Source organism: Aquimarina algiphila (assembly GCF_007489275.1).
GTDB lineage: Bacteria > Bacteroidota > Bacteroidia > Flavobacteriales > Flavobacteriaceae > Aquimarina > Aquimarina algiphila.
On the sequence record NZ_VLNR01000020.1, the window covers coordinates 1 to 57,671 of the forward strand.

Consider the following 57,671-nt stretch of genomic DNA (forward strand, 5'->3'; position numbering starts at 1 on the left):
TGAGGGATTTAAAAATAGAATCTTATCAAAGATCACAGCAATGACCATTATTCAATATATCAATAGGTTTGAATTCAACAGAAATATAAACAACCTAAAAATTAATATTAACTAAATGCACAACGGGTTGTCTTTAGTTATTTTTGACAGTTTAAAATTTTCATTATAATATTTAAAAGATGTTGCTAATTGATTGTTTCTTTTATGGTATATTCCAAATTTTAGCAATGCCTTTTGCATATACAATGTATCTTTTTTTTCTATTGCCAGATCATATAATTGACGTGTATATATAATGGCACTATCATACCGATTATCCTTACCCAATAACCATGTTTTCCACATCAACCCGTTGTAAATTAAAGAGTCTTTTTGAGATAAATAAGCCCCTTTTAAAAAAGAATTTATATACTCTAATCGTATAGGGATTGGTAAAGAATCTGCTTTACTTAGTTTATAGTATTGAGTCAGACTATCTTGTTGTTTTTGGCTATATATTGCATTAGATAATAATAGAGTTATTACCAATAAAGAAAAATTAATATGCCAGGACCTAAGCTTCATTTTACTAAGCTACTAAATTCGCCTGAATACTGGTGCTCTTGTTATTTCTATTGTACACTTTTTTTAGGACGAGATTCCCCCCTTGTAACAATTCTTTCTTAATATAGTCTTCCTGTTATAGTATCAAAATCACTATTTATTTGACATGTCAGGCAACTATTTGCGTCTAAATATTGTCTATAGGTATAGAAACTTGTTTGATATAAACTTCATCATAATGATATATAATAAAACCATCATCTTTTCATTTTTAATTGGCCTTGTGGGTACTATAGGCTCTGCACAAACAATTACTTCTAAAGTGGTAGATAAAAAAACCAACCAGCCTATACCATTTGCCACGATCCAGATATCAGAAAATGATGGGGTCATTACCAATGAAGAAGGAAGGTTTACGATACATATGGATCAGGCAAATGCCTCTGCAGATTCTATCTATATCTCTTCTATGGGATATGAAAAAATAGGTATTGCAGTACAGCCCGCAATAGATAGTATCATTTATATCCAACCCAAGGCGATAGAGTTAAAAAGTGTATACCTGTCTAACAAGAATTATACTATAGACGAAATCATGGATAAGGTCGAGGAACGATTGGCACAGAATTATCATTTTGATATGACGCAAAAACGCTTGTTTTTTAGACAATCTGAGTTTAATACCATGAAGAAACTGGATGTGGAGTTTAAAAAATCTACCATCGAAGAACTTAATGAAGAATTTATCGATAGCGTGATTACTATTATCCCAAGAAAATCAGAATATTATATAGAGACCCTCTGTGATTATTATGGTAGTGTCGAAAAACGAAAAATCAATATCATTAAAGCTGCAGAATTATACGACAAAAATAATTCGGGTTCTATGGAAGCAATGTCAGAAAAGTTAGAAAAAATCTTTAAAGACAATGTAAAACCTGATTCTTATCTAAAAATTAAATCGGGATTATTTGGCACCAAAGTACAAGTAGATTCTATCCTCGAACAGAGTGAAGAGGCCAAAGCAGCCAAAGATGAGATCAATGATAAAAAAGAGGAAAAAAGTGAGTTTCTTAAATATAGAAGAATGGCAATAGAAGGGCTTTTTAAAAATATGTTCTTTCAGGAAGATCCCACAGTAAATTTTATCAGTAAATCAGGACGATATGAGTTTGAGTTGATTGATTACACCTATATGGATGACAGTAGCGTATACATCATCAATTTTTCGCCTAAAAGAAGAGAAGATTTTAAGGGGACTATATATGTAAATACCGAAGACTTTGCCATCATGCGTGTTGATTATACTAATGTAAAAAACTTACGCAATTTTAGACTGCTTGGACTTAGCTACCAGGAAAACCTTTATAAAGGAACAACAATTTTTACTAAAGGACAGGATAATAAATACACGGTAAAGTACCTCGAAAAAATAAAGGGTAATCTTTTTGGTGTGGATCGACCGCTAAAAGTAATCGAAAAGAACAAACACGTTAAGGGAAAACGCAAACAAAATGAATTATCTCTGGAGATCGATGCCGGTATTGGTAATGTTTCTAAATATGAAATAGTAGTTTTTGATTCTAAATCCTTAACCGAAACCGATTATAATGGTAGCATAGAAAACAAGTCAATCAGACCTGAATACCTATCAAGATACAATCCAGAATTCTGGAAGGGGTATAATATCATTGAGCCTAATGCTGCTATAAAACAGTTTACCGTAGCCCCAGAGAGTGAATGATTGTATTATTGTCATCCCAGTTTAGATTAGAAAGACAATTATAATAGATTCCGGATCAAGTCCGGAATGACAAAACTAAAATGTTTAAAATAATGATTATTAAGTTGTCGTCCCAGCGTAAGCTGGGATCTATATGACTCTTTTAACTACACTTCGATAAACTCAGCAGGACTATCGAGATGCAACAATACCTAAACAATACTCCCATCCAACAAATTAATCACTCTCGATCCATAGGCCATATTTTTTTCAGAATGTGTTACCTGTATAATAGTTACACCTTCTTTATTAAGTTGTGTAAAGATCTCCATAATTTCTTCCCCTTGTTTAGAATTCAAGTTCCCGGTAGGTTCATCGGCAAGGATAAGTTTTGGACTCGCAATAAGTGCTCTGGCTACTCCTACCAATTGCTGTTGCCCACCACTTAACTGAGCAGGAAAAAGGTCTTTTTTACCCACAATATTAAAACGATCTAGCATATCTCCAACGAGTGATTTTCGCTCAGAAGCACTGTGTTTTTTGTATAATAATGGCATTTCCAGGTTTTCCTTGACCGTTAATTCATCAATTAAGTGGTATGCCTGAAAAACAAATCCTACATATTGCTTATATAAGTTGGCGCGGTGTTTCTCTTTGAGCGTATGAACAGATTCATCCAAAAATGTATATTCTCCCTCATTAAAATCATCCAACATTCCAATTACATTTAGTAAAGTTGATTTTCCTGATCCAGAAGGTCCCATAATAGAGATAAAATCTCCTTCATTAACCCAAAAATTAATATCTTTTAATAAGAAAACCTTCTGTCCTCCAGAATGTACCCACTTCGAAATATTCTTTAAATTTAATAGCATCTGTATTTGTTTTATTTTTTAAAATTAATATTTATATCATTTGATTTTACATACAATTTATAAGAATCGATGTATTGTTTTTATTCTTCTCTAAGCGCATGAATCGGATTTGCCAACGCTGCTTTTATGGACTGAAAACTACAGGTTATTACTGAAATTATAAAAGTGATTAGTCCGCCACTTAAAAGCATCCAAATCGATATATCAATACGATACGTAAACCCTTCAAGCCATAAATTCATAAGATAATATACAACAGGAACGGCAATGATAAATGCCAAAGCGACTAAGCGCATAAACTCCTTTGTAAAAAAAGAAAGAATTTGCAAGATGCTGGCTCCCATCACCTTTCGAATTCCAATCTCTTTGGTTTTTCTTGAAGTAATAAACGACATCAAGCCAAAAAGACCAAGACACCCTATGCATATGGCGAGAATAGAAAAAATGGTAAATCCATTAAACACCAATCGCTCCAGAACATATTCTTTTTCGATAGCATCGTCTAAGAAATCATATCGATATATCGAAGAAGTAAACGTATCTTCCCATACCTCCTTAATCATCGCAAGGGATTCATAATTCTGATTTCCAATTTTGATAAATGCCTGGTTTTGATAATACTCCCAATTTAAAATAATACATGGAGTAATCTCATACTGAAAGGAATTATTATGATAGTCTTTTACTACTCCAACAATAGTGGCTTGACCTTCATTAATCTGAATTTTCTTTCCGATCGCCTCTTCTGGCGTCCAGTTATAGGATTTCAGTAAGGTTTCATTCACAATAAATTCATCAAAGGTTTCTTTATTGGAAGTAAAATTTCTTCCGGCCAGGAGTTCTAAATCATAAAAATCCAGATAATTAACATCTCCTATTTTCATCTCAGCATCCAAAGATTCCTCTACTGTCTGTTCTGGACGACGAAAACTTGTTCCTAACTGAAAGCCATGAACTGCCATAGGAGGACCAGAACCAAAACTAACTTTAGAAATGTTATTGTTTTCTAACAGTACGTTTCTAAACACTTCCAATTTTGAAAACTCTGGTGTTGGTGTCATCACTACAGCATTTGATGAAAACCCCATAGATTCATTCTTAAAATAATTCATCTGTAAAGCCACAACTATCGCTGCAATGACAAAAAGCTGAACAATAACAAACTGAAATACAATTAATGATCTACGTAGATTAAAATTTCCCGTTCCGCGTAGCTGAATTCTATTTTTTAATGCTTGTATTGGTCTATATGCAGAAAGAACGATAGCAGGATAAATAGCTGCCAGAAGAATGGTAAAACAACCGATGAGTAGAATCAAACCTATATGACTCCAGGCAAACTGAAGCTTCAAATCAATAATAGATAAATTAGTATTTAACTGATGTAGTAAGGCACTCACAATAGCAACAGAAATACATAATGTCCCTATAATAATGATACTATTTTCAAAGATGAACTGACGTATTAAATCTCTTCTTTTACTCCCTAAGACTTTGCGAATACCTACTTCTTTTGATCTAGATATCGATTGTGCAGTAAGTAGATTGATAAAATTCACAATAGCAATGACCAAAATAAATAAGGCTACAATCGAAGCCGTAAAGAGAACTTTTGACGGCAAAATATATCCGCCAGGGCTACTGCCATATAATGTTTCGTTATGAATTTCTGTTAATGGTTGGAGAAAATATGAAATGCGTTTATCATCTTCTGGTTTTAGGTATTTTTTCTTCCAGCTAGCAATTTTAGCCTCTAGAGGTTTCCTCAATTCTTCATTTTGTAAAACTACATAGGTCGTTCCCTGGTAATTTCCAGACCAATTTCCTGAGAAATAGGGGTTATTAATTTTAAAGAATTCATACGGAATCAATATGTTGTATCGCTGATTAGAGTTTCCGGGAGCACTTTTTATAACACCAGTAACTTTAAGTGGATCTTTACTTTGTAGAGCTATGGTTTTGCCCATAATCGATTGATAATTCTCGTTATGTTCGGGAAAATACTTGTTTGCCAATTCTTCTGTCAATATAATCGAATTGATATCTGAAAGTGCAGTATTGAAATCTCCTGCAATCCATTCGATATCAAATGTTTTAAGAAAGAAAGGGTCTGCAAACAATACATGAGATTCCTCGAATCGTATTAAGTCTCTTTCTTCGTCTTCAATACTAAACTCGCGACTTACTGGTCCAGCAGTCTGAGTAACCATATCAATTTCGGGAAAATCATTACGCAATGCCGATGCTAAGGGGTATGCCGTAGTATTCCAATATAACGTCTGATCGGGTAATTGATTATGTTGAACTACCCGATACGTGTTTTCTGCTTTTTCGTGATAGTGATCAAAACTAGATTCATACCTCACAAAAATCAATATGACCATACAAGTACTAATCCCTATGGACAATCCAAAGATATTAATAGCAGTATTCACTTTATTTTTCAAAAGATTTCTCCAGGCTATTTTGATATAGTTTTTAATCATCACGTTTTCTTTTACTCGGTTCGTAAATTATGTATTGGATTAGATGATGCTGCTTTAACTGTTTGAAATCCAACAGTTAGCAATGTAATAATCACCGCACATAGTGCAGCCAATATAAATACCCATATATCGATCGGGGTTCTATAGGCAAATCCTTTAAGCCATTCATCAACCAGAAAATAAGCAAGAGGTGAAGCTAACAGAATCGAAACTCCTATAAGTTTGGCAAATTCTGATGAAAATAATACTGCTAATTCTGATACTTTGGCTCCCAATACTTTTCTAATACTTAATTCTTTTACCCGCTGTTCTGCTGTAAAGGCAGCCAAACCAAATAATCCAAGACATGCAATAATAAGCGCCATAAGAGTGAATATATTTAGTACAACTCCCATTCGTTGTTCTGACTCGAAGGTGTTTTCAAATTCCTGATCCATAAAACTATACTCAAAAGGTACTGATGGATCCATCTGCGCAATCTCATCTTTTACATTTTCTACCAAAGCTTGCAGGTCAGTTGCACTCTTCACCAATTCTGGATTGAGTTTCATGGAGTAAAAAGACAATCCTCCTCCATAATCCCAAACTTTATCATTTTGATGGTGGATAATAACCAATGGTCCTATTTCCTGATGTACACTATTAAAATTAAAATCCTTTACTACTCCCAAAACTTCAAATTCATCTTCGCTTCCAGAAGCAAGAGCCACTATTTTTCCGATTGGAGAGTCTGAAGCATACATTTCTTTTGAGCCCCAGCCTAATGTTTTAACTGCCTTCTCATTGAGTATCACTTTATACTTATCATTAGGTCGAGAGGAATCAAAATTACCTCCTGCAACAAATTCTACTCCCAATACATCAAGATAGTCCTCTTCTGCTCTTACATTTCTAAGCTGAACCACATCATTTTCGGGTCCCAGAGCTTTGTATCGATCTCCGGACCATATGTTTGGAGGTATCCCAAAAGATTTACCAACTTTAGAAAATGCGGAGTTTGATGCAAATTTTGCTTTAAGTGATTCTGTGTCAAATCCCATCTGTTCTATATTATGAATCTGCAAAATATTATCCTTTTCAAATCCTATATCAAGAGTAGAAGTATATGATAATTGTTTTTGAACAAATAGTGTACAAATAACCAATGCAATAGAAATGGTAAATTGAAATACCACTAGTCCGTTTCTAATTCCTTTTCCTCTAAACTTATTACTGATTTTTCCTTTTAGTGTTTCTACAGGTTCAAACATAGAAAGATAAAAAGCCGGATAACTTCCAGATATAAGACCTAAGCCTAATATAAATAGTACCACGATTCCCAAAAATATGGGATTGATGAGGTACGGAATTAATGCTAGTTGTACCTCTGCAATATCGTTAAATGTATGTAAGGATACTTGTACTAATACCAAAGCGATAATCGTACCTGCCAATACAAAAAGTGTTGATTCTAATACAAACTGTTTGATCAATGCTTTTCGTTTTGATCCCAGAACTTTTCTTACTCCTATCTCCTTTGCTCTTTTGGAGGATCGCGCTGTAGAAAGGTTCATGAAATTAATACTGGATAAAATAAGTACCAGAATACCAATAGCTCCAAATATGTTCACAAACATAGGATTACCAGAAGGTCCAAAAACATTAAAATTAGGAGATTCTGATAAGTATATCTCTCTAAGTGGTTGAAGATCTAATGTCCAGGCATGCCCAGCTGTAAACTCATCAAATGTCTGGTTAAAAATACGTTCGGTTGTTGGTGGAGCCCATTTTGGGGGTATTGCCTGAATTTTATCAGTAAATGCCTTCATATCGGTTCCTTCTTTTACCAGACCATAGGTTGCAAATGCTGTCCATATCCATTTCCATCCATTAGCATCCATCATTTCTGAATAGCTTTTTAAAGAAACGATCATATCAAACTGAAGGTGCGATTTATAAGGAACCTCAGCAATAATACCTTGTACAGTATATGTTTTCCAGGAACCATCATAATCCTTAACCTCCAATGTTTTTCCCATAGGGTCATCATCACCAAAATAACGTTCTGCTGTTTCTTTGGTCATCACCATAGTAAGAGGCTCACTAAGTGCTGTTTTGGGATCTCCCTGAAGAAACTGAAAGGAAAATACATCAAAAACATTCTCTTCGGCGGCAAAGTAACGGCTTTCATTATAGAAATTAACTTTATTATTATGGTTAGCACGAATTGTTTGTCTTCCGGTACTCAAAAGTCTTGTTACTTCTTCAAACTCTGGTGCATCTGCTCTTAGTGCGGTAGCTACATTAGGTCCTGTGCTAGAAACCATTTCGTCCCAATCTCCCCAAATATTGGGTTGATTCACTCTGTATATACGATCTGCTTTTTCATGAAAGGTATCATACGTCATTTCGCTATGAACATATAAGCCAATAATAAAACAAGTTGCAATACCGATGCTAAGTCCTAATATATTTAGAATTGTAAATTGTTTTTGTCGAATGGCATTTCTCCAGGCTATTTTGATATAATTCTTAATCATAATTTTCCTTTTATTCTGTTCGTAAACTTTTAACAGGGTTAGATACAGCTGCTTTTATAACCTGAAAACTTACCGTTGCAAAAGCAATACCTAATGCTACTCCACCAGCAATAACAAATAATCCCCAACTAATATTAATATGATATGCAAAACCTTCTAGCCATCTGCTCCCGAGATAATATGAAATCGGACTTGCAAAAAGAATAGCGATAACTACCAACTTTAAAAAATCCTTAGACAGTAACGTGGTAATTCCTAATACAGACGCCCCAAGAACCCTACGTATTCCGACTTCTTTTTTTCGTTGTTCTGTTGTAAACGAAGCCAATCCTAATAATCCCAGACACGCTATAAAAATGGCAATGAATGTAAAACACATAATTACATTAGACATACGTTGTTCTCGTTCATAATTTCTTTGGAAATCCTGATCTAAAAAAGAATATTGAAATGGAACTTCAGGATTTATTTTTTCCCAAACTCCTTTCACACTAGACAATGCATTATCAAATTGCCCTTCTTTAATATTTACAATAAAATAATTGGGCTGATTACCCTTATCAAATTTTCGTATAGCATAAGGCAAAATGCTTTTATGGAAGCTACGTGAATGAAAATCTTTAATTACACCAACAATTTGTAATGACTGCTGCTGATTATCAAATTCGTAATGTACTTTTTTTCCTATGGCATTATTAGCATCATATCCTAGTTGTTTAATAGCAGTTTCATTAAGTACTACTCCATCAAGATCTGCTTCTGGATTTGTAGATAAAAGCCTACCTTTTATTAATGTATACCCCAATGTTTTGATATAATCTTCATTGGCCTGGGCATAATGAATTTCGACTTTATCATCCAAGGATTTATCTTCAGCATAGATGAACATATCCTGTACCAGGTCAAAACCCGGATAAGTAGATCCCGCAGAAACCGAAGCTACTTTTGGGTTCTTAAGCATTTCATTTTTGAAAGCATTGTAATTATCTACTGCAGTCGTGCTTCGCAAGGGTTATATAATTTGTTGATCTTTTTTAAACCCAAGGTCTTGGTTCTTAATAAAATCTAATTGTTTTGCGATGACAACCGCTACTAAAATTAAGCATACCGATATTGCGAATTGAAAAACGACCAATCCTTTGCGAATAAAAGTTGCAGAAAAGCTATTGACCAATTTTCCTTTTAATACGGTTGTTATCTTAAAAGAAGACAAGTAAAATGCAGGGTACAATCCCGAAAGAAGGCCTGTAAAAAGTGTAAGGCCAATACCCCAGAATATGAGTTGCGGGCTCTCTAAAAAGACAAGCTCTTTCTGTGAAAACTTATTAAAAATTGGTAAAAATAATACTACAATCACCACAGAAAGGCCTAACGCCAATACAGACATCATCAAAGATTCTCCCAAATACTGAAATATCAATGATTGTTTATGTGCTCCCATTACTTTGCGTACTCCTACTTCTTTTGCTCTTTTTTCTGAACGCGCTGTAGAAAGATTCATGAAATTAATACATGCAATCAGCAATAAGAAAGCTGCTATAGAACCAAAAATATACAGGTATGTCATGTTACCATTTACAGAAAGTTCATTACCTATGTCAGATTTTAGGTAAATATCTTTTACCGGCTGCAGAAATAGTTGTTTAGAAAGGTTCATTTCCTTAAAATCAACAGCAGCATTACGTTCCAGAAAAGCAGGTAGCTTTTCTTCAAAAGCAACAGTGTTCGTTCCTTTTCCAAGTTTGATATACGTATGAAAAATATTATTGTATGCCCAGTTGGTTTGTTGACCTACCCACTCTCCTATATCTGTGTTTTGCATAGAGAGAAAAAGGTTTGCATTAATATGCGACTTAGTGCTATTGTTTTTAAAAACTCCTTTAACGGTGTAATTGTATTTTCCGTAGGGGATTTCAATATTAATTACTTTATCAATTGGATTTGCATTACCATATAATTTATGGGCAATAGCTTCAGAAATCACTACGGTATTAGGTTGATTGAGTGCCGTTTTTAGATCTCCGTAAGAAAAATCATATGTGAATACTTTAAAAAAAGTAGAATCTACATAATACCCATTGGTTTCATAAAATTTAATATTAGTACTCCCATCTTTTAAAAGCATTTTATCTGTTGTCGGAAAATTAAGGATACGTGTTGCCTCTTCAATTTCAGGGAAATCAGAGGCCAAACCTTGGGCTAATGGTGCAGGACCTGCAGCCCATTTTTCTCCATCAGCTTCTAGAGCTATGCGATATATCTGATTTATATCCTTATGATGCTTATCATAACTTGTTTCACTAAATACATATAACATCAAAAGAAAACATGTAGCCAATCCTACTGCTAACCCAAAGATATTGATGAGTGAAAAAAACTTGTTTTTTAATAAGTTCCTCCAGGCTATTTTGATATAATTTTTAAACATAACTTTTTGTTTTTTGATATTCTGATTCTCCTTATTCTTCTTTTAATCCATCAACAGGGTTTTTATTTGCTGCACCTATTGCTTGTGATCCAATCGTGAGCAAAGCAACAAATAAGGCTATACAACCTGCACCTATGAAATACCATATTTTTAAAGGGATTCTATATGCAAAACCTGATAACCAATTACCTGCCAATAGATATGCTATGGGTATTGCAATACCTATAGCTATCAATACTAACTTCGCAAATTCGCCAGATAACATAATTGTAACCTGAGAAACACTTTGTCCCAGTACTTTTCTAATACTAATCTCTTTTCGTCTTCGCTCTGCTGTATACATCGCTAAACCAAACAAACCTAGACAAGAGATTAAAATAGCTAGGCCCGCAAAATACTTTGATAAGGAAGCTACACGTTGTTCTGCTGCATACTGTGCCTGAAAATCTGTGTCTAAGAAACTATATTCAAATACATACCCAGGATTAAATTTGGCATATGCATCTGCAAGCATCGTAAGTGTTTCTTTTTCTGTTCCACTAGCAATTCGAACTACAAATTCTAAATTGGATCTATTACCATTTAATCTAAAAAACATGGGACGTACAGTTTCTCGAAAAGATTGAAAATGAAAGTCTTTTAAGATTCCTATAATCGTATATTGAGTAGATCCGTAACGAATTATTTTTCCAATTGGATTTTTGATCCCCATCATCTTTATGGCGGTTTCATTAAAAACTATTGCAGCACTGTCTGCGGGAAACTGCCGAGAAAAGGATCTACCTTCTTTAACTTTCATATCCATGGTCTCTATAAAATCATGACCTATACGAAGTGTTTTAAAACGGGATTGACGTTCTTCTTCGTTACCTGTCCAAACTACCCCCCCCCGGTTGTATTAATGTTTGTTCCTATGATATTTTGACTGGTCATAGCAGCATTAACTATGTTTGGAAACGTTTTTAATTCTTTTAAAAATGCCTCAGCATTTTGTCTTAAGTGACCCTCCTGACTAAAATAAACAACATTGTCCTTATCCATTCCCAAGTTTTTGGACCGTACATAATCCACTTGTTGAGAAACTAATAACACTGCTATAATTAAAATAATTGATAATGAAAATTGAAATATCACTAACCCTTTTCTGACCCAAACCTCTCCCCAAGAATTTTTTAATTGACCTCTTAAAATGGTTACCGGTTTAAAACGAGAAAGATGTAATGCAGGATAACTTCCTGCCAATACCCCAGTAAAAAAAGCAATCAATAATAGTAAACCAAAAGTCAAAGGTTCAAAACTTAAGGATAATGTTTTACCAGTAATTACATTAAATTGTGGGATAAAAAGAAACACTACTAAAAGCGCAAATAATAGAGAAATAAACGCAGTCATTACCGATTCTCCAAAATACTGTGTAATAAGCGTAGTTCTTTTGGATCCCAATGCTTTTTTAACCCCTATTTCTTTTAAACGTCTTGATGCATTAGCTGTAGAAAGATTCATGAAATTGATACAAGCAATGGTCAAAATAAATAATGCAATACAGGAAAATAAGTATACATAATTCATGCGTCCAGAAGTTTGTTTCCCATTTTCAAAATTACTGTACAGATAATTAGATGAGTATTTGGTGATTATAAGATCTGCTTCAACATCTTCGTCTTGTAGCTTCGAGAAGTTTTCTATTTTAGCAGCAAATTCCTGTACATTCGTTCCTTCATTTAGTAAAATATACGTTATCGGGTTATTATTAACCCAATCATTTTTTCCGCCATTATGTATAATTCCTTTTTTATATGCCGCTAATGGTAATATAAAATCGAAATGAGTTGTTGAATTAGTAGGAATATCTTTAAAAACACCACTCACTTGATGTTTTCCTAGCATGCCCATTGCATCCCATTCGATTACTTTTCCTACTACTTCTTTTGGAGATCCAAAAAGTTGATTTGCCAGAGATTCTGAAATCACAATCGAATTAATTTCCTCTAGTACCTGATTTTTATTTCCTTCTATCAAAGGATAAGAAAATATATTAAAATAGTCTTTGCCAGCAAATACACCAGCAGTTTTTATAATTTTGTTATTTACTCGAAGTGGTGTTTTAGCAAATTGTGCAGGCACTGTTTGGGATGCTGCATATTTTACTTCGGGTAATTTATCGGCCATTGTTTCTGCCAAAATACTTGGAGTCCAATTAAGGACTCTAGGACCTTCGCGGCTTTCAAACTTATTCCATACCTGATACAGGTATTCATCATTTTCATGAAATTTATCTACTTGAACCTCATCTAATACCCAAAGAGCTATTAAAAACACACAGGCCAATCCCGAAGATAGTCCTATAACATTAATCATAAATGTGGTTTTGTACCTCTTTATAGTTCTGAGAAATAATTTTACATTGTGTTTAAACATAATTGTTTGTCTTTGATTGAATCGTTGATGAAATTTATTCGTCTCTTAATCCATCTATTGGATTTTTATTTGCTGCACCTATTGCCTGTGCCCCTACAGTAAGCATAGCTACCAACAAGGCCACAAAGCCAGCCACAAAGAAGTACCAAATTTTCAAGGGAATTTTATATGCAAAACCCGAAAGCCAATCACTAGCTAATAGATATGCGACAGGAAGTGCAATACTAATTGCTATTAAGACTAATTTTGCAAATTCACCAGATAGCATCATGGTCACTTGAGAAGTACTTTGCCCTAGTACCTTTCTAATACTAATTTCTTTTCGTCTTCGTTGAGCAGTAAAAATAGCCAGGCCAAAAAGTCCCAAACAAGATATTATAATGGCGAGACCTGCAAAGTATTTTGATAATGACAACACCATACGTTCTGCCTTATATAATTTTTGAAAGTCAGCATCTAAAAATTTATATTCTAAAGGAAATCCAGGATTGTATTTTTCATAAAATCTGGTTAATTCATCGATTGTCTTAGCTAAATCACCTTTTTCTAATTTTAGCATTACAGTATTAAGTCTTTGGGGTTGCATGTACATAAAGATTGGTTTTAATTCTTCCTGAAGTGATTCGAAATGAAAATTCTTAACCACTCCTACTATCTCCATAGGCGTGTCCCACAATGTTATTTTTGCTCCAATAGGATCTTTTAGCCCCATTTTTTTGATTGCAGCTTCATTGAATATGATCTTTGTACTATCTGATCCAAAATCTCTTGAAAATGACCTTCCTTCTAGAATTTCCATCCCCATAAGTTCAATCATATCATAGTCTGTAACCAAATAACTCATTTGCGTGTTGTCTTCTTCATTTTTTCCTTCCCATGTAATACCTGAAGTGCCTCCATGACCGCCAAAAAAACCAGAGTTAGCAATCGATGCATTTTTTACTCCTGCAAGATTTTTGACTTCTTCAAGAAAAGTTTTTGGATTGTTTTCTAGAGTTCCTTCTAACGAAAAATAGACAATATTTTCGCGGTCAAAACCTTGATTTGTATTTTGCATCAAGCTTATCTGTTTATAAATAATCAGTACACCTATAATTAAAATAACAGATATTGAAAATTGAAATACTACTAAACCTTTTCGTACCCAAAACTCACTAAATGTGGTTTTAAGCTTACCCGTTAAAGCCTGTACGATGTTAAATCCGGATATATAAAATGCCGGATACATTCCTGCTACTAAACCCGTCACTAAGTTAACTCCAATGAGAAACAACACCATTTCTTTTGTCATCCTAAATACCATCGTTTTATTAGTAAGCTCATTAAAAAATGGTAACAAAACAATCACAAGTACTATTGATACAATAAGAGCAATTGAAACCAAAAAAGTAGATTCCCATAAAAACTGAAAAACAAGAGATTTTCTTTTACCTCCTAAAGCTTTTCTTAGTCCGATTTCCTTAGTACGTAATGAGGCATGAGCTGTGGACAAATTCATAAAATTAATACAAGCTATAAACAGAATAAAAAAACCAATAACGAAAAATAGACGAACATAATCAATACGCCCTCCAGTTTGAACTCCATCTTCATATTTGCCATATAAATATCCCTCTGAAAAAGGTCTGGCTAGCAAAAGATTTGTACTATCTTCTATCCTTGTAGTAAGATATTTTTCAATTTTTGTATTGAGCTGTTGTAATGTAGTTTCTGGTGTTAAAAGCACAAATGTCCTTGCATAGTTATAATTCCAGTCTTTATACAGGTATGGATAATGCCTAAACAGAACATCAAAAGGTAATACAAAATCAAACTGTAAAGTAGACGCACTAGTAATATTCTCAAAAACAGCTGATACCTTAAAAGTTTCATCTTTATTAAAGCTAATTGATTTACCAATACTATTATCTACAGAACCAAATAAACTAGTGGCCAAATCTCTAGAAATTACCATGTTATTTGTTCCTTCTAATGCTTCTTTTTCAGTACCCTGAATCAGTGAAAAACTGAACATATCAAAAAAAACCATGATCTGCATAAAGTCCTTCTGCTTTTAATGCAATATCAGCATTTGAAAGTGTGTTTTTATAAAGTCCATTGATCGTTCGAACCGCCATTTCGACTTCGGGAATATCTTCCTTTAGTGCATCCGCTAAATAAGCAGACTGATTTGGGTATACTATTTTTTGATCGGTATCTATTTGTTTCTGCATGATTTGAACAAGTTGACCGTCCTTTTCATGAAATTTGTCAACATTTAGCTCATCACTTACCCATAAGTAGATAAACAATACGCATGTTAGTCCACTGATCATACCAACAAGATTGATAAAAAAAGTGAGTTTCGATTTTTTTATTTGTCTAAAAAATAATCGCAGTCTTTGTATAAACATGATTTCTTTTTTTTATTCGTCTCTTAATGCCTCTATAGGATTTCTACTCGCGGCTATAAAGCTTTGCCAACTTACTGTCAACAATGCAATCGTTAGCGCCCCTAGACCAGCCAAAACATATACCCATAACCCCAAAGTTGTTTTATAAGCAAAATTCTCCAGCCATATATTCAATGCATACCAAGCAATAGGACACGCTAATACATAAGCAATGGTTACCCATTTTATAAAATCTTTATTAAGTGTAAATAAGATCTGTTTAACCTTTGCTCCGTTTACTTTTCGAATACCTATTTCTTTGACTCGTTTCCTGGTATTAAATAGTGCAACTCCTAATAAACCTATACATGAAATAAATAAGGCAAGTATCGTAGAGGAATTTAAAATCTGACTGAATTTCTGATCCTTTGCATATTGGTTTTGAAAAACTGTATTAGAGAAATTAAAGATAAACTCTTCTTTAGGATACAATTCATTCCAAATTTGGGCTATTTGATCCATAGTCCCCGCAATAGTATTTGATTTTAATTTAAATGAGTAATACCCAACAGCATGATCCCACTCCAGGTTCTGGATATAAATAGTTGGTTGTACAGTTTTGTGAAGTGAAGCATGATGATAATCTTCTACTACACCTTGTATTCGATAATTTTTATTGCCAATAGTAATAGCATTTCCTATAACATTATCAGCTTGAATATTGCCCATTTTAGAAAGTGCCGTTTCATTAATTAATATCCCACTAGATTTCCAATTGCTTTCGGGGTTTAAATTCTTACCTGCAATTAGGGGAATATCATAAGTATCCAAATATCCATCATCAATACTAATCTGGTTAAAGGTTACCGGATAAGGCTTAGCAGCTACTACAGCTTTTACCTGATCATTTAGACGAGTAATCGCTTTACCTGGTATTGATGAACTCGCCGAAAATGAAGCAACGCCTCCTAATGCAGATACCTCGTTTTTAAAAGTAGAGAGTCTACTCACAAGATCAGGATGTTGATTCATCGTCATAGGCGTAAAACTGAATATCGTTTGCGTACCATTAAATCCTAATTCCTTATCCATCATAAATTGCATCTGCTTATAAATTCCAACGGTACAAATCATCAATACAATGGTGATTGAAAATTGTAAGGTGACCATTACTTTTTGACTTGTCCATTTTCGATGTAGTTTTTGATCACCTTTTTTAACTACCGAGAAAGCCTTGTTCTTGATCACCGACATAAACGGTACAATAGAAGCAATACCCACAACAACTATCCCAATAGTTCCTAATAGTGCATATGTAGAAAATGTGATTCCATCAATTGGAAGTTGCGAATCGATCAAATAATGTGCTATTGGTATAGAGACAATAATAGCAACAATATTAAACAATATCGTTTCTACAAACATTAAGTAGAACACTTGATTATATCCAGAACCATTAAGTATTCTTATTGAATAGTTTTTAGCATTTTCGAGAGTTGTAATCGTATTTAGATTAATAAAATTGATAAGACATACAAGTAACACTACTAGAATAATTATCGACAGGAAAAATACTTGCGTTTGTTCTCCATTAACCGATAGTTCATGATCAAGTTTAGATTTTAAATGGATATCAGCTATAGGTTGTAATATAAAATTCATTTTAGCCTCCTTTAATTTTTGTGGAAGCGCCACCTTACCAAGCAAACCGCCTAATCGACTTTCTATCGCATTGATTGATGTATTTTTGTCTAGTTTGATATAGCAATAGGATCGATATTGTACCGGTGCTTGCCATCGTTTTGTTTCATATGGAGTTGCCCTTTGATATTCATAATCAGGATTGTCAACCAATACTTGATTTTTATTGTCAAAATTTTGAAGATAATAAAACAGTGTTTTAAAAGTTCCAACAACATCAATATTCATGTGGCTATTACTGGGGATATCTTCAAAAACTGCGTCAACAACAAATTTCCACCCTTCATTGACCGTTAGTTCCTTTCCTAATGGGCTTTCTTCTCCGTATAATTTTTTTGCAAAAGATTGTGAAATGGCTATACCATGAATATTTTCTAGTAAAGAATTCGTCTCGGCAGTGATGATTTTACGATCAAAAACTGAGAAAAAAGAAGGGTCACTCCAAACAAAATCAACATCTTGTATTTTTTGTTGAGGACCATTAAAAATAGTTACCACATCTCTACCAAAATTACACTGAGCGACAACACCTGGTATTTCTGCTTCTAAAAGCTCTGAGGACCCACCAAAGTTTTTTGCAGACCTTACTTCTTCACCATCCTTATATTTTAAATCTAAACCTACTCTATAAATAGATTCAGAATCTTTCCAGAATGTATCGTAACTAGTTTCATGTTTTATTTTTTCAAGAAGAAAAATGAACACTGTAAACCCAACAATTAGCCCTAAAATTTTTGTTGATGACAAGAATTTCTTCTTCCATACATTTCTAATAATCGCTTTTAATATGTGTGTGTTCATAATATTATCTGTGTTATTTTATTCTACATAACCTGTATCCAACCAAAAAGCATCTATAATGGCCATTATCTGTATTAACAAAGGTTTTTATTTGAATTAACACTGCTCATTACAATCTTTTGTTTTTATAATCTCTTCCATCAAAAATGTAACAGAATGTAATTCCATCTCATTAAGAGCAGGTAAATTGTTAACAATGAAAAGGCGTAGTTCTAACCCTACTTTTTCTTTCTCTATTTGTTCTTTTATCTCTTCCATGGTATTAACATTTTTAGACTATTAATAGTTATTCATCTCTTAAGGCATCCACAGGGTTTCCATTTGCAGCCATAAAACTTTGCCAGCTCACTGTAAGGAGTGTAATTCCTAATGCCATAATCCCTGCCAGTATAAATACCCACCAGCTTATGTTAGTTTTTACTGCAAAGTTTTCTAACCATGAATTCATAGCATACCATGCTATAGGAACAGCGATAATAAATGCAATCCCCACCCACTTGATAAAATCTATATTTAATAGTTTTAATATTTTAAAAATCGAGGCTCCGTTTACTTTTCGGATTCCGATTTCTTTTTTTCGTTGTATACAGGTATAAGAAGTAAGCCCGAACAGGCCTAATGCAGCAATAAAGATGGCCAACGCGGTAAATACCTTAAACGCTTCACTAAACTTAGTATCCTCTTCGTACTGCGCTTGAAACTTTTTATTAATAAAAGTATAATTGAACGTACTTTCGGGAAAAACTTCTTCCCAAACATTTTGCAACTGTGACAATGAGTTTTGATATCCTATTGTTGAAGCTACCTCTGGATCTAACTTTACCAACAGATTGTTTCTTGTTTTTCCATATCGAATCATTACAGGCTGCATAGGGGTTTTCAAACCAAAGTGATGATAATTTTTGATGACTCCTATGATATTCCATTCTACATCCCAAAATTTTACTTTTTGATTGATTGCTGCTTTAGGGTTTGCAATACCTACTTCTTTTGCGAATTTTTCATTAATAACCAGGTTTCTATCATTTCTTTTACTATTTGGAAGAAAAGTACTACCTGCTAAAAACTCAATATCCATCAGATCAAAATAGTTTGATTCTACTCTATAATTATAATATACTACGTTTCCTTCTTCTATGCCATCTGGATGCGTAATCCCCATAAAAGAAGATAGATTTTCATAACCATCTCCAGGATATGTTTGAGTTGTTGTCACATCTTTGACCATTGATAATTTTCTTATTTCACTACTAAGTGCAGTAAAATCTTGAATTAGCAAGGAATCAGATTTTTTATTTAAAATCTCTCCATGTATGGCTACAATATTATTAAGATCAGAACCAATAGGCTGTTTCTGTATATAATTGATCTGCTTTGTAACTACTATGGTTCCAATTAATAACACTATGGTAGCCAGAAATTGTGTAATAATTAGCCCTTTACGAATGTTTAATCCACTAGCCGAAGTTCTTATTTTCCCTTTTAATGCTTTTGAAGGAGAATAATTACTTAGTAACATTGCAGGGTATAGGCCTGCAAGCATCATTCCCAGAAGAATGAATCCTAAAATTGGGAGGATATTTATTAAACTCGCTAGTTCAAAAGTCAATGCTTTTCCTGTAAACGAGTTGTACAGTGGTAATATAATAATGGCAATTGTAATTGCCATTGTTATAGCAATCATATTAAGGATAATTGATTCTAACAAGGATTGAATAATAAGTTGTTGTTTTTGGGCACCAGCTACTTTTCTAATCCCTATTTCTTTTGCTCGTTCTAATGATTTGGTAGTAGATAAATTAATATAATTTAGCCAAGAGAGTATTAAAATAATAAAGGCGATTGCTGTTAAAAACTTAACTCTAACTACACTTCCATTTAATTCGGCTTCATAGGGTTTATTAGAATATAAATGAATATCCTCGATGGGTTCTATATTATGCCTTTCATCGGGATCATCTTCAAAATCACTTTCGATTATTTTTTTGCGTAAAGTTATTATATCTGCGTTTGGACTAAGTTTTAAATATGTATAAAACACATTATTATTCCAATTGGGTATTTTTTGATTCTCATCAATAGCTTCCCATCCCTTCATGGTAGTATAGGATAACAAATAACTAATCTTAAAATGTGTATTCTCAGGAATATCTTTCATTATTCCTGTAACCATTGCCAAGGTAGGATCTCCCCAAAAAACAGATATCGTCTTTCCCAATGGATCTTCATTACCAAAGAGTTTTGCTGCAACCGTTTCAGTCAATACAATACTATTAGGTTCTACCAATGCAGTAGCTAAATCTCCTTTGAGTAATGTTTGATTAAATATCTCAAAATAGGAAGGGTCAGCTACATTTCCGTTGGTTTCTTCTATTACTTTATCTTTTATTTTAAGTGTAGTTTTGTCTAATCTATAAAACCGTGTATAGTCTAATACTTCTGGAAATTCTTTTTCAAATGTTGGCCCCGCCATATTATAAGTCTGTGCATCGCCTTGTATAAAATGATCTCCTTTTTTATAATCCATGTATACCCTGTACACATTTTCAGATCCTGTAAACTTGTCATAATTATTTTCATAATTCACATAAACCATGATCAAAATAAAAGATGCTACTCCAATAGCTAAGCCCAGAATATTAATAAAAGAATAGCGTTTATTCTTTAAAAGATATCTGATTGCTATTTTGAAATATAAATTATACATATCTCTGGTCGTTTTATGATTTTATTCTGTTCTCAAACTTTTTATAGGATTCATATTTGCTGTTTTAAATGACCTAATACCTACTGTAAGCATCACCATAATGATTGCAGCAAAACCAACAATCATAAAAATCATCCAGGAAATATTAATTTTTAATTCATATTTTGATAACCAATTATCTATAAAAATATAGGCTATAGGAAATGCAAGAATGCAGCCCAAAATCATGAGTACCATAAAATCAGCTGTCATAAGCCGAATAATATTTTTGAGAGAAGCTCCTAATATTTTTCTAATTCCAATTTCTTTATTGCGTTGTTCTGCCATAAAAGAAGAGAGTCCAAAAATCCCCAAGAGACTTATGAAAATGGCCATTATGGATAAAGAAGAAGCTAACTTGGCTACTTGTTCTTCACGCCATAATTTAAGTCCGAATTCTTCATTAGCGAATTTGATATTAAATTCTCCGTTAGGACTAAAACCCTGGAGTACTTTGGTCACTCTCGATCTACTTTCTGAAACGGATAGATCGGGATTCATTCGCATAGTGACAAAGGGTAGATTAGCCTTTCTCATGGTAAAAACTGTTGGTTTTACTTTTTCAAAAGGTGATTCCATCACCAGGTTTTTACAAACTCCTACAACTTTATAGTTAACTCCTTCCCATCGAATCATCTGATCTATCGGATTTTCAAATCCCATATACTCAACCGCAGATTCATTAAGAATTATGGCTTCTGTATCTGTTGAAAAATCTCTAGAGAAATCTCTTCCTTTTAAAATTTCCCATGCAGTAGTTTTTCCAAATTCGGGAGTAACTCTTAACGTGATAAAATTATCTCTTGATTCAGGATTTTTACCTCCCCATTCAAAGCCAGAATTCATTGTCCACATTTCGGTTATAGGTCCAGACGATTCTGACATTTCTACAATTCCCCCAGAGTTTAAAAGATTTTCTCGCATAGCAAAAAAATGTCCTTTCAATTCGTTTGATCTTTTTTGAAAAAAGATCAGATTATTCTGATCATACCCCATAGGCCTATTTTTACCTAAATCAATCTGTTGATAAATAAAAACTGTACAAATTATTAAGCCTATAGAAATTGCGAATTGTGTAACAACCAATCCTTTTCTTAAAACAGATTCTTTTTTACTGTATGTTTTAGTTCCTTTTAGCGCTTTGACAGCTTTAAAAGAAGACAGATACAAAGCAGGGTAACTTCCTGACAAAAAACCTATTGCAAGAGTAAAAACAACAATTGCACTTATAAAAATTGGATGCAACCAAGGGATTTGTATTACATCATTTGTTAAAGTATTAAAGGTTGGAAGAAATAAACGTGCTAGGACCAGTGCGATTACTACGGATAAAATCACCATTATATAGGTTTCTATCAAAAACTGTTTTACCAATTGGCGATTTGATGAACCTATAGCTTTTCTAACTCCAATTTCTTTTGCTCTTTTTGCAGATCTTGCCGTACTCAGGTTCATAAAATTTATACTTGCCAGAAGCAATATCAATACTCCGATGATTGCAAAAAGACGAACGTTTTTAAGTCCGGTTCCTATTGCTTTTCCATTCTTAAATTCCTGATATAAGTGCCATTTTTCCATAGGATGAAGTAATAACTCTGGCGTTGATATATCTTTTGTAACATTATATAGGGTATTCTTTATTTTTTCTGACACTAGATCCATGTCAGTTCCCGAGGCAATTTTAATATATATTGGAAAAGAATTGTTCCCCCAATCTTCTCTTGAATTTTTCACCCATAACTCCAGGTTTTCAAACAATTGAAAAGAACCATAAAAGGAAATGCTTTTATATGTTGAGTTCTTGGGTAAATCTTCAAAAACACCAACAACTTCGACATCTACATTTTCATCCAAGCGAATTACTTGTCCAACTCCCGATTGATTTCCAAAAAGTGCCTTATTTGCAGATTCTGATAGATATATTGTATTTGGTTCTAACTGGTGTTTTAAAGTTCCTTGAATTATGTTTAACCCCAGTATATCAATACCTCCTTCTTGCATAAAAAGACCTCTTCGTATTACAGTTTTATCACCAATTCGTAAAGAACGTTCTCCTCCATATGAAGAAACCACCACCTCTTCTAAATCATCAGCAAAAAGATTTTTTAATTCCTGCCCTAATGGAACTGGATTAGAAACTTCTGTGAAAATACTTCCATTATATTGTCTGTTTTTATGAAGTAGTCCTATTCTGGTATAATCCTCATGATAATGATTGGCACTTAATTCATCTACCAACCAAAGCCCAACCAAAATTGCTGCTGCCATACCCGATCCTAAACCCATAATATTTAGAATTGTATATAGTTTATTTTTTGATAAACTTCTCCACGCTATTTTGATATAACTTTTAAACATTGTATCTATTTTTAATTAACCCTATTCGTCTCTTAATGCATCCACAGGATTTCTATTCGCTGCAATCATAGTTTGGGTACTCACTGTAAAAATGGTTACAATAAGCACTAACACTCCGGCTGTAAAAAAATACCAAAGATTTAGTCCTGTCTTATAAGCAAACCCCGAAAGCCAATTATTAATTAGCATGTAGCTTATGGGTAAGCCTATAACAATGGCTACCAGGACTAGTTTTACAAATTCTTTGGATAATAAAAAAGAAATATGTGCACTGCTGTCACCCAAGACTTTACGAATCCCAATCTCTTTCTTTCTTCGTTCTGCGGTAAAGGATACCAGTCCAAAGAGACCTAAACATGAGATAATAATAGCTAGTACAGCAAAATAACGAGACAACTTAGACACTCTTTGTTCTGCAACATAAAGTTCTTGATAATTCTCATCCAGAAACATATAATCAAACAAAAATCCAGGGTTATATTTTTCATAAAAATCCTGAAGTGACGCTAAGGTTTCCTGTTCTTTACCTACTTCAATTTTTACCATAAACTTAGTAAGTCTTTCAGGCCATAAATTGACAATCATCGGTTTTATATCTTCATGAAGAGATTCAAAATGAAAGTCTTTTATTACTCCGATAATTTCTCTTTTTTTATTTCTAAACCCGATAAACTTACCAACAGGATCTTTCAATTGCATTCGTTTGATAGCAGATTCATTAAGGATAACTTTAGTATTTTCTTCGCTAAAATCTTTTGAGAACGATCTGCCCGCTAATATTTCAATATCTAACATTTCAATCAAACCATAATATGCTATCATGTTTTGAAATTGAGTGTAATCATTAGGGTCTTTTCCTTCCCAATCAAAACCTCCTACACCCCAACCATCTCCAGTCATTGCATTACGAGTACTTGATGCATCTGCTACTCCCGGGATATTCTTAAGTTCTGCCAAAAAAGTATCTATATGATTATTATCCAATGTTTTTCCTTCTCGACTAAAATGGATAATTTGTTCTTTGGTGTACCCTAAGTTTTTATTTTGGATATATTCAATTTGTTTATGTACTATTAATACAGATACAATGAGCACTATCGAAACCGTATATTGAATAATAACCAGCCCTTTACGTGTCCATACTTCCCCAACAGAAGTGTTTAATTTTCCTTTTAATATGGTAGCAGGCCTGAAACCCGATAAATACAAAGCAGGATAACTACCGGATAATAATCCAGTGAATAATGTGATCCCTAATAATGCCAAAACAAAACCAGAACTTATCGTCATGGAAAGTTGTTTTCCGGTAATTTGATTAAACTCAGGAAGTAATAGAGTAACAAAAATCATTGCTAGGAATAGAGCTATAAATGCAATTCCTACAGCTTCTGTCAAATATTGAAAAATAAGTGTTTTCCTATTTGCTCCTATAGCTTTTTTAATCCCTATTTCCTTAAGTCTTCTCGAGGCTTTTGCCGTCGACATATTCATAAAATTAATACAAGCGATAACTAGAATAAATAAGGCTATAATAGAAAACAGTTTTACATATGTAATTCTGCCACCAGCCTCAACACCATTTTCATAACTCCCGTATAGATACTCATCTGTATATTTTTTTAAGAACGGAGTGCGATAAGATTGCCCTCTATTGGTTTTCTTGCGAATAAAATCATGAATCTTGTCATTAAAAGCAACAATATCGGTACCAGGCTTCATACTTAGGTATACATATGTTGATTGACTTCCCCAATGCAAAAGATTCGTTTGAGAAAGTGCTTTTTCTTCATAAGAAAGTACAAAATCAAATCGTTCTGAAGATCGCTGTGGAACATCTTCAAAAACACCAGCAACGGTATATTCTTTTTCTTTCTGAAATTCAATATTTTGTCCCATTGCGTCTTCTACAGAACCAAAAAGAGTTGTAGCTATAGTTTCTGATACGAATATGGTATTTGTATTTGACCATATATCATTTTTATCTCCCTTGATAATAGGAAAAGAGAATATTTTAAAAAAATCTTTGCTCACATAATGACCATCTCCTTTAATAGATTTGTCTTCTATAGAAAGTGTGGCATTTTGAGGATATTTTACTACCTGGGTTGCCATATTGATCTCTGGCATTTCTGCCAACATAAGCGGCGCTATATTTCCTGATGTAGTAGAACCTACTTTTGTCACTTGTGGAAATTCGGCAAGCTCCATCAAATGAAAAATATGATCACTATTCTCGTGAAACTTATCTGTATGCAATTCATCGTTTACCCATAGATATATCAAAATAGAGCATGTTAATGCAGTGGATAGTCCAATGATATTTATAAAAAAAGATGCTTTGTATCTTTTAATACTTCTTATATACAAAATGAAATGATGTCTCAACATAGCTGTAATTTTTTGATTGATAATGAGTTATTCTGTACGTAAACTTTTTATAGGGTTCTGTAATACCGCTGAAATTATTTTGCTGCTCACTGAAAAAAGCACTATAAATAAAGCCAGTAATCCTGCTATAATGAAATAGGTAAATTTGATTCCCTCATGATATGCAAAAACATGTATCACTTTGTTGGCGATGAAATAAACCGTAACAAGTCCTAATGTTGTAGCGATACTAAATAATATCATGTACTCTTTAAGCAGTATTAGAAAAATGTTTTCTACATTGGCTCCCAATACTTTTCGTATGGCGATCATTTTTTGCTGTGTCTTTAATGAAAAAGAGACCAGGCTATACGGCCCAAGTACTGCCAATAGGATGGCCAACACCGAGAAAAAAATAAAAATATTGATGGTACCTTTTAATGAATTCAAATAATTACTATCAAATTCATCATCCAAAAATCTAAACTCTATAGGGTTTTCCGGAAAATTGTTGTTAAAAAGTGTATTGACTAATGCTTGGGTTTCTGCCCTTTTATCTGAAGCTACTTTTATGGTTACATATGAGCTACCAGAACTTTTATCCATAGAAAGGATCATAGGTGGGATTTTCTTAAATGCCGTATAATCGTTAAAATCCTTTACCACACCGATTACTTTTAAACGACCATTATCAATTTCTTTACCTAAGGCATTTTTCCATCCGAACAATTCTAGAGCTGTTTGATTTATAATGCAAGCACTTTGGATATCTGTAGCATAATCTTCAGAAAAACCTCTTCCTTCTGTTAGTGTCATTTGATAGGTATTCAAAAAATCGTAATCTACTCTATGTAACCTAATCATAGCCTTTCCGTTAGTTGTATTTCCTTCCCAATCCATACTCTGATTACTTCCTCCGCCGAATGGAGCAGAATCTGATATAGAATAATTAAGAACATTAGGATTTTGTAGTAATTGCTCTCCTATAGTATTAAGTACTTCTCTGTTTTCATCATTTGTAATTTCTACATGTGACACCAATAAATCCTCTTTTACAAACCCAATATCTCTTTGTTCTATATATTTAAACTGTTCTATAATAAGTATTGAAGTAAATACCAATGGTATTACTAAAACTAACTGAAAAACAACTAAGGCTTTTCTTAAACCTGCACGACGTTTTATTGATGAATTACCTTGAAGAAAAGAGGAGATTTTTAAAGATGAAAGAAAGAAAACCGGGTATAAACCAGCCAAAATACCTATTAGAAGCGTTCCAAGGGCAGCATATACAAAAAACGGCCAATCTTGACTAAAAATAATCGATAAATTCTTTCCCACAATTTTATTAAAGAGTGGAAGAAATAATACTACCAAACCAATAGCAAGAATAAAAGAAATAGATACCATAACTAAGGACTCAGTAATAAACTGATATCTTAAATGACTTTTTGTACTCCCCATCACCTTCTTAATTCCTATTTCTAATTCCCTTTTCATGACCTGGGCGGTAGATGAATTTATGTAATTTAGCAGAGTGATTAAGACTGTGAAAATTACAACAGCAAGAAAAAGATACAAGACTGTAATCTCACTTCTATTGCCCCCACCTCCTCTTACCTTAGAAGTTTTCATATAAATATCGCTAACAGGTCTTAGACTAAGCAATTCCTCAATCCCATCTTCTAGTGTAAGATGATCTGCTAAAACTCCTTTTATTTTTTCTGATACATTATCAATTCTTGCATTACGATCCAACCGAACATAAACAGATGCATTATTTGCATTCCATCCTGCATCAAGCGTATTTTTTGTTATAGTTTCATACGAACTAAAAGAAAGTAGATAGTCAATCTTTAAGTGAGAATTATCCGGATAGTCAGTAAATATGCCCGTAACTATACAGTCATATTTTTTATCAATACGTACTGTTTTTCCAATAATATTATTCTCTGGAGAAAGCTTCTTGGCTAATGATTCTGACAATACTATACTCATCGGGTTTTCTAAAGCACTGTACTGATCACCTTTTACGAGTTTTAGTGTAAATAGTTTAAAAAAATTATGATCTGCAAACAATCCATTTTTCTCATGATACATTGCATCATTAATACTTAGATAATTTGCTGTAGTTCTTATACTGGTAGCATTAGTGATTTCTGGAATAGAACTTTTTAATTCACTTGATAATGCGTAAGGCGAACTATCCCAAATATCACTTTGGATACTACTTACATATGTTCTTTCTACTCTAAAAAGCTTATCATAATCATTATGAAATACATCATAACTATTCTCATGGCTGATATAAAAAAGCATCAAAATCACAGCCGATAAACCAATAGTAAGCCCACCGATATTTACAACAGAATACCCTTTGTTTCTTTTTATATTTCGCCAGGCGATTTTGATATAGTTTTTAAACATAATTATTCTTTTTTGATATTTTACTCCGTTCGTAAGCTTTTTACGGGATTGACTATAGCGGCCTTAATGCTTTGATAACTTACTGTCAATATCGAAATACAAACAGCAAGAAAAGCTGCTATAACAAATACCCACCAACTAATTTCTATTCGATATGAAAAATCTTCTAACCATTTACGCATAGCAAACCATCCTAAGGGAAGAGATATCAGTATTGCTATCCCAACAAGTTTCAGGAAATCAATAGTAAGTTTATATGTAATATGACTTACACTAGCTCCCAATACTTTTCTCACACCTATCTCTTTGGTTCGTTTTTCTGCATTAAATGCCGCCAGACCAAATAACCCAAGGCAAGCAATTAAGATAGATAGAATGGTAAATATGATAAAAATTCGACCTAACCGTTGTTCTGCCCGATAGGTCGTATTGAAAGATTCATCCATAAAATAATAATTAAAAGGCTGACCTGGAGATATTCTGTTCCAGATTGTTTCAATTTGTGCTATGGTATTAGAGAAATCTCCTGCATTTAGTTTTACTGCCATTGATCCAAAACTATTATTCAGAGAAAGTCCTAACGCATCAATATCCCTTCTTAAAGATTCATAATGAAAATCTTTAACAACCCCAATTACTGTTCTAAATACGACCTCATCTTCTCCATAATCAGATGATAATCTCATCCCCAATGCTTTTTCTGGGGTCACCCCCAAGATTGTCACTGCAGATTCGTTTAAAATCATGGCTGTTGAATCTGTACTAAATTGTCGATTAAAATCACGGCCTGCAATAATTTCTAAGTTTAGAGTTGACACATAGTCAAAATCAACATCCCAATCATTCATATTGATTGCTTTTTCATGATCATCTTTTAATCCTTCTCGATAAAATGTACTATTCCCTCGAAATGAAGGTGTTGGTAAAAATCCGCTAATCGAGGTACTTCTTACCTGACTTAATTGCTGTACCTCTTCTTTAAAAGATGCTATTTCATTTTCGGTAACATACACATCATCTATAATTAAAACCTGATCTTTTGTAAATCCTAAATCCTTGTTTTGAATAAATTTTAATTGCTGAAAAACAACTAGAGTACTTACAATCAAAAAGATAGAAATAGCAAACTGAAAAACAACAAGAGAATTTCTGATTTTTCCTCCTCCAATATTATTTTCTGCTATACCTTTCATTGCCTGAATAGGTTTAAATTTTGACATAAAAAATGCAGGATAACTCCCCGAAAAAAGACTTAATAACATTACTGAAGCCAGTAAAATCAACCAGAAAAAAGGATTGGTAAATGGTATAGAAATTTCTTTCCCTGCAAGTTCGTTAAAAAAAGGAAGTGCTACAGAAGCTACTATAATAGCTAATACTAATGATATAAAAGAAATTAAACCAGATTCTATTAGAAACTGCCTAATGAGCTCTGATTTGTTAGAACCTAAGGTTTTGCGAACTCCTACTTCTTTTGCTCGTTTTAGAGAATGAGCAGTAGACAGATTCATAAAATTAACACTTGCCAGAATGATTAGAAATAATGCAATAAAAGAAAGGATATAAACATTTTGAACATCGCTATTTACACTTAATTCTGGATATCTGTTAGAATATAGATGAATATCTGTTAGGGCTATAGTACTAAAATTAAGATAGTTTCCAGACGCCAAAAACTGTTCTTCTGTTATCCCTGGTGCATAATTTTGAACACCCGGAATTACGTAGGTGCCTAATGCAGATTTTAAAAAAGTATCAAAATCTTTAATATCTGATCCCGATCTCAGTTTAATAAAAGTTGGATAATTATGGTTTCCCCATTCGGTAGAAAAAGAATCTTCATTTCCCGCCATTGCAATAAAAATATTGTGGTTTCTAATAAAAGAGTTCTCTGGCATATCATCTATAACTCCTACCACTGTATAGATATCCCTATTATCTAATATCATATTTTGCCCTAAAGCTTCGCTTATCCCAAAGTGTTTTTCTGCTGCTGTTTTGGTTAGGATCAAAGTATTAGGTTCTTTTAGAGCTGTCTTGGGGTTTCCTACCAACAAATCAAGACCAAACATCTCGAAAAAAGTAGTATCCACATAAGTTATTCCAACTTCTTTAACATTTAACTCGGCATCACTTTTTCTTACAAACATACTCCCCAAATTCCTAAATCGCGTAGCTACTTCTATCTGTGGATAATCTCTTTTCATCGCTTGGGCCATTGGAGCTGACACCTCTGAATATTCTTCGGCATTTCCTCCAAACTTCACATCTACATTTATCCTATAAATGCGATCAGCATCTGCGAACATTTTATCAAAACTTAATTCATCGTAGATATATAAACAAATAAGTAATCCTCCAGCCATACCAATGGCAAGTCCAAATGTATTTAGGAAAGTAAAAAAAGGTTGTTTTTTAAGACTCCTCCATGCTATTTTTAAATGATTTTTAAACATAACCTTTGTTTTTTGATTGATACCGAAACAAGTTCAGTATAAGTTGATGAATTATTCTGTTCGTAAGCTTTTTATAGGGTTTACTATCGCTGCTTTTATAGCTTGATAACTTACCGTTATAAGTGCTATTACAAGAGCTAAAATTCCCGCTAAAACAAATGTCCACCACGAAATGTTTACTCTATAATCAAAATCTTCTAACCAATTATTCATGAAATACCAGGAAATAGGCACCGCCAAAATGATAGAAATTAAAACCAGTTTTATGAAATCTATCGAAAGAAGTGTAGTAATACTCCTAACCGATGCCCCTAAAACTTTTCTAATCCCGATCTCTTTAATTCGATTTTCTGCCATGTAACTGGCAAGACCAAATAGCCCTAAACAAGAGATAAAAATGGTAAGCAATGTAAACATGCTTACAAGTTGACCTGTTCTTTTTTCGCTATCAAATTTTCTAGCATATTCCTGATCGACAAATTGGTATTCAAAGGGGTACTCAGGATTATACTTCTTAAAAACAGTTTCTACCTCGGCAAGGCTTTCTGAAGTATTACTGGTTGTATTAAGTTTTATATGGATTACATTAAAACCTGCTTTAGCACCTTCTATAACCATTGGTTGAATTCTTTGGAAAGGAGAATCTAATACAAAATCCTTTGTTACTCCTACAACATGCCATTCTATTCCATTATCCTTAATAATCTGGCCAATGGGTTCATCAAAATTCATGAGTGCTACTGCAGATTCATTAATGAGCGCTGCGGTAGAATCTGTTGGATATTTGTTTAAATCAAAATCACGTCCTGCAACAAGTTCAATACCAAGTGTCTCTTTTATATTTTCATCCGCAGCAAATCTTTGAACAATGCGCTTATTTTCTTTATCTTTTCCCATCCACTCAAAATTCCAGGTATTACTCCAACCTTCTGTCACAGGCGAACTGGTTCTTGTTATAGAAGTAACAGCATTAGATGCCATAAGTTCCTCCTTAATAAGCGAATAGTTTTTTTCTGCATCCCCTTGAATTATTGAGTAAATCAAGTTGTTTTTTGCATAACCTGTTTGTCTATCTTGTACCTTTTTCAACTGTTGCATAACAATAATGCTCGAAGTGATTAATATAATGGCCGCAGAAAATTGAAGGACTACCAAAACTTTTCTTGGTGTAACCCCCATTTTTGACTTTGCAAAAGTTCCCTTTAATACCGAAGAAGGCTTAAATCTAGAAAGAAACAATGCAGGGTAACTACCCGCTAGAAGACCTGTAAAAACTATTACTACTATAGTTGATCCCCAAAACCAAATATTAGTCAAATCCAATGATAATGGCTTTTCTACTAATGTACTAAAATGAGGTAAGGCTATTAAAACCATAATAAAAGCAAATACTGCTGCAATGAATGATATCAGTACGGATTCTCCTAAAAACTGGCTTACAAGGGTTAATCTTCTCGCTCCTACAACTTTACGAACACCTACTTCTTTTGCTCGTTTTTCACTACGAGCTGTACTTAAATTCATAAAGTTGATACAAGCTATTATCAAAATAATAGCAGCTATAATCCCAAACATTCGAATGATATCGATTCTACCTCCTATTTCTTCACCATTTTCAAAATTTGAATACAACCAGGAACGCGTAAATGGATACAAATAAGTGACCATTTCTGGAGAATCTTTATCATATACTTTTCTTAAGTTTTTAATTTTTTTAGAGAATGAGTTGTAGTCTACTCCTTCTTTGAGCATCACATAGGTAGCAATAGAATTATTACCCCAATATTTATCGTCTGAGCCTCGTTGTTTTAAATAGGCCCAAGGCATTAAAAAATCAAATTCAAAATCTGTATTTGAAGGTAAATCCTTTAAAATACCCGTGATCATAAAACTATCGGCATTATCTACTTTAACAGTTTTACCCACTGCTTCTTCATCCCCAAATATCTTTTTAGCAAAAGATTCTGTAATAACCACCGAATTAACCCCCTCCAAAACGGTTTCTAAACTACCTTCTACTAGCGGAAAACTAAATATTTTTAAAAAATCGGGATCAACAATTTTACCTGTACTCTTTATTCTTTTATCATCTTTTGCAAATAAAAATTCAGAGTCCCAATTTACTCTTGCAATGTGTTCTACATCGGGATAATCTTTTTGTATGGCAGATGCCATAACTTTAGGTGTAGAATTCCAGGTCCATATTTCACCGCCCACAGGATATTGATTATATACTTGATAGGTACGATCTTTATGTTCATGAAATTGGTCAATACCTATTTCAAAATTGATCCAGATGACAATAAGCGCTGTAACAGCCAAACCAATGGATAGTCCAACAATATTTAATACCGAGAAACTCTTATTTCTGAGTAAATTTCGCCAAGCAATTTTTAGATAATTTTTTAACATGATTCTCGTTTTTTCTATACATTCATTATTCTGTACGTAAGCTTTTTACAGGGTTCGTTAAGGATGCTTTGATCGATTGAAAACTCACAGTTACCAAGGTAATTCCGACCACAGTAATTCCTACAAGTACAAAAATCCACCAACTAATACCTGTGCTATAAGCAAATCCCTGTAACCATTCGTTCATAGCCCACCAAGCTAATGGAAAAGCTAACAGAATAGCGATCAAAACCAGTTTTATAAAATCTTTTGAAACCATTCCAACAATATTAATCACACTTGCTCCCATTACTTTTCTGATACCAATTTCTGAAGTACGTCTTGCAACCGTCAAAGTTGCTAATCCAAACAGTCCCATACAGGCAATAAAAATAGCCAGTAGAGAAGCAATATTTACGATCGATTTTGAGCGCATCTCGTTTTTATATTGGGTAGATAGCGCTTCATCCAAAAAAGAATATTCGAATTCTTGGGATGGATTGATCTTTTCCCAGGTGTCTTTCAAAACTGCGATACCAGTAGTCATATTTTGGGTATTCAGTCGTACTGAAATTCTTGGTTGTGAATTATATTTCGAACTTGCATTCTCAATGGTCTCTAAAACAGGGCTTGGATTTATAGTGAGCATTAATGGCTCAATGCTATGATTGAGTGATTTAAAATTAAAATCCTTCATAACACCTAAAATTTTTATCTTGAATTTATCATAGGAGTTTCCCACAGGATTTTGGAGTCCGAATGCCTTAACAAAAGTTTCGTTGACCAATACACCATTTTGAGCGTCACTAGCATTCCCTTCTTGAAAATCCCTGCCTTCCTTAATTTGAATATTATATGTTTTCAAAAAGTCATGATCTACCGCATTAAAATTAAATTCACGGTATGAATTTTTACTATCGGTAAACCCTAATTCGGCCCATCCATTTTCGATGAAACTAAATATTGACCTTGAAGCTTCGGTAACTACGGGTTGCTTTCTAAGTTCAGCAATGTATAAGTCACCAAAGGTATCAGCCTGTTCTCCCGACATGTTGGTAGGCACTACTACTATTGTATCTTTTTGATATCCGAGATCTTTATTGACCAAATAGTCTATCTGTCTCCCTATTACCAAGGTACCAATAAGCATCACTATAGAGGTAACAAATTGAACTACTACTAAACTTTTTCCAAACAACCCCATAGAAGTTCCTTTTCCCATTTTTCGTCTTAAAACTTCCATTGGATTAAATTTTGAAAGTACTATAGATGGATAAATCCCAGCAATAAGAGCAATAAAAAGGACGAGACCAGATGCTATACCTAAGAAACTGATATTGAATGATAAATTCAATTGTTTATTTGTAAGGTCATTAAAGGTATTTAGAAGTATAAAAGAAAGAAGTATACCGACGAGTACGGCTATCAAAGTAACTAATAAGGCCTCTCCCCAAAACTGCCGTATAATTTGCTTGCGAAATGCACCTAGAACCTTACGTACTCCAACTTCAGTTGCTCTTGAAAAGGAACGTCCTATCGCTAAAGTCACAAAGTTAATAGAAGCTAAAAGCAGTACCAAAAAAGCAATACATCCCATTACATAAGAGTACTTTGGATTAGAAATAGGTTCAAACCCTGGTGGTAAAGAAGTATCCAAATGTATTTCGGTAAGTGGTTGTAAATTTAGAAAGAATGTATTCTCCTTATAATTATCACCTAGGTATTGTTTGATTACAGTCGGAAATTTGGCTTCCAATTGGGTAACAGATTGACCTTCTTGTAATAATAGGTAAGACTCTACAGATACATTGAACCAGCTTTCTCTTGCTCTTTCACTAAAAAACAAAGCTTCATTTTCTAAGGAAACAAGAATTTCGAATTGAATACTTGATTCTTCAGGAGGATTGGTTACTACAGCAGAAATTTCGAAAAACTTAATCTCTTCATTAAATTCTAAAGCCAGGGATTTTCCAATAGGATTCTCATCACCAAAGTATTTTTTTGCAGAAGATTCGCTTAATACCATCGTATTAGCCGTTGCAAAAGGATTCGCAGTGTTACCTTTTAAAATATTGAAATCAAACAGTTGAAAAAAGCTAGGGTCTACCGCTCGTATCGATTCGTTAAATTCATTATTGTTTCCTTTTACCAAACTATTGAATCGAAATACCCGACTTCCCTCTTCAATTTCGGGAAAATTAGTTTTAAGAACTTCTACCATTGACACTGGTGTTGTAGTATTTACAAAATCTTCTTTTGGTCCATAGTTCTCATATTGCCATACCCTATAAATTCTATCCGCTTTTGAATGAAAGTGATCATAACTAAATTCATTTTCTACAAAGAGTGCTATTAATATAAAACAGCATACTCCAACAGATAACCCAGCTATATTAATGATGGTATACCCTTTATTTTTTACTAGATTTCTCCAGGCTATTTTGACATAATTTTTAAACATAACTGTTTGTTTTTTGACTTTGATACTAAAACAAGTTCAGCACGAGTTGATGTATTATTCTGTACGCAAACTTTTTAAAGGCTTGATTAAAGCCGCTCCAATAGATTGATAGCTAATTGTGAATATTGCGATAAGCAAAGCTATGATAGCTCCTTCTACAAATAATTCCCATCCAATGCTCATCCGATAAGCAAAATCTTCTAACCACCTAGACATCATATACCAGGCAATAGGAATCGAAATAAGTACCGCGACAAAAATTAGTTTTAAAAAATTTATAGTGAGTAGTTTATAAATACTCCTGAAACTGGCGCCTAAAACCACACGAATACTTATTTCCTTTTTTCGTTGTTCTACCATAAATGCAGATAAAGCAAAAAGACCTAAACATGCTACTAATATGGCTAGAAAGGCAAAGGCATTAAAAATCTTACCTATACGTTGTACATCCTCATGCATAAGAGCAAAATCCTGATCTAAAAAAGTATATCTGAAAGATTGATTTGGAACTTTCGTTTGCCAGACAGCAGCAATTGACGATAAAGCACTATCAATCTGTGCCGAGCTTAATTTAACAGAAATAATACCTTGACTATTTCCAACAGCCATGACTAGCGGAGTGATATCTTCTTTTAAATTGTTTAAGTGAAAATCTTCTACCACACCTATAACAGTCTTGGGTCTTCCATTTGTAATTATTTTTCCAATGGGGTCTTTTAAACCTAATTTGGTAACCAATGTTTGATTTATAATGACATTCTCGATTGAATCCGATGCAAAATCAAGAGAGAAATCTCTTCCTTCCTTTAATTTAATTCCCAAAGTTTTGAGATAGTCATGGTCTACTCTCCAAATTTGTCCACCAATAGTTGTTTCTCTCTTACCATCTTCCCAAAACTGATTAGTATTTCTTTTCGTTCCTTCTATAGGTAGATATTCACTTATAGTTACATGCTTTACTTCTGGAAGTTGTAAAAGTTGATCTTTAAAATTTTCTACCTCATCACCCAAGGTACTTGTACCCTTTACGACAAGCACCTGATCTTTGCTATACCCTAATTCTTTATTTAGGATGAAATCCATTTGTTGATGGATAACCAAAGTCGAAATAATTAATACTATAGAGGTTGTGAATTGAAATATAACTAGTCCGCTTCGCAATTTTCCACTTTTACTTCCTATACTTAAAGACCCTTTTAAAACTTGAATTGGTTTAAATGAAGATAAATAGTATGCCGGGTATAATCCAGCTAAAAAACCAATAAACAATGAAGAAGCCACCATTATTAAGATAAACCACCATTGATCCCAGGGAATAAATAGACTTTTTGAAGCAACAGAATTAAACATAGGTAAAAGCAGCCACGCCAACCCGATACCGATCACAAAAGAACCTAAACTAAAAAGAATAGACTCTACCAAAAATTGTGAAACCAGATTGTGTCTAAATGCACCTATTGTTTTACGCAAGCCAACTTCTTTTGCTCGATTTGCAGATTTAGCGGTAGAAAGGTTAATGAAATTAATACATGCTAGTATTAGAATAAATCCGGCGATTGCAGCAAAAAGCCATGTAAAGCGAATATCACTATGCTTTAAACCATCTTGAATACCTCTTGACCTTAAGTGTATTTCATGAACAGGTTGTAATTTATATTGTAATGATTTTAAATATTTAATATCGTCAGCATTTCCATTTTCCTGCTCTATAGGTATAAGATACTTCTCTACTACTGAAAGAAGTTTTTGCTCCAATTGTTGAACATTAGTCTGATCATTTATCTTAATATAAGTGTAATAATTAGTTGCTCTCCAATTTTCGTTCTCACCGGGATAAAAATCTCTCCCTTCCATTGTTATGATAAAATCATAATCGAAATGTGATTTTGCTGAAGTATTTTTCATTACTCCAGTAATCTTATATGGTTTATTGGTATCGTTATCTAAAATTAAAGTATTACCTACTGCATTTCCATTTGGAAAATACTTATCTGCCTTATCTTGCGAAATAACAATAGTAGCTGGTTCTGAAAGTGCATTTTCTATCTTTCCTTCTACAAACGGAATTTCAAATAATTCTAACAGTTCCTGATCTGCAAATATGAAGTTACTTTCAAAATAATTTTGTATCTCTCCTTCTATACGAAGTTGCTTATTTCCGGCACCAAAAAGTTCACTGGTTAAATACCTACCTGATTTTTCTATTTCGGGGAAATCTGTTTTCAACGCCTTAGCAAAAGGAGCTTGAAACCAAGTTACTCTTTCTTTATCTCCATCATATACCCCCTCAGAATAAACTCTAAATACGTTATCTTTTTCAACAATATGCTGATCATAACTCAACTCATCCTGTATAAACAATGCAATCAACACACAAGCAGCAATACCTATAGCTAAACCTCCTATTTTTATAAAAGTGAAGAGTTTTTCATTTTTTATAGTCCTCCATGCTATTTTTAAATGATTTTTAAACATAACTGTTTGTTTTTTGATTGATTCTGAAACAAGTTCAGAACAAATTGATATATTATTCTGTACGTAAACTCTTTATTGGGTTTGTTCTAGCTGCTTTTATGGCATGAAAACTAACTGTCAATATTGCTATCGTTAAGGCTAAGCACCCTGCTAAGGCAAAAACCCACCAATTTACTTCAACTCTATAAGCATAAACATTAAGCCATTTATTCATCGCATACCATGAAAAAGGAGTAGCAATAAAAATTGCAATACCTACTAATTTGATAAAGTCTTTAGATAAAAGTGTTACTATACTTGTAACCTCAGCACCCAATACTTTTCGAACACCTATTTCTTTAGTTCTCTGCATAGCGCTATAAATTGCCAGGCCTAGTAGGCCTAAACAAGCTATTAGAATAGCTAGAAATGAAAATATGGTAAACAGTTTCTTAAACTTAAAATCGGCTTCATATTGTGTATTAAAAGAATCATCTAAAAAACTATATAAAAAAGGACGATGAGGAGCTAAGGCAGCCCATTTATTTTCTATATCCTTAATAGTTTTCTGAAGATTTTGAGATTTTATTTGTAATGAGAAATATCTACTGCTACCAGGATCTAATCGCAATGTTAAAGGAGCGACTTTTTGGTGTAAGGATAAATAATTAAAATCTTTTACCACACCTATGACTGTACCCTCTTTACCCCATTGTTCAAAACGTTTCCCGATAATTTCTGATGGATCTGCGTATCCAAAACTTTTAGCCGCCGCTTCATTAATAACCATTGAAGAAATAGTATCCGTAGCAAAGTCTCTAGAATAAGCTCTACCCGCAACTACTTCAATATCATAATGAGATATAAAATCAATATCTACTTCATATAAAAAAGGATCAAAGTTTTTCATTGGCCCTTCTTTTGTTTCTATATTGGTTCCTGCCGCTGGAAAATGACCCCCAGGAACTGTTCTTGAAGCTGAAACCGAACTAATATCGGGATGACTTAAAAATTCATTTTTAATGGTTTCTATATTATCACGTACTTGTCCATCCCAATTGAAATCGATGACCAACTGTTGCTCTCTATCAAAACCCAAATTCTTGTTTAGCATATACTCCAATTGAGAGTATACTATTACAGTACTTGCTATTAAAGCGATAGAAAGGCTAAATTGAAATACTACAAGCCCTTTTCTAAGGTTAATTCCACTTTTTGACGTGCTAAAAACCCCTTTCAGTACACTTGATGGTTTGAAATTAGATAATATAAAAGCAGGGTAACTTCCTGCTAATAATCCTGTGATCAATGCAGTTCCGAAATACAATGCAAGTGTAAAACCATTAAAAATTTCACTAATTAAAAATTGCTTTCCTGTTATGTTATTCATCCATGGAAGGCATACAATAACTAATGCAAAACCAATTATTGCAGATAAGAAAACCATAAGCAATGACTCTCCCAAAAACTGATAAATTAAGCCTTTTTTATCCGCTCCTATTACTTTTCTTACTCCAACCTCTTTTGCCCTTTCTAGCGAACGCGCAGTAGCTAGGTTCATAAAATTAATACAAGCAATGATAAGGATGAAAAAACCTATAATCACAAAAATGTAAATATTGGATAAATTACCTGTTACCCCTGGTTGTCGAGCAGCTTTAGAGCTTAAATAAGCATCTTTTAAAGGTTCAAATGAAAGGTCATAATAATATTCAGCATCTTCAGAAGGTCTGTTCTTTTTTAGAAAATCAGGCATCTTAGCTTGAAATGCTGCTTGGTCAAAGTTATCAGCCACTAAAAAATAAGTATAAAAATCAACGTATCCCCAAACATCAAAAATACCTGGTCTTGTTTGATAAAAGGAGCTCATTGACATAAGTACATCAAAAGAAAAATGTGAATTGGAAGGCACATCTTTCATTACACCAGTAACAGTGTATATACCATCATTAGCTCTACCTCCTACACCATCAATACTTTTCCCCATTGGATCCTCATTACCAAAGTATTTTTTTGCTATGCTTTCAGTTAGCACTATAGAGTATGGTGCTTTCAAGGCTGTTTTTGGGTTTCCTGAAACTAAGGGCCAACTAAATACATCAAATACAGTTGGATCTACATAAAAACAATTCCCTTCCTGGAAAGAACGCTCATTATAATTTAATAAAACATCGGATCTTCCTGAAAATTGAACTTTTTCAACGACTTCTGAAAAATCGTTTTTTAAAGCGGGTCCCACTGGTGCATTCCCCCATATCCATCTATCTTCTAAATTATCTTTACTACCATGGTGAACTATTCTGTATATATGATCCGCATTTTCATGATAACTATCATAAGAAAGTTCATTCCTTATAAACAACGTTATAAGCAAAAAACAAGTCATTCCTATAGCAAGACCACCAATATTTATAGCAGAATATCCCTTGTTTTTTAATAAATTTCTCCAGGCAATTTTCAAATAATTCTTAAACATAACTGTTTGTTTTTTGATTGATTCTGAAACAAGTTCAGAACAAATTGGTGTATTATTCTGTTCGTAAACTTTTTATTGGATTAACGGTAGCTGCTTTTATTGCCTGATAACTAATAGTAACCATGGTAATGGCAATAATTGCCCCTATGGCCAATACAAAGACCCACCAATCGATAGTGACTCTATATTTATAATTTTGAAGCCAGTTATTCATCGCATACCAAGCCAGTGGTGTAGCTACTATTCCTGCAATAAAGATTAGCTTTAAGAAATCTTGAGTGAACAACAATAAAATATCTCCAACTTTACCCCCAAGAACCTTTCTGATACCAATTTCTTTCCTACGTTGAGCAACGAAAAAAGAAATCAATCCGTACAGCCCTAAACAGCTAATAAATATGGCTAATCCAGAAAATAATTTTGACATAGATAAAAAGCGCTGTTCTTCTTCATATTGTCTTGCTACACGCTCATCCAGAAAATTAAATTCATATATATATTTAGAAAAGACTTCTTTCCAACGTTGTTCAATTCCAGTCAATGCCGCATCTGCATTTTGACTGTCTATTTTGATTGCTATTTCATTAAATGCATTTGATTGAGGAGCTATAAAAACAGGACTAATTCCTTCATGAAAGTTTTGATCATGAAAATTCGCTATCACCCCTACTATTGAGGCTTTAATATCACCACCATTAAGTTCTATGTGTTTGCCTATAAGCTCTTCTGATGATGCGAGGCCTAATTTTTGCGCAACCATCTCATTCACCACTACTTCGGTGATAGAGTCACGAACATAAAAATTACGACCTGCTATCAACTCAAGATTAAAAGTGTTTATATAATTTTCATCTGCTAATTTTGCAGAGATAGAAAATTCTTCATACTCAGCTTTGTTATTATATCGAATACCTGTAATCCAGTTACTGTCTGTTCCTCCCGGACTTGTTAGGCAAGCTGAAGTATTTTTAACTCCAGAGATTTTCCCGATACGTTCTAGTAAACCATTTAACTTAATACGTTCTATATTTTCGGGGATATCTACCATAACAATGGCATCTTTATCAAATCCTAAATCTGCATTAATCGCGTAGCTAATTTGTTTTCCTATAGTTACAGTAGCTACAATTAAAACAATAGAAATTGCAAATTGTACAGTTACCAAAACTTTACGGGTCATTTTACCTCCAGTATCCTTTTGAGTTAACTTTCCTTTAAGCGCTAATGTTGGAAGAATTCTGGCTAGTAAGATACCCGGATAACTTCCCGCAAAAAGAGAAACAAAAATCAATAACCCCAGTACAAAACCAATGACCTTAACATCGAGTAAGGATATTACAGAAAGGTTAAGTGTAAATAAGCCATTAAAAGATGGTAAAACAGCTATGACAATGATTAAACTAAAAATCAGTGCAAACAAACTGATAATAAATGTTTCTGAAATGAACTGCCAAAAAAGATGCTGTTTGAAACTGCCTAATACTTTTCTGATTCCGATTTCCTTAGAACGAGTAAAAGCCTGAGCCGCAGAAATATTGATAAAGTTGATACAAGCTATTGTAATGATAAAAAATCCTATTAATGTAAAAATCCATAATAGACTTACATTAACTCCTCCGTACTTATTATCAAAATGAATATCATCGAGTGATTGAAGTTTATATCGATGAACATTTTTACTGGTTGGACGATGCTTATCAACTAATTGAATCAAGTTTTTCTCAATCTCGGCAATATTTTGATTTGGATGAAGTAAAGCAAAACACATCAAACTACTATTAATCCCTCCCCAAGATTCACTATAAACAAAACGATCATAGTGTTTTAGAGTTTCGTAAGAGAGAAATATGTCTCCTTGAATCACGGTATTTTCTGGTAAATCTTTAAGTACTCCAATAATCTGAATCGTTTCTTTGTTTCGAACTACTACTGTTTTTCCTAAAGGATTTTCATCACCGAACATTTTTTTTGAGAATCTTTCTGTAATGTATGCTGTATTGGGTTGGTCTAAAGTTTGATCTCCTAGTTGTTCAAGCAATGGGAAATTTAATATTTCAAAAAAAACAGGTTCTGTAAAAGCAACATTCTCCTGAAAGCGTTGTGATGTTTTATTGCCTGTACCATTAATCTGCCAGCCTTCTCTAGTAAAAATTTTTGCTACTTTTTCTGCATAATCATAATCAGTCTTAAAACCTTTTGCAAACCCTGGTGGCACAGCTGCATCATAGCCAACCTCATCACGATGTTCTTCTGTTACTACCCTGTAAATTCGATCGGAATTGTTATGAAAATTATCGAACTGTAAATGATGATTTACAAATAGAAAAATCAAAATAGCACAGCTAAATCCAAGAGATAATCCTAAAATGTTAATGCTGGCAAATACTTTTCGTTTTTTAAGATTTCTCCATGCTATTTTTAAATGATTTTTAAACATAACTGTTCGTTTTTTGATTTTCAGAATTTGATTGATACTGAAACAAGTTCAGTAGGAGTTGATGAATTCTTAGTTCATTTTTTGAATGGTTGCTTCTCCTAAAACTATTCCTTTATTAACTGTAGGGTTTCCGTTGTAGGCTACGGTTGTTTCTCCAAAAGCAGTAACTTTTAATCTATCAGACACATTTACTCTAAAATGACTTTCGCCATAGGCGGTAATCTTTGTATTTTCATTACTCATACCCAAAGTATTTATTTCTCCTTCGCCATAAACTGTATATTTCTGGTTATTTGCTACTCCTTCTTTAATCTCTAAATAGCTTTCTCCATAAATAGATACTTGTAATGAATTTAATTTTACAGCATTCATTGTCATTTTACCTTCTCCGTACATTTTTAATCTAAAGTCATCTCTTTCTATTGGGCTTTCACATGTAATTATCTCTTCTCCACGAATCGAAAGCTCTTTAAGTTGAGTATATGTAACCGTAGCTGTTATCATGGTACCTTTATAAATAGGCACTTTTCTTTTCCATCCATTTTCTTTTATTGTAATGTGCTTAGTTGTCATTTTAGCATCATCCAAATAGATACGAAGTGTTCTTCCTATGACTTCTATATTGATTTTATCTTCTGGTAAACGAGCATTATCTATGGTAACTTTTTCACTATTACCTTCTTTAAAATGTACTTGAATATGTGGACTAACAATTACATTATCAAAGTGATCTACACTAATTGTTTTTGATTGACTATATCCAGTCATCATAGAAATAACTGAAATTAGCAGGGCTGCGAGATATAAAGATATTTTTGCCATGAGTTTAATTTTTAAGTGTGTTTTACTATATATTATGCGTTAACTTCGAACGGTTTATTTTGACTTTCTGTAACAATTTGCCCATCAAATAAATTAATCACTCGGTGAGCATAATGAGAATCTCTATCAGAGTGTGTTACCATAACAATTGTGGTACCTTCCTGGTTGAGTTCTGTAAGCAGATTCATTACTTCGATTCCGTTTTTAGAATCCAAATTCCCTGTAGGTTCATCGGCTAAGATTAGTTTGGCATTTGTTACTACGGCTCTTGCAATAGCCACACGCTGTTGTTGTCCTCCTGATAGTTGCTGCGGAAAATGCTTCTCTCGATGTGCAATTTTCATTCGCTCAAGCACTTTTTTTACTTTTTGTTCGCGCTCGCTTTTTTTCATGTTGAGATAAATCAATGGAAGTTCTACATTTTCAAAAACCGTGAGTTCATCGATCAGATTAAAGCTCTGAAATACGAATCCCAGGTTTCCTTTTCTGATTTTGGTACGTTGATTTTCTTTTAAACCCCCTACTTCCTGATCGTTGAAGTAATAATACCCTTCATTTGGGTTATCCAACATCCCGATAATATTAAGTAAAGTAGATTTTCCACAACCCGATGGCCCCATAATAGCGACAAATTCTCCTCCTTCAACTTTTAGGTTTACACTATTTAAGGCAAGAGTTTCTACTTCTTCTGTTCTAAAACTCTTTTTTAAGTTTTCTATCTTAATCATTTTTTGATTGATTTATTTTAATACTATTTTTTCAGCGTCACCAAAACTATCATAGTTAGATGTGATTACTTTTTCTCCTGCTTCTAATCCTTCGAGTAATTCATAATATCTCGAATTTTGTTTTCCGATTCTAATTGATCTTTTCCAGGCTACTTCTCCAGAAGCATCTACTACAAAAATCCATTGCCCCCCTGTACTCTGAAAAAAGCTTCCTTTGGGCAAAAGAAGGGCATCATTAGATGCTCCTAATTGTAGTTTGATATTATAGCTCTGTCCTGTTCGTATCGTCTCAGGTTTTTGATCTGCAAAAACAAGATCAACTTTAAATTTTCCATTACGTACCTCTGGGTATACTTTTCTAAGACGTAGTTGATATTCTTTACCATTTCGATCCAAAACAGCCGTCAGGTCTCTTTTTACTCTATCAATATAATGCTCATCAATATCAGCTTCTATTTTGTAGTCTGTTAATACATTTATTTGCCCAATTCGTTCTCCTTGTCTGATATTTTGTCCAATTTCTGCATCTAAAAATCCTAATTGTCCATCAGCGGGAGCTCTTACATTTAAATGATCGATTCGTTCATACACCATCGATAGTGTTTTTTTCATACGTGCCAAGTCACCATCTAATTCGCTAAGTGATGTATTGCGTAACACCTTATCTTGTTCTGTTTGGATTTTGATAATATCATATTGTTTCTGCGAAAGTTCATAATTCTCTTTTGATGTTAGATACTCTTCTCTAGAAATCAACTCATCCTCAAACAACGCTTTATTTTGTTCGTAGTTTCTTTTTAGTTTCTGTAATTCATATTGCGAATTCACCAGGTCTTTACGACCTTCTACTTGTCTCGAGTCAAATGTAAGTTTGGTAGATCGCAAATCATTTTGTTTTAGAGCAAGATTGTTTTCACTAGCTAATATTTGCTCATAAAGTCCTCTATTCTCTAAAGTTAATATGATATCTCCTTTTTTGACCATCGCACCTTCTTCGATCATTTTTTCTGTTACTCGTCCCCCTTCATAAGCATCCATATAAATTGTACTTATTGGTGCTACCGATCCATTAATTGTAATATAATCATCAAATTTTCCGAAAGAAACTTCGGTAATCGATAACTTTTCTTTTTCTGTTCTAAAAGTTGCTGCTGAGTTACCAAATACCATTTTCCATCCTACAAAAAATAGAATTACACCAATAACAATATATCCATAATGTTTAGGTCTTAATCCTTTTTTCTTTTCAATCTTTATATCCATTTTATTGTGTTCTATTTATGTTAAATACAGGTAATCCTTTATAAAAATCTAAGGTACTTTCATTTACTTTTAAGCGCAATTGTACCTGTAAGTTTTCATTCTGCGAATTTGCCAATACATTTTTGGATTGGTTAAGTTCTATAGCGCTAATTAATCCTTTTTCATATCGTTTTTGTGCAATGTCAAAGGCTAATATTTGTGCTTTCATTCTTTGTGAACTCTGCTGATATTCTGTTTCTAAGGCAGTACCCTCCTGAACAAGTTGCTGAATAAGTTGATATAGCTCCTGTTTCTGAATTTCAAAAGTATTTTCTGCACGCATTACAGCTACTTTTTGTTGTTTTACACGTGAACGATTAGACCAACCATTACTAATAGGTATCGTAATCGAGACACCAAAAAACTGCGCTGCATTATCTTTTATTTGAGTATTGAAAGGAATAACCTCTCCTGTATCGTCATTTATACCATTATCAACATATCTGGATCCATACCCCGCAAACAACGATAAAGAAGGATACAGATTTCCTCTTTCGACAGCCAACTGTCTTTTGGCTGCTTTTGCTCTTAGCTCCTGTGCTTTTATTATAGGAATAAAGCTCTCTGCTTTGGCAAAAATAGAATCCTTATCTTTTTGGAGATCAACCTCATTTTCATTGGTTTCTATAGTAGAGGACAAAATAGAAATGTCTGTAGTACCTTTTAGATTCATTTCCTGAATCAAGGACAGTTTTGCTGCTATAATATTATTCTCGTTTTGAGTTACTAATAATTGATCTGCTAATAGTGCTGATTCTGCTTCATAGACATCAGCTTTTGCTTTTTGTCCTATCTCAACTTGTTTTTTTACTAAGTCATAATTATTTTGTGAGACTTTTTCTTGTTCCTTAGAAATGGTTAACAAACCTTCCATAAACTGGATATCATAAAAAGCAGACATGACTCTAAATGCTAACAAGTATTTTTGTTGAAGAGTCTCTTCATTAGTCGCACTATATAAAAGCTTTGTAGCCTTTATCGTATTTACTTTTTGAAACCCTCGAAACAAATCAATTTGAGCATTTAATTGATATGCGTTTGAAACAAATTCGTTATTCTCAAAAATGTTAGTGTTAGGGTTTGGAGATCGACCAAAGTTTTTAATGTAATCTGCACTCGCATTAATACTCGGCAACAAATTTCTTATCGACTGTCTATACGTTTCTTTATTCGCATCCTGATTGTATTTAAAATCGTTAAGCTGTAAATTATGCTCTATTGCATACTTTACACAATCATCTAATGACCATAATTCTTGCGAATACATCGTATTTGATATTAAAATCAAGAGAAAATATAAGATTTTGTTTCTATAATTTATCATGTATAAACACTTAAATAACTTTTTGATGCCAATCCTATATTCTAATCTCATGCCAAAAACACAAAAAGCTATAAATCAAATGATTATGAATAAAAATACAATATTACTATTTTTAAAATGTAAAATTATTATACAAATAGTGTCTAATAATTTTACACCTTTGTCCAAGTCCTATTTCAAATTTGTAGTTTTACTTCGTTAAGTTAAATATGCTAACTATGCAGGATGCAAAAATTTTAATCATTGATGACAACAAGAGTCTTCTAAGTGCTTTAGAAATTCTTTTGCAATTTGAATACAAACACATCGAGACGATTTCTAACCCAAATCAAATTCCTTCTTTACCTAATTTAAGTGATTTTGATATCGCTTTGTTAGATATGAATTTTTCTGCAGGAGTTAACACTGGCAATGAAGGATTATTTTGGCTTAAAGAGATTAAAAAAAAAGCTCCTCTCACTTCGGTAATTATGATGACCGCATATGGAGCAATTGATTTGGCAGTAAGAGCATTAAAAGAAGGGGCTACCGATTTTATATTAAAACCCTGGAATAATGAGAAGTTACTTGCTACTATAAAATCAGCATATTTACTGCGTAAATCTCTTAAAGAAGTACAAGAATTAAAACAAAAAGAAAGCCATTTAAAACAGGTTATTAATCAAGATGGCAACTATATTATAGGAAATTCCAAAGCGCTAACATCTGTATTAAATCTCGTTCGTAAAGTGGCTAAAACAGATGTAAATGTCCTTATTACCGGAGAAAATGGAACTGGTAAAGAATTGATCGCACGCGAATTGCATAGGATGTCCTCTCGCAAAAATGAGGTTTTCATCGGTGTTGATATGGGGTCTATATCAGAGACATTATTTGAAAGCGAACTTTTTGGTCATACCAAAGGTGCCTTTACAGACGCCAAAGAAGATCGAGCCGGAAAGTTTGAGGCTGCAGATAATGGATCTTTATTTCTTGATGAAATAGGAAACTTATCTTTACAAACTCAGGCAAAACTACTATCTGCAATACAAAATAGAACTATTGTAAGAGTAGGATCAAATAAGTCTATTCCTGTAAATATACGTTTGGTTTGTGCTACCAATTGCAATCTTAATCAGATGGTCGAAGAAGGAATTTTTAGAGAAGATTTATTATACCGAATCAACACTATCCATATAGAAGTACCTCCATTAAGAGAGCGAGATAAAGATATTCTCGTATTAGCAGATTTTTATTTAAAAAAATACGCGACAAAATATGGCAAACCATCCCTTAGGATAAATACTTCTGCCGAAGAAAAATTATTAGGTTATCGTTGGCCGGGAAACGTACGTGAATTACAACATACTATTGAAAGAGCTGTCATCCTATGTGAAGGAAATGTCTTGAAACCTACTGATTTCTTATTGAGTACTACTATTGGAATTTCTTTGGACAAGGGTCCAGAAACACTTGATGAAATGGAGCAATTAATGATTGCAAAAGCACTTGATAAGCATAACGGAAATTATAGCGCTGCAGCCAGTGAGTTAGGCATCTCAAGACAGACACTATATAACAAAATTAAAAAATCAGAGAAGTAATGGTAAGTCGCAGGTTTTATCTACAACTAGTTTCAAGGATAGTGGCTATTTCTTTTACCGGATTAATATTAGCTTTTATTTTCTTACAGGAATTGTATGTACTATCTGCTCTTATTATTCTTTTTCTCGTTTTACAAACCATATTCTTAATCAAAAACCTAAATCATAACAATCGTAAAATTGCCTATTTTTTTAATTCTATTAAAAATGAAGATTTCACTCTACGATTCCCAGAAAATGGTGCTCCAAAATCATTTAATGAATTAAATAAAAGCTTAAATACTCTTAATGAAGTAATACAAAAAATATATCTAAAAAATCAAACACAAGAACAATACTATCAGGAAATATTAAAACACGCAGAAACTGGTATTTTAACATGTAATGATAATGGGCATATTCTTTTTAGTAACCCTAAGGTCGAAAAATTGCTTAATTATACTCCTTTAAATCATGTAAAACAACTAGAGCAGGTTGACAAAAAATTATATGAACTCTTTAGTACTATTGAACCATTTGAACGTAAACTTTTTCAGCTTACCAATGAACGTGAAACTATAGAACTTGCTATTAAATCTTCTAAAATCATTTTAAACGGAAAGGTTCTAAAATTAATTACCATTCAGGATATTCATAGCGAACTTGATAAAAAGGAAACAGATTCATGGATAAAACTTATTCGAGTATTGACTCACGAGATTATGAATTCTGTGACCCCTATTACTTCTATCTCAGAATCAATTTTACGGTATTATAAAGATGAAAATGGGATAATCCCTGCCATTCAGGTAGATGAAAATAAGATACAAAATACTGCCAAAGGACTTGAAGTAATTAAAAATCAAGGAAATGATTTAATGAGTTTTGTACAATCATATCGTAGCTTTTTAAATGTACCGATTCCTGATAAAAAGATAATCAAGGTTGATGAGTTATTAGAAAAAGTAAGCGTCTTAATTAGTCAGGAAATCGGTTTTGATACTATTTCTTTTAGTATATATAAAAACGCTGATGATCTTGAGATTTATGCTGATGAAAAACAAATCACTCAAATACTTGTAAATCTTTCTAAAAACGCTATTCAATCATTAGCTGGGACAAATGAAGCTACCCTACAATTCATTTTAGGCATCACTTCTGATAGAGAAAAATATATCACTGTTAAGGATAATGGCCCTGGGATTCCTCAAGATATTATGGATCAAATATTTGTTCCTTTCTTCACTACAAAACAAGATGGTACGGGTATCGGTCTTAGTCTTTCTAAACAAATTATGCATTTACATGGAGGAAATCTAATCGCTCGTTCTATTCCAAATAGCGAGACTTCATTTACCTTGTTTTTTAAATAAAAAATACGATCATTTTACCTTATCCAATCGTAGTGTTTTAATCAAAGCATCAAAATAAAGGTCTTCCTGCTCAGGGACAATAATAACTTTATACGCTGTATTTTTTATGACATAATGTGATGAAGTTTCTGGATCTAATGTATGAGAATGAAGGTTAACAATTTTCTGGATAAAATCATTGATCAAAAGTACTTCATCATAACTTACTTCTCGTCGAAATGTAGGCTTATCACTTTTATACACTAAATAATCATTTCTAAAACTTAATGACTCTTGTCTACCATCTAAACGATTAAATTGAAAAGTAAAATCTTTTGAGGCAAATATAGTATTGATATGTTCTACAGTAGGTTCTACGCTACGTGCACAGCCTATTGTGCATATCAAAAATAGAAGTGGTATAATTCTCGGCATTCCTAATCTTTTTTTAGTTAGTCGAAAGATTACTATTAAATACACATAAAAATACCGTAATTAGACATCATTTTGTCTAAATACGGTATATAATATTATGATTTATCGTTAAAAACGACCAGGCACTTGTATTATTTTGAAGCTAATCGTTTTACAGATCCTTCAAAATCGATATCTTCCAGATTACTAATTAGTAATCCAATCCCTCCAGATTTTGAAGAAATTATATATTCTGTTTGAAATTTTCTGTCTTTTTTATACGCTTTTAAATATTTTAATTTTACAACTTTAGAAGTTGGCGTAAAGAAAAATCGACCATGAATTCTTTTGTATTTCACTTCTTGAATATTGGCTTCATCTTGTAATTGATCACTAAGCGATTGCACGACTCTAGCGGCTCTATGCTCATCAAATTGATAGAAGTCACAAGTATAAATAAATACGTAATTCTCTACATTTGTATCGTCAATAAAAAGTTCAAAATCTACTTTTTTATCTTCTACTTTTTTTAATTCCTGTAAAGCAACCGTTTTAAATTTAGGTTTGTCTTTTAAAGAATCTAATCTTGTTCTAAATTCTTCTGGTGTAGCTTTTACATAATCGCTTGTAAGAACAATCGTATTATTCTTAAATTCGATCTTATTTTTTGAAAATTTAGAGAACCCCTCCTTTTTTTCAGGAATTAGTTCACACCCTACTAAAAGTAGTGCGGTAATCGTCAATAGTAGAAATTTTTTCATAAGGCATTTGTGTTAAATTGTCTAACATGTATCTTAAGGGCATAAGTAATTGTCTTGCAAGATAATAAAAAAAAATCAATTTATGACCATTCAACCGGATTTTTGAGCACTTTAACCAATTTTTCCTCTTCACTTTCCGGTTTCGGCACATGATCATATCGCCATTGTACATGTGATGGAAGACTCATCAAAATACTCTCTATCCTCCCATTAGTCCTAAGTCCGAACAATGTTCCTTTATCATGAACCAGGTTAAATTCTACATATCTACCACGTCTGATTTCTTGCCAGTCTCTTTGTTCTGGAGTGTAAGATATTTCTTTTCTTTTTTCGACAATTGGTATATATGCGTCTAAAAAACTGTTACCTACCTCAGTTACAAAATCATACCAGTTTTCTATTGACATTTCATCATTTGCTTTACAATAGTCAAAAAATAACCCACCTATACCTCTTCCTTCTTCTCGATGTGCATTATAAAAATACTCATCACATTTCTTTTTATAAGTAGCATAAAAATCTGGGTTATGCAGATCACAAGATCTTTTGCAAACTTGATGAAAATGCTTAGCATCTTCTTCAAATAGATAATATGGTGTTAGATCCTGGCCTCCTCCAAACCAACTATCCACTATAGCCCCTGTTTTATCATACATTTCAAAGTATCTCCAATTAGCATGTACTGTAGGCACCATAGGGTTCTTAGGATGTAAGACTAGTGAGAGGCCACAGGCAAAAAAGTCTACATCACCTACATTAAAATAACTTTGCATGGCCTTTGGCAAAGCACCGTGTACACCAGAGATATTAACTCCTCCTTTTTCGAATACATTTCCATTTTCTATGACACGTGTTCTACCTCCTCCTCCTTCTGGCCTTTCCCAAAGATCTTCCTTAAATTTAACTTTACCATCAATGTGTTCTAACTTAGAGGTAATGGTATCCTGAAGTTCTTGTATATATTGATAAAATTTTTCTTTCATTCGTAAAATTAGTTTTATACTATTCTCACTACTGTGAAAATCTATTCTTTAATTTCTTTAGGTTTTTCTGAGGTATTATCTTTTATTGCTATCAGTTTCTTTTCTTCTAAAATCTTAACAGTTTCTGTGGAGGCTGCTACTACAGAAATAGGTAAGGTGATGATAAATCCTAATATTGGTATAAAGAGCATCAATACAAATACGATTCCGTTACCGATAGCTACTCCTCTGTTTTTTCTTACAAACTGAATGCTTTCTTTGTAGTTAAAATGGCGCTCCATAGTATAATCCATATTACCAAACCCTACATAATAGGCTTGTATTAGAAAGATCAATATGGTAAATACAATTCCTATCACAGGTATAAAACTTAGAATAACCAGTGGAATCATAAACAATAATTCTTTGGATAAGTTTCGTAGGTTAATCCGAATACCCCTTAATAGTTGTTGTCTAAAAGAAGTCTCACGATGTACATGTTCTGTTTGGCCTAAAAGGTGGTTTTCTACCTTTTCTGAAACAGGACTCATAAATGGGGCAGATAATGCCATTACTATATGCTTGTATAATATCAACCCTAAAACTAATATCAAAAAGCCTCCTAAGTATGTGCTAATGGTTGCAAAAGTCTCTGCTCCCCATTCCCATACCCAAATTTGTGATATGAACGCACCAAGATTATCTGAAAAGAAGTATGCCAGTGCTACAAAAGATAATCCTGTAACAACACTAATTAAGATAGGAATTGCAAAATATTTCCATAACCCAAGTTGTGAAATGAGTTTAAATGTTCCAAAATAAGCTTTGATTCCGTTGAAAATGTTCTTGAACATAAATAACTATTTTTGATACTGAAATAAATTTAGTACAGGTTGATCATTTACTTTTATAAGTACACTTTTAGTAAATTTTGTTTCAATATTCACTAAATGCTTTATTAATCTTCCGAAAGATAAACCAAATCCTTTTTATGATCTAGTATACTATCTATCTCAATTATTTTTTTAGCATTTTTTGTGTTTTCTTTTAAAACGGCTATCATTTCTTCTTCAGAATTATCAATCATAGCATAGAAAATAGCTCTTCCAATTTCATTATTATGTAAATCCATTGCAGTTTCTAACGGATCATTAGGCGCCAGTTTTTCGTGTAGATCAGTTATTTTTTTGGCCCAGATTATAGATTTTTCTCTGCTTTTTGTAACCCTGAACGTTCTCTGACATATCAACAGGTTCCATAGCCCATGTCGAAAAGCGTTTGCTTTTCCGTTTTTATGATGCTTTTTTTGATATAGTAAATCACAAACCTTTATGGTTTGCCTAGTCGCTTTTAATGTTGGATAAATCAATAAAGGTTGTAAAATTAATATGCGTGCAAGTCTAAAAATTTGACGAATACTTAATCCTCTTATTACATTCCAGACATTCATACCTACATCCCATACTCCTTTACAGCATCTACAAATGCTTGTGCGTTTTCTACAGGTATATTAGGTAAAATTCCGTGCCCCAAATTAGCTATATATTTATCTTTACCAAAGGCATCAATCATCTGTTTCACCATCTTTTTGATATCGGCTGGTGGAGATAATAATCTAGAAGGATCAAAATTACCCTGTAATGTGATATTACCACCTGTAAGATATCGTGCATTACGGGCAGAACAGGTCCAGTCTACTCCCAATGCCGAGGCTCCAGAGTTTGCCATTTCCTGTAAAGCAAACCAGCATCCTTTTCCAAAAACAATAACTTCGGTTTCATCTTTTAATCCATCTACAATTTGTTGAATATATTTCCAGGAGAACTCCTGATAATCTACAGGAGATAACATCCCTCCCCAACTATCAAATATTTGCACTGCATTTACTCCAGCAGCCACTTTTGCTTTTAGATATGCTATTGTTGTATCTGTAATCTTTTGTAATAATTGATGCGCTGCCTTTGGTTGTGCAAAACAAAGTTCTTTGGCTTTATCAAAATTCTTAGACCCTTGACCTTGCACTGCATAACATAAGATTGTCCATGGTGAACCCGCAAAACCGATTAAAGGAACACGATTGTCAAGTTGCTCTTTAGTAAGTTTAATAGCGTCCATAACATATCCCAGTTCTTCATACACATCAGGGACAACAACTTGCTCTACATCTTTTAAAGATCGAATAGGATTTGGCAACCAAGGTCCAATACCGTCTTTCATCTCAACTTCAATATTCATAGCTTGAGGAATCACCAAAATATCACTAAACAAAATAGCTGCATCAGGACCAATAATATCAATAGGTTGTACTGTTATTTCAGAAGCCAGTTCTGGAGTTCTACAACGAGTAAAAAAATCATATTTTGCTTTTAAAGCTCTAAACTCTGGTAGGTATCTCCCTGCCTGACGCATCATCCATACTGGTGGTCGTTCTACCGTTTCTCCTTTTAATGCTCTTAGAAATAGATCGTTTTTTAGCTGTGTCATCTTATATATGTTATCCTAAATTAATAGGCTATTTTGTTTTTATATTTTTAAATAGATTCTGGCTGGAGTCTATACTGAGCGTAGACGAAGTGCCAGAAGAATAATTCATTTATTATTAAAATATTTTACAGCTTGAACTATCACATTCTCTACTGTAGGTTTATTTGCTATAATAATATCATTTGTATATTTTTTAGCTTCTGAAGCAGTTGTACTTCCTATACAAAAGGAAATACTCTCTCCAATACTGTTTTCTGAAACGTAACTTTGAATTCCAGAAGGGCTAAAAAATAGAATCCCATCAAATGAACGGTTAAATTTAATAGCTGTTTGATGTGTCTTATATACTATCTGTTCATCCAGATGTACATTATTTTGGTTCAAATATTCTGGTAACTCATCTCTTCTCAAATTTCCACAGAAAAACAAAAAAGATTCACTTTTATACTTTTTTACAATGATTTCGGCTAATTCTATTGCATTTTGAGCAGTTTCTACCACATTTTGTCCATTTCCTTCTAAAAGCTTTTTGGTCGTTGCACCGACACAAAAACAATTCTGAATATTGATTTTAGCATTTTGAATTGCTTTTACTGCATTTTTGCTCGTAAAAATTGCATTTTGAATTTGCTGTTTGATTTCAACATTCAAAAGTTCGATCTGTATAGGGTCATATTCTACAAAACGAACTCCTGCATTAAGTAATAACTCTTTTTGAGGTGTGGTTAGTTTTTTTGCAGATAATATGGTTGCTGAGATATTCAATCTATTTCATTTCTGCTTTTATCTCCTTCATTAATTCTCTTCCTCCATTATTCAATATTTCCTGCGCACACTTTTTACCAAAGTCTTGTTTATCACCAATATCAACCTGCTTGATCACTTCAATTTTGCGACTTCCATCAAGGCTAAACAAAGCTCCCGTAAAATCAATTGTTTCTTTCTTCATTACTGCCAATGCTCCAATGGGCGCTGTACATCCTCCTTCTAATTCTCTTAGAAACTCGCGCTCTATATGTACACAAATTTCAGAAGTACTATGATTCAATTTTGATAATGCTTCTCTACAATATGTATCTTCTTCTTTTGCAACTGCTAGCATCGCTCCTTGTGCTGGTGCCGGAATCATCCAATTTAAATCGATAAAATGTTCCGGTTTTAGATTAATGCGTTCTAACCCGGCAGCTGCAAATATAGCTCCGTTCCAATCACTATCGGTGAGCTTTTGCATCCTTGTATTTACATTTCCTCTTAAATCAACAACGGTATGTTTATTATATTTATGAAGCCATTGTGCTTTACGTCTAAGACTACCTGTGGCAATGACACCATCTTTTTGTAGAAAATCTAACCCTTTATGTACGAGAATATCATTTACATTTGCTCGTTCCAAAACAGCACCTTCGACAATTCCTTTGGGCAACGCTGTCGGAACATCCTTCATAGAATGTACTGCAATATCAACATCACCATTTAACATGGCTACATCCAACGTCTTTGTAAAAATTCCTGTAATTCCTAATTCGTAAAGTGGTTTATCCAAAACGATATCACCCATCGATTTTACTGCAACAATTTTGGTTTCATACCCTAAATCTTCAAGATATTTTTGTACTGTGTTAGCTTGCCAAAGTGCTAATTCACTATCCCTTGTACCTATACGAATTGTTTTAGCCAAGACTATTTATTTTGATGTAGTTGGAAAACTTTTTGAATCAGTTCTATGCTCTCATCTGCCGAAGTATGTTCGTTCTTGAGATGATTTGCAAAATGATTGGTGATTTTTTGAATAATTCGATTACTCACTATATCTGCATGTTCCTCATCAAAATCTGAATATTTCTTTCGCTGCAAATTAATCTCTGCTTCTTTTAATGTAATCAGTTTATTCTTTAGTGCTTTGATGGTAGGAGCAAATTTTCTAGTCTCTAACCAGCCATCAAATTCTGCTTTTATTTCCTCGATAATGCTTTCTGCTTGAGGGATGTGTTCTTTTCTTCTACGTAATGTCCTATCTGTCATTTTTGATAAATCATCCAGATGTACTAATGTTACATTTGGTAATTCTGTTACATCAAGAGCTACATTGCGAGGGATTGATAAGTCAAGAATTAATAATGGCTTATCAGAATGAATTAACTGTTTAGATATTGTAGGCTTTTGAGCTCCTGTTGCTACAATAAGAACGTCAGAATTCTTAATTTCTGACTGAATATTAGCATATTCTTTTACCAAAAGATTAAACTTACCTGCTATTTTCTCCGCTTTATCTTTGGTTCTGTTAATAAGAACGATATGCTCATTTTTGGTATGTTTAACCAAGTTTTCGCAAGTGTTTCTCCCTATTTTACCCGTGCCAAAAAGCAATAAATTCTTATCAGATACATGAGGAACTCTAGCAAGAATATATTGTACTGCTGCAAAACTCACTGAGGTTGCACCACTAGAAATTTCAGTTTCATTTTTAATACGTTTACTAGCCTGAATAACCGCATTGACCAAACGCTCCATGAAAGGATTCACCATATTCTCCTTTTTGGATTGTTTAAAACCATTTTTTATTTGACTAATAATTTCAAAGTCACCAAGAATCTGGCTATCCAAGCCAGTTCCTACTTTAAAAAGGTGTGAAACGGCGGCAGTATTTTTATGAACATATGCTACTTTCTCAAATTCTTCGACAGTACCATGTGTATGTTCACAAAGTAATTTAATTAACTGAAAAGGATGTTCTGCAAAACCATATAATTCTGTCCTATTGCAGGTAGAAATTACAACTAAAGAAGGAATTCCTTCATTTTTGGCTTGTCTAAGAATATTGTTTTTAGCCTCATCATTGATACTAAAGTTACCCCTAACTTCGGCATCAGCTTTTTTATAACTGAGGCCAATTGCATAAAAATATTTTCCTATAGCTCGCATTTGGGGCTCCATGTAAATCCTATTCCTTAATTTATTGAGAACAAAACTAATTTACAAATGCATTATAAAGTAACGCTAGAAGAACAATAAGTAACGGAAAATGGTATTTTTGACATTTTTTATATCAAAAACTCCCGAAAACCCTTATTTTTGTTATGATTAGGTAAAACTCATAGCGATAGTTTAGATTAATTCTAAATTAAAAAAATTAGTAATTATGGAAATTGAATTGAAAAATAACGCTCCAGGGATTTTGGAAGAAACTCAGATTGAAGATGGTTTTCATATTCTAAAATTTCAGAACGAAACCAATGATGATCAGTGTGTTATAAGAGAAATCAACAGTAGTTATATTCAATTTCATTTCTGTGTAAAAGGGGCTGTAAAATTTAATTTTAACAATGGTAGTTATGCCATCAGTTTAACTGAAGAGAATTCACTTTTACTTTACAATCCTCAACGCGATTTACCAATGAATCTCGAAATGGAAAATGATTCCTGGTTAATTACAGTTCTTATTTCTATAAAAAAGTTTCACTCTTTATTTTCCAGAGAAGCAGACTATATTCCGTTTCTTGGAGAAGGTAATCGCGATAAAA

At 33.2% G+C, this 57,671-nt stretch carries 39 protein-coding genes and 1 pseudogene (1 of these 40 running past the window's edge); 5 read left to right on the forward strand and 35 right to left on the reverse strand.

All coding sequences use genetic code 11. The features are described from left to right. Positions 1-115, forward strand: a pseudogene (locus tag FOF46_RS32520) (IS982 family transposase); the annotation flags it as partial. Here the strand turns inward: FOF46_RS32520 and FOF46_RS11150 are convergent. Next, positions 112-564: a hypothetical protein gene (locus tag FOF46_RS11150; protein WP_143916512.1), complete on the reverse strand. Its 453-nt coding sequence runs from the start codon at positions 562-564 to the stop codon at positions 112-114. The pseudogene FOF46_RS32520 and the gene FOF46_RS11150 overlap by 4 nt on opposite strands. A gap of 217 nt (positions 565-781) precedes the next feature. On the opposite strand from FOF46_RS11150, the gene FOF46_RS11155 reads away from it, so the two are divergent. Continuing rightward, positions 782-2,287 carry a carboxypeptidase-like regulatory domain-containing protein gene (locus FOF46_RS11155; RefSeq protein WP_167571796.1) on the forward strand — a complete coding sequence of 502 codons (1,506 nt, stop codon included), beginning with the start codon at positions 782-784 and terminating at the stop codon, positions 2,285-2,287. A gap of 191 nt (positions 2,288-2,478) precedes the next feature. On the opposite strand, the gene FOF46_RS11160 is transcribed toward FOF46_RS11155, so the two are convergent. From FOF46_RS11160 to FOF46_RS11270, 25 genes are all read right to left on the reverse strand, one after another. Next, complete coding sequence (locus tag FOF46_RS11160) at positions 2,479-3,141, reverse strand: ABC transporter ATP-binding protein (RefSeq protein ID WP_109436001.1); 663 nt, start codon at positions 3,139-3,141, stop codon at positions 2,479-2,481. Positions 3,142-3,221: 80 nt separating this feature from the next. Further along, the gene (locus FOF46_RS11165; RefSeq protein WP_143916514.1) at positions 3,222-5,627 is read right to left on the reverse strand and encodes an ABC transporter permease; all 2,406 of its coding nucleotides are present in this window, start codon (positions 5,625-5,627) and stop codon (positions 3,222-3,224) included. 11 nt (positions 5,628-5,638) lie between these two features. After that, positions 5,639-8,146, reverse strand: coding sequence for an ABC transporter permease (locus FOF46_RS11170; RefSeq protein ID WP_143916515.1), 2,508 nt, complete (start codon positions 8,144-8,146; stop codon positions 5,639-5,641). 10 nt (positions 8,147-8,156) lie between these two features. Continuing rightward, the gene (locus FOF46_RS32315; RefSeq protein ID WP_208746771.1) at positions 8,157-9,155 is read right to left on the reverse strand and encodes an ABC transporter permease; all 999 of its coding nucleotides are present in this window, start codon (positions 9,153-9,155) and stop codon (positions 8,157-8,159) included. A 3-nt stretch (positions 9,156-9,158) separates the two neighbouring features. Further along, entirely contained in the window at positions 9,159-10,574 is a 1,416-nt protein-coding gene (locus tag FOF46_RS32320; RefSeq protein ID WP_208746772.1) for an ABC transporter permease, read from the reverse strand. Between the two features lie 31 nt (positions 10,575-10,605). Next, positions 10,606-11,403, reverse strand: coding sequence for an ABC transporter permease (locus tag FOF46_RS11180; RefSeq protein ID WP_338120332.1), 798 nt, complete (start codon positions 11,401-11,403; stop codon positions 10,606-10,608). A gap of 50 nt (positions 11,404-11,453) precedes the next feature. Further along, entirely contained in the window at positions 11,454-12,932 is a 1,479-nt protein-coding gene (locus FOF46_RS11185) for an ABC transporter permease (RefSeq protein WP_167571798.1), read from the reverse strand. Between the two features lie 94 nt (positions 12,933-13,026). After that, positions 13,027-15,030, reverse strand: a complete 2,004-nt coding sequence (locus FOF46_RS11190) for an FtsX-like permease family protein (protein ID WP_143916518.1) — start codon at positions 15,028-15,030, stop codon at positions 13,027-13,029. Next, the gene (locus tag FOF46_RS11195) at positions 15,008-15,385 is read right to left on the reverse strand and encodes an ABC transporter permease (RefSeq protein WP_143916519.1); all 378 of its coding nucleotides are present in this window, start codon (positions 15,383-15,385) and stop codon (positions 15,008-15,010) included. The genes FOF46_RS11190 and FOF46_RS11195 overlap by 23 nt, the downstream gene beginning before the upstream one ends. A gap of 12 nt (positions 15,386-15,397) precedes the next feature. Then, positions 15,398-17,866, reverse strand: coding sequence for an ABC transporter permease (locus tag FOF46_RS11200; RefSeq protein WP_143916520.1), 2,469 nt, complete (start codon positions 17,864-17,866; stop codon positions 15,398-15,400). A 96-nt stretch (positions 17,867-17,962) separates the two neighbouring features. Beyond that, complete coding sequence (locus FOF46_RS31490; RefSeq protein WP_160114134.1) at positions 17,963-18,124, reverse strand: hypothetical protein; 162 nt, start codon at positions 18,122-18,124, stop codon at positions 17,963-17,965. 28 nt (positions 18,125-18,152) lie between these two features. Continuing rightward, a complete protein-coding gene (locus tag FOF46_RS11205; protein ID WP_143916521.1) occupies positions 18,153-20,573 on the reverse strand; it encodes an ABC transporter permease in 2,421 nt (806 codons plus the stop codon). A gap of 21 nt (positions 20,574-20,594) precedes the next feature. Then, positions 20,595-22,970, reverse strand: coding sequence for an FtsX-like permease family protein (locus FOF46_RS11210; RefSeq protein WP_143916522.1), 2,376 nt, complete (start codon positions 22,968-22,970; stop codon positions 20,595-20,597). A 21-nt stretch (positions 22,971-22,991) separates the two neighbouring features. Further along, on the reverse strand, positions 22,992-25,358 hold the full coding sequence (locus FOF46_RS11215) for an ABC transporter permease (RefSeq protein ID WP_109436010.1): 2,367 nt from the start codon (positions 25,356-25,358) through the stop codon (positions 22,992-22,994). A gap of 27 nt (positions 25,359-25,385) precedes the next feature. Further along, positions 25,386-27,764 carry an ABC transporter permease gene (locus FOF46_RS11220; protein WP_143916523.1) on the reverse strand — a complete coding sequence of 793 codons (2,379 nt, stop codon included), beginning with the start codon at positions 27,762-27,764 and terminating at the stop codon, positions 25,386-25,388. A gap of 20 nt (positions 27,765-27,784) precedes the next feature. Further along, the gene (locus FOF46_RS11225; protein ID WP_143916524.1) at positions 27,785-30,220 is read right to left on the reverse strand and encodes an FtsX-like permease family protein; all 2,436 of its coding nucleotides are present in this window, start codon (positions 30,218-30,220) and stop codon (positions 27,785-27,787) included. A 51-nt stretch (positions 30,221-30,271) separates the two neighbouring features. Beyond that, entirely contained in the window at positions 30,272-32,632 is a 2,361-nt protein-coding gene (locus tag FOF46_RS11230) for an ABC transporter permease (protein ID WP_109436013.1), read from the reverse strand. Between the two features lie 25 nt (positions 32,633-32,657). Next, positions 32,658-35,072, reverse strand: coding sequence for an ABC transporter permease (locus FOF46_RS11235; RefSeq protein WP_143916525.1), 2,415 nt, complete (start codon positions 35,070-35,072; stop codon positions 32,658-32,660). Positions 35,073-35,126: 54 nt separating this feature from the next. Beyond that, positions 35,127-37,547 (reverse strand): ABC transporter permease, encoded by a 2,421-nt coding sequence (locus tag FOF46_RS11240; protein WP_143916526.1) that lies wholly within the window; start codon positions 37,545-37,547, stop codon positions 35,127-35,129. A 52-nt stretch (positions 37,548-37,599) separates the two neighbouring features. Beyond that, positions 37,600-40,002, reverse strand: a complete 2,403-nt coding sequence (locus FOF46_RS11245) for an ABC transporter permease (RefSeq protein WP_143916527.1) — start codon at positions 40,000-40,002, stop codon at positions 37,600-37,602. 52 nt (positions 40,003-40,054) lie between these two features. Further along, entirely contained in the window at positions 40,055-42,439 is a 2,385-nt protein-coding gene (locus FOF46_RS11250; RefSeq protein WP_143916528.1) for an ABC transporter permease, read from the reverse strand. A gap of 69 nt (positions 42,440-42,508) precedes the next feature. After that, on the reverse strand, positions 42,509-43,261 hold the full coding sequence (locus FOF46_RS11255) for a head GIN domain-containing protein (RefSeq protein ID WP_235010944.1): 753 nt from the start codon (positions 43,259-43,261) through the stop codon (positions 42,509-42,511). 32 nt (positions 43,262-43,293) lie between these two features. After that, a complete protein-coding gene (locus FOF46_RS11260) occupies positions 43,294-43,989 on the reverse strand; it encodes an ABC transporter ATP-binding protein (RefSeq protein ID WP_109436018.1) in 696 nt (231 codons plus the stop codon). Between the two features lie 12 nt (positions 43,990-44,001). Next, a complete protein-coding gene (locus FOF46_RS11265) occupies positions 44,002-45,252 on the reverse strand; it encodes an efflux RND transporter periplasmic adaptor subunit (RefSeq protein WP_109436019.1) in 1,251 nt (416 codons plus the stop codon). Between the two features lies 1 nt (position 45,253). Continuing rightward, positions 45,254-46,558 (reverse strand): TolC family protein, encoded by a 1,305-nt coding sequence (locus tag FOF46_RS11270; RefSeq protein WP_235010945.1) that lies wholly within the window; start codon positions 46,556-46,558, stop codon positions 45,254-45,256. Positions 46,559-46,833: 275 nt separating this feature from the next. Between FOF46_RS11270 and FOF46_RS11275 the strand changes: the two genes are divergently transcribed. Next, positions 46,834-48,198, forward strand: a complete 1,365-nt coding sequence (locus FOF46_RS11275; RefSeq protein WP_109436021.1) for a sigma-54-dependent transcriptional regulator — start codon at positions 46,834-46,836, stop codon at positions 48,196-48,198. Next, the gene (locus FOF46_RS11280; protein ID WP_143916529.1) at positions 48,198-49,550 is read left to right on the forward strand and encodes a sensor histidine kinase; all 1,353 of its coding nucleotides are present in this window, start codon (positions 48,198-48,200) and stop codon (positions 49,548-49,550) included. The genes FOF46_RS11275 and FOF46_RS11280 overlap by 1 nt, the downstream gene beginning before the upstream one ends. A 9-nt stretch (positions 49,551-49,559) precedes the next feature. Here FOF46_RS11280 and FOF46_RS11285 read toward each other — a convergent pair whose 3' ends face one another. The 9 genes from FOF46_RS11285 to hemA form a co-directional block, all read right to left on the reverse strand. Then, positions 49,560-49,964 (reverse strand): hypothetical protein, encoded by a 405-nt coding sequence (locus FOF46_RS11285; protein ID WP_143916530.1) that lies wholly within the window; start codon positions 49,962-49,964, stop codon positions 49,560-49,562. Between the two features lie 131 nt (positions 49,965-50,095). Next, the gene (locus FOF46_RS11290) at positions 50,096-50,704 is read right to left on the reverse strand and encodes a hypothetical protein (RefSeq protein WP_109436024.1); all 609 of its coding nucleotides are present in this window, start codon (positions 50,702-50,704) and stop codon (positions 50,096-50,098) included. 80 nt (positions 50,705-50,784) lie between these two features. After that, complete coding sequence (hemF, locus tag FOF46_RS11295) at positions 50,785-51,687, reverse strand: oxygen-dependent coproporphyrinogen oxidase (protein WP_143916531.1); 903 nt, start codon at positions 51,685-51,687, stop codon at positions 50,785-50,787. Positions 51,688-51,728: 41 nt separating this feature from the next. Next, positions 51,729-52,520, reverse strand: a complete 792-nt coding sequence (locus tag FOF46_RS11300) for an EI24 domain-containing protein (RefSeq protein WP_109436026.1) — start codon at positions 52,518-52,520, stop codon at positions 51,729-51,731. 104 nt (positions 52,521-52,624) lie between these two features. Beyond that, the gene (locus FOF46_RS11305) at positions 52,625-53,116 is read right to left on the reverse strand and encodes a DUF6973 domain-containing protein (protein WP_109436027.1); all 492 of its coding nucleotides are present in this window, start codon (positions 53,114-53,116) and stop codon (positions 52,625-52,627) included. Positions 53,117-53,118: 2 nt separating this feature from the next. Further along, entirely contained in the window at positions 53,119-54,150 is a 1,032-nt protein-coding gene (gene hemE, locus FOF46_RS11310) for a uroporphyrinogen decarboxylase (RefSeq protein WP_143916532.1), read from the reverse strand. Between the two features lie 105 nt (positions 54,151-54,255). Continuing rightward, positions 54,256-54,915 (reverse strand): uroporphyrinogen-III synthase, encoded by a 660-nt coding sequence (locus FOF46_RS11315; protein ID WP_235010946.1) that lies wholly within the window; start codon positions 54,913-54,915, stop codon positions 54,256-54,258. A 1-nt stretch (position 54,916) separates the two neighbouring features. Then, entirely contained in the window at positions 54,917-55,828 is a 912-nt protein-coding gene (gene hemC, locus FOF46_RS11320) for a hydroxymethylbilane synthase (RefSeq protein WP_109436029.1), read from the reverse strand. Between the two features lie 2 nt (positions 55,829-55,830). Beyond that, on the reverse strand, positions 55,831-57,084 hold the full coding sequence (gene hemA / locus FOF46_RS11325) for a glutamyl-tRNA reductase (protein ID WP_143916533.1): 1,254 nt from the start codon (positions 57,082-57,084) through the stop codon (positions 55,831-55,833). A gap of 205 nt (positions 57,085-57,289) precedes the next feature. On the opposite strand from hemA, the gene FOF46_RS11330 reads away from it, so the two are divergent. Next, on the forward strand, positions 57,290-57,671 hold the 5' end (the start) of the coding sequence (locus FOF46_RS11330) for an AraC family transcriptional regulator (protein ID WP_109436031.1). It continues 509 nt past the right edge of the window; only the first 382 of its 891 coding nucleotides appear in the window; it begins with the start codon at positions 57,290-57,292; its stop codon lies off the right edge, out of view.

Coding starts and splice junctions, on each gene's coding strand:
- FOF46_RS11150 (WP_143916512.1), bottom strand. CDS start 564: ATGAAGCTTAGGTCCTGGCATATTAATTTTTCTTTATTGGTAATAACT.
- FOF46_RS11155 (WP_167571796.1), top strand. CDS start 782: ATGATATATAATAAAACCATCATCTTTTCATTTTTAATTGGCCTTGTG.
- FOF46_RS11160 (WP_109436001.1), bottom strand. CDS start 3,141: ATGCTATTAAATTTAAAGAATATTTCGAAGTGGGTACATTCTGGAGGA.
- FOF46_RS11165 (WP_143916514.1), bottom strand. CDS start 5,627: ATGATTAAAAACTATATCAAAATAGCCTGGAGAAATCTTTTGAAAAAT.
- FOF46_RS11170 (WP_143916515.1), bottom strand. CDS start 8,146: ATGATTAAGAATTATATCAAAATAGCCTGGAGAAATGCCATTCGACAA.
- FOF46_RS32320 (WP_208746772.1), bottom strand. CDS start 10,574: ATGTTTAAAAATTATATCAAAATAGCCTGGAGGAACTTATTAAAAAAC.
- FOF46_RS11185 (WP_167571798.1), bottom strand. CDS start 12,932: ATGATTAATGTTATAGGACTATCTTCGGGATTGGCCTGTGTGTTTTTA.
- FOF46_RS11190 (WP_143916518.1), bottom strand. CDS start 15,030: ATGCAGATCATGGTTTTTTTTGATATGTTCAGTTTTTCACTGATTCAG.
- FOF46_RS11195 (WP_143916519.1), bottom strand. CDS start 15,385: ATGTTTATACAAAGACTGCGATTATTTTTTAGACAAATAAAAAAATCG.
- FOF46_RS11200 (WP_143916520.1), bottom strand. CDS start 17,866: ATGAACACACACATATTAAAAGCGATTATTAGAAATGTATGGAAGAAG.
- FOF46_RS31490 (WP_160114134.1), bottom strand. CDS start 18,124: ATGGAAGAGATAAAAGAACAAATAGAGAAAGAAAAAGTAGGGTTAGAA.
- FOF46_RS11205 (WP_143916521.1), bottom strand. CDS start 20,573: ATGTATAATTTATATTTCAAAATAGCAATCAGATATCTTTTAAAGAAT.
- FOF46_RS11210 (WP_143916522.1), bottom strand. CDS start 22,970: ATGTTTAAAAGTTATATCAAAATAGCGTGGAGAAGTTTATCAAAAAAT.
- FOF46_RS11215 (WP_109436010.1), bottom strand. CDS start 25,358: ATGTTGAGACATCATTTCATTTTGTATATAAGAAGTATTAAAAGATAC.
- FOF46_RS11220 (WP_143916523.1), bottom strand. CDS start 27,764: ATGTTTAAAAACTATATCAAAATCGCCTGGCGAAATATAAAAAGAAAC.
- FOF46_RS11225 (WP_143916524.1), bottom strand. CDS start 30,220: ATGTTTAAAAATCATTTAAAAATAGCATGGAGGAGTCTTAAAAAACAA.
- FOF46_RS11230 (WP_109436013.1), bottom strand. CDS start 32,632: ATGTTAAAAAATTATCTAAAAATTGCTTGGCGAAATTTACTCAGAAAT.
- FOF46_RS11235 (WP_143916525.1), bottom strand. CDS start 35,072: ATGTTTAAAAATTATGTCAAAATAGCCTGGAGAAATCTAGTAAAAAAT.
- FOF46_RS11240 (WP_143916526.1), bottom strand. CDS start 37,547: ATGTTTAAAAATCATTTAAAAATAGCATGGAGGACTATAAAAAATGAA.
- FOF46_RS11245 (WP_143916527.1), bottom strand. CDS start 40,002: ATGTTTAAGAATTATTTGAAAATTGCCTGGAGAAATTTATTAAAAAAC.
- FOF46_RS11250 (WP_143916528.1), bottom strand. CDS start 42,439: ATGTTTAAAAATCATTTAAAAATAGCATGGAGAAATCTTAAAAAACGA.
- FOF46_RS11255 (WP_235010944.1), bottom strand. CDS start 43,261: ATGGCAAAAATATCTTTATATCTCGCAGCCCTGCTAATTTCAGTTATT.
- FOF46_RS11260 (WP_109436018.1), bottom strand. CDS start 43,989: ATGATTAAGATAGAAAACTTAAAAAAGAGTTTTAGAACAGAAGAAGTA.
- FOF46_RS11265 (WP_109436019.1), bottom strand. CDS start 45,252: ATGGATATAAAGATTGAAAAGAAAAAAGGATTAAGACCTAAACATTAT.
- FOF46_RS11270 (WP_235010945.1), bottom strand. CDS start 46,558: ATGTATTCGCAAGAATTATGGTCATTAGATGATTGTGTAAAGTATGCA.
- FOF46_RS11275 (WP_109436021.1), top strand. CDS start 46,834: ATGCAGGATGCAAAAATTTTAATCATTGATGACAACAAGAGTCTTCTA.
- FOF46_RS11280 (WP_143916529.1), top strand. CDS start 48,198: ATGGTAAGTCGCAGGTTTTATCTACAACTAGTTTCAAGGATAGTGGCT.
- FOF46_RS11285 (WP_143916530.1), bottom strand. CDS start 49,964: ATGCCGAGAATTATACCACTTCTATTTTTGATATGCACAATAGGCTGT.
- FOF46_RS11290 (WP_109436024.1), bottom strand. CDS start 50,704: ATGAAAAAATTTCTACTATTGACGATTACCGCACTACTTTTAGTAGGG.
- hemF (WP_143916531.1), bottom strand. CDS start 51,687: ATGAAAGAAAAATTTTATCAATATATACAAGAACTTCAGGATACCATT.
- FOF46_RS11300 (WP_109436026.1), bottom strand. CDS start 52,520: ATGTTCAAGAACATTTTCAACGGAATCAAAGCTTATTTTGGAACATTT.
- FOF46_RS11305 (WP_109436027.1), bottom strand. CDS start 53,116: ATGAATGTCTGGAATGTAATAAGAGGATTAAGTATTCGTCAAATTTTT.
- hemE (WP_143916532.1), bottom strand. CDS start 54,150: ATGACACAGCTAAAAAACGATCTATTTCTAAGAGCATTAAAAGGAGAA.
- hemA (WP_143916533.1), bottom strand. CDS start 57,084: ATGGAGCCCCAAATGCGAGCTATAGGAAAATATTTTTATGCAATTGGC.